The organism is Rahnella perminowiae, from assembly GCF_019049695.1.
GTDB lineage: Bacteria > Pseudomonadota > Gammaproteobacteria > Enterobacterales > Enterobacteriaceae > Rahnella > Rahnella perminowiae.
This window is the reverse complement of sequence record NZ_JAFMOT010000184.1, coordinates 57672-115342: the sequence shown is the minus strand read 5'-3', so window position 1 is coordinate 115342 and position 57671 is coordinate 57672. Positions and strand designations below refer to the sequence as shown.

50 protein-coding genes and 6 tRNA genes (2 of these 56 cut by a window edge) are annotated in these 57671 nt (G+C 51.6%); 13 read left to right on the top strand and 43 right to left on the bottom strand.

Translation table 11 applies throughout. From position 1 onward, the window contains the following. The 13 genes from lipA to leuS all read right to left on the bottom strand — a co-directional run. Positions 1-614: the 5' portion of a lipoyl synthase gene (gene lipA, locus J1781_RS18730; protein ID WP_013576503.1), read on the bottom strand. 352 nt of this gene lie to the left of the window's left edge; the window shows 614 of its 966 coding nt (coding positions 1-614); the start codon lies at positions 612-614; its stop codon lies beyond the left edge, outside the window. Positions 615-981: 367 nt separating this feature from the next. Continuing rightward, the gene (lipB, locus tag J1781_RS18725; RefSeq protein ID WP_129952061.1) at positions 982-1665 is read right to left on the bottom strand and encodes a lipoyl(octanoyl) transferase LipB; all 684 of its coding nucleotides are present in this window, start codon (positions 1663-1665) and stop codon (positions 982-984) included. A gap of 73 nt (positions 1666-1738) precedes the next feature. Next, positions 1739-2002 (bottom strand): DUF493 family protein YbeD, encoded by a 264-nt coding sequence (gene ybeD, locus J1781_RS18720; RefSeq protein WP_013576500.1) that lies wholly within the window; start codon positions 2000-2002, stop codon positions 1739-1741. 125 nt (positions 2003-2127) lie between these two features. Beyond that, a complete protein-coding gene (gene dacA / locus J1781_RS18715; protein WP_129952060.1) occupies positions 2128-3336 on the bottom strand; it encodes a D-alanyl-D-alanine carboxypeptidase DacA in 1209 nt (402 codons plus the stop codon). 156 nt (positions 3337-3492) lie between these two features. Beyond that, positions 3493-4635 carry an endolytic peptidoglycan transglycosylase RlpA gene (gene rlpA, locus J1781_RS18710; protein WP_129952059.1) on the bottom strand — a complete coding sequence of 381 codons (1143 nt, stop codon included), beginning with the start codon at positions 4633-4635 and terminating at the stop codon, positions 3493-3495. Between the two features lie 9 nt (positions 4636-4644). After that, entirely contained in the window at positions 4645-5757 is a 1113-nt protein-coding gene (mrdB, locus tag J1781_RS18705; RefSeq protein ID WP_129952058.1) for a peptidoglycan glycosyltransferase MrdB, read from the bottom strand. Positions 5758-5763: 6 nt separating this feature from the next. Next, the gene (gene mrdA, locus J1781_RS18700) at positions 5764-7668 is read right to left on the bottom strand and encodes a peptidoglycan DD-transpeptidase MrdA (protein WP_129952057.1); all 1905 of its coding nucleotides are present in this window, start codon (positions 7666-7668) and stop codon (positions 5764-5766) included. Between the two features lie 38 nt (positions 7669-7706). Then, complete coding sequence (rlmH, locus tag J1781_RS18695; protein WP_013576495.1) at positions 7707-8177, bottom strand: 23S rRNA (pseudouridine(1915)-N(3))-methyltransferase RlmH; 471 nt, start codon at positions 8175-8177, stop codon at positions 7707-7709. Between the two features lie 3 nt (positions 8178-8180). After that, positions 8181-8498: a ribosome silencing factor gene (gene rsfS / locus J1781_RS18690; protein WP_129952056.1), complete on the bottom strand. Its 318-nt coding sequence runs from the start codon at positions 8496-8498 to the stop codon at positions 8181-8183. A gap of 206 nt (positions 8499-8704) precedes the next feature. Further along, positions 8705-9382, bottom strand: a complete 678-nt coding sequence (gene nadD / locus J1781_RS18685; protein WP_217139324.1) for a nicotinate-nucleotide adenylyltransferase — start codon at positions 9380-9382, stop codon at positions 8705-8707. Positions 9383-9396: 14 nt separating this feature from the next. Next, positions 9397-10437, bottom strand: coding sequence for a DNA polymerase III subunit delta (holA, locus tag J1781_RS18680; protein ID WP_217233999.1), 1041 nt, complete (start codon positions 10435-10437; stop codon positions 9397-9399). Beyond that, the gene (gene lptE / locus J1781_RS18675; RefSeq protein ID WP_129952053.1) at positions 10434-11066 is read right to left on the bottom strand and encodes an LPS assembly lipoprotein LptE; all 633 of its coding nucleotides are present in this window, start codon (positions 11064-11066) and stop codon (positions 10434-10436) included. Before lptE ends, holA begins: the two co-directional genes overlap by 4 nt. Before the next feature lie 14 nt (positions 11067-11080). Next, a complete protein-coding gene (gene leuS, locus J1781_RS18670; RefSeq protein WP_217233998.1) occupies positions 11081-13663 on the bottom strand; it encodes a leucine--tRNA ligase in 2583 nt (860 codons plus the stop codon). 267 nt (positions 13664-13930) lie between these two features. On the opposite strand from leuS, the gene J1781_RS18665 reads away from it, so the two are divergent. Next, the gene (locus J1781_RS18665) at positions 13931-14431 is read left to right on the top strand and encodes a zinc ribbon-containing protein (RefSeq protein WP_015698158.1); all 501 of its coding nucleotides are present in this window, start codon (positions 13931-13933) and stop codon (positions 14429-14431) included. 57 nt (positions 14432-14488) lie between these two features. On the opposite strand, the gene J1781_RS18660 is transcribed toward J1781_RS18665, so the two are convergent. The 9 genes from J1781_RS18660 to miaB form a co-directional block, all read right to left on the bottom strand. Then, positions 14489-15214: an amino acid ABC transporter ATP-binding protein gene (locus J1781_RS18660; protein WP_013576488.1), complete on the bottom strand. Its 726-nt coding sequence runs from the start codon at positions 15212-15214 to the stop codon at positions 14489-14491. Continuing rightward, complete coding sequence (gene gltK, locus J1781_RS18655; protein WP_129952051.1) at positions 15211-15888, bottom strand: glutamate/aspartate ABC transporter permease GltK; 678 nt, start codon at positions 15886-15888, stop codon at positions 15211-15213. The genes J1781_RS18660 and gltK overlap by 4 nt, the downstream gene beginning before the upstream one ends. Before the next feature lie 2 nt (positions 15889-15890). Beyond that, positions 15891-16631 (bottom strand): amino acid ABC transporter permease, encoded by a 741-nt coding sequence (locus J1781_RS18650; RefSeq protein ID WP_095921162.1) that lies wholly within the window; start codon positions 16629-16631, stop codon positions 15891-15893. Between the two features lie 189 nt (positions 16632-16820). Beyond that, positions 16821-17717, bottom strand: coding sequence for an amino acid ABC transporter substrate-binding protein (locus J1781_RS18645; RefSeq protein WP_129952050.1), 897 nt, complete (start codon positions 17715-17717; stop codon positions 16821-16823). A 435-nt stretch (positions 17718-18152) separates the two neighbouring features. Then, a complete protein-coding gene (lnt, locus tag J1781_RS18640) occupies positions 18153-19682 on the bottom strand; it encodes an apolipoprotein N-acyltransferase (RefSeq protein WP_129990589.1) in 1530 nt (509 codons plus the stop codon). Positions 19683-19689: 7 nt separating this feature from the next. Next, on the bottom strand, positions 19690-20568 hold the full coding sequence (gene corC, locus J1781_RS18635) for a CNNM family magnesium/cobalt transport protein CorC (protein WP_015698153.1): 879 nt from the start codon (positions 20566-20568) through the stop codon (positions 19690-19692). Positions 20569-20666: 98 nt separating this feature from the next. Beyond that, complete coding sequence (ybeY, locus tag J1781_RS18630) at positions 20667-21140, bottom strand: rRNA maturation RNase YbeY (protein WP_129990588.1); 474 nt, start codon at positions 21138-21140, stop codon at positions 20667-20669. Then, positions 21137-22195 (bottom strand): PhoH family protein, encoded by a 1059-nt coding sequence (locus J1781_RS18625; RefSeq protein WP_129952048.1) that lies wholly within the window; start codon positions 22193-22195, stop codon positions 21137-21139. The genes ybeY and J1781_RS18625 overlap by 4 nt, the downstream gene beginning before the upstream one ends. Before the next feature lie 355 nt (positions 22196-22550). Continuing rightward, positions 22551-23975: a tRNA (N6-isopentenyl adenosine(37)-C2)-methylthiotransferase MiaB gene (miaB, locus tag J1781_RS18620; protein ID WP_217139320.1), complete on the bottom strand. Its 1425-nt coding sequence runs from the start codon at positions 23973-23975 to the stop codon at positions 22551-22553. Between the two features lie 186 nt (positions 23976-24161). Here miaB and ubiF point away from each other — a divergent pair, with 186 nt between their 5' ends. Continuing rightward, positions 24162-25346, top strand: a complete 1185-nt coding sequence (gene ubiF, locus J1781_RS18615) for a 3-demethoxyubiquinol 3-hydroxylase (RefSeq protein ID WP_217233997.1) — start codon at positions 24162-24164, stop codon at positions 25344-25346. A gap of 101 nt (positions 25347-25447) precedes the next feature. On the opposite strand, the gene J1781_RS18610 is transcribed toward ubiF, so the two are convergent. From J1781_RS18610 to nagB, 11 genes are all read right to left on the bottom strand, one after another. Further along, positions 25448-25522: transfer RNA gene (locus J1781_RS18610), tRNA-Gln, on the bottom strand. A gap of 44 nt (positions 25523-25566) precedes the next feature. Beyond that, positions 25567-25643, bottom strand: a tRNA-Met gene (locus J1781_RS18605). Between the two features lie 92 nt (positions 25644-25735). Continuing rightward, positions 25736-25810, bottom strand: a tRNA-Gln gene (locus J1781_RS18600). A gap of 70 nt (positions 25811-25880) precedes the next feature. After that, positions 25881-25955 (bottom strand) — tRNA-Gln (locus J1781_RS18595). 23 nt (positions 25956-25978) lie between these two features. Beyond that, a tRNA-Leu gene (locus J1781_RS18590) sits at positions 25979-26063 on the bottom strand. Positions 26064-26070: 7 nt separating this feature from the next. Beyond that, a tRNA-Met gene (locus tag J1781_RS18585) sits at positions 26071-26147 on the bottom strand. 228 nt (positions 26148-26375) lie between these two features. Further along, on the bottom strand, positions 26376-28040 hold the full coding sequence (gene asnB / locus J1781_RS18580; RefSeq protein WP_217157835.1) for an asparagine synthase B: 1665 nt from the start codon (positions 28038-28040) through the stop codon (positions 26376-26378). Between the two features lie 361 nt (positions 28041-28401). Next, entirely contained in the window at positions 28402-29154 is a 753-nt protein-coding gene (locus J1781_RS18575; RefSeq protein WP_037040039.1) for an HAD-IIA family hydrolase, read from the bottom strand. A gap of 57 nt (positions 29155-29211) precedes the next feature. Next, the gene (gene nagC / locus J1781_RS18570) at positions 29212-30435 is read right to left on the bottom strand and encodes a DNA-binding transcriptional regulator NagC (RefSeq protein ID WP_129952044.1); all 1224 of its coding nucleotides are present in this window, start codon (positions 30433-30435) and stop codon (positions 29212-29214) included. A gap of 20 nt (positions 30436-30455) precedes the next feature. Continuing rightward, positions 30456-31595 (bottom strand): N-acetylglucosamine-6-phosphate deacetylase, encoded by a 1140-nt coding sequence (gene nagA / locus J1781_RS18565; RefSeq protein ID WP_129952150.1) that lies wholly within the window; start codon positions 31593-31595, stop codon positions 30456-30458. Positions 31596-31738: 143 nt separating this feature from the next. After that, positions 31739-32539: a glucosamine-6-phosphate deaminase gene (gene nagB / locus J1781_RS18560; protein ID WP_129952043.1), complete on the bottom strand. Its 801-nt coding sequence runs from the start codon at positions 32537-32539 to the stop codon at positions 31739-31741. A gap of 446 nt (positions 32540-32985) precedes the next feature. On the opposite strand from nagB, the gene nagE reads away from it, so the two are divergent. The 4 genes from nagE (at position 32986) to chiQ (ending at position 39048) form a co-directional block, all read left to right on the top strand. After that, complete coding sequence (nagE, locus tag J1781_RS18555) at positions 32986-34938, top strand: PTS N-acetyl glucosamine transporter subunit IIABC (RefSeq protein ID WP_129990585.1); 1953 nt, start codon at positions 32986-32988, stop codon at positions 34936-34938. A gap of 193 nt (positions 34939-35131) precedes the next feature. Beyond that, positions 35132-36802 carry a glutamine--tRNA ligase gene (glnS, locus tag J1781_RS18550; protein ID WP_217139319.1) on the top strand — a complete coding sequence of 557 codons (1671 nt, stop codon included), beginning with the start codon at positions 35132-35134 and terminating at the stop codon, positions 36800-36802. Between the two features lie 484 nt (positions 36803-37286). Then, entirely contained in the window at positions 37287-38699 is a 1413-nt protein-coding gene (gene chiP / locus J1781_RS18545) for a chitoporin ChiP (RefSeq protein WP_238483020.1), read from the top strand. A 13-nt stretch (positions 38700-38712) separates the two neighbouring features. Beyond that, the gene (chiQ, locus tag J1781_RS18540; RefSeq protein WP_165385159.1) at positions 38713-39048 is read left to right on the top strand and encodes a ChiQ/YbfN family lipoprotein; all 336 of its coding nucleotides are present in this window, start codon (positions 38713-38715) and stop codon (positions 39046-39048) included. 132 nt (positions 39049-39180) lie between these two features. On the opposite strand, the gene fur is transcribed toward chiQ, so the two are convergent. Together fur and fldA are read right to left on the bottom strand one after the other, a co-directional pair. Further along, positions 39181-39636, bottom strand: a complete 456-nt coding sequence (gene fur, locus J1781_RS18535; protein WP_015698140.1) for a ferric iron uptake transcriptional regulator — start codon at positions 39634-39636, stop codon at positions 39181-39183. Positions 39637-39947: 311 nt separating this feature from the next. Beyond that, on the bottom strand, positions 39948-40475 hold the full coding sequence (fldA, locus tag J1781_RS18530; RefSeq protein WP_013576468.1) for a flavodoxin FldA: 528 nt from the start codon (positions 40473-40475) through the stop codon (positions 39948-39950). Positions 40476-40896: 421 nt separating this feature from the next. On the opposite strand from fldA, the gene J1781_RS18525 reads away from it, so the two are divergent. Then, on the top strand, positions 40897-42561 hold the full coding sequence (locus tag J1781_RS18525) for a methyl-accepting chemotaxis protein (RefSeq protein ID WP_217233996.1): 1665 nt from the start codon (positions 40897-40899) through the stop codon (positions 42559-42561). A gap of 75 nt (positions 42562-42636) precedes the next feature. Here the strand turns inward: J1781_RS18525 and ybfE are convergent, their stop codons facing one another. Both ybfE and ybfF read right to left on the bottom strand, forming a co-directional pair. Beyond that, entirely contained in the window at positions 42637-42918 is a 282-nt protein-coding gene (ybfE, locus tag J1781_RS18520) for a LexA regulated protein (protein WP_015690259.1), read from the bottom strand. Positions 42919-43179: 261 nt separating this feature from the next. Then, positions 43180-43962, bottom strand: coding sequence for an esterase (ybfF, locus tag J1781_RS18515; RefSeq protein ID WP_217220836.1), 783 nt, complete (start codon positions 43960-43962; stop codon positions 43180-43182). A gap of 241 nt (positions 43963-44203) precedes the next feature. Between ybfF and seqA the strand changes: the two genes are divergently transcribed. From seqA to J1781_RS18500, 3 genes are all read left to right on the top strand, one after another. Further along, positions 44204-44758, top strand: a complete 555-nt coding sequence (seqA, locus tag J1781_RS18510) for a replication initiation negative regulator SeqA (protein WP_129952037.1) — start codon at positions 44204-44206, stop codon at positions 44756-44758. 24 nt (positions 44759-44782) lie between these two features. Next, on the top strand, positions 44783-46426 hold the full coding sequence (pgm, locus tag J1781_RS18505; RefSeq protein WP_217233995.1) for a phosphoglucomutase (alpha-D-glucose-1,6-bisphosphate-dependent): 1644 nt from the start codon (positions 44783-44785) through the stop codon (positions 46424-46426). 183 nt (positions 46427-46609) lie between these two features. Continuing rightward, on the top strand, positions 46610-47305 hold the full coding sequence (locus J1781_RS18500) for a PadR family transcriptional regulator (protein WP_129990580.1): 696 nt from the start codon (positions 46610-46612) through the stop codon (positions 47303-47305). Here the strand turns inward: J1781_RS18500 and kdpE are convergent. From kdpE to J1781_RS26360, 6 genes are read right to left on the bottom strand one after another with little or no spacing between them, the layout of a single operon-like run. Further along, the gene (gene kdpE / locus J1781_RS18495) at positions 47295-47984 is read right to left on the bottom strand and encodes a two-component system response regulator KdpE (RefSeq protein WP_129952034.1); all 690 of its coding nucleotides are present in this window, start codon (positions 47982-47984) and stop codon (positions 47295-47297) included. The genes J1781_RS18500 and kdpE overlap by 11 nt on opposite strands. Continuing rightward, positions 47981-50677, bottom strand: coding sequence for a two-component system sensor histidine kinase KdpD (gene kdpD / locus J1781_RS18490; RefSeq protein WP_129990579.1), 2697 nt, complete (start codon positions 50675-50677; stop codon positions 47981-47983). The genes kdpE and kdpD overlap by 4 nt, the downstream gene beginning before the upstream one ends. 26 nt (positions 50678-50703) lie before the next feature. Beyond that, entirely contained in the window at positions 50704-51297 is a 594-nt protein-coding gene (gene kdpC, locus J1781_RS18485; RefSeq protein WP_269154570.1) for a potassium-transporting ATPase subunit KdpC, read from the bottom strand. A gap of 18 nt (positions 51298-51315) precedes the next feature. Then, positions 51316-53382, bottom strand: coding sequence for a potassium-transporting ATPase subunit KdpB (gene kdpB, locus J1781_RS18480; RefSeq protein ID WP_217139316.1), 2067 nt, complete (start codon positions 53380-53382; stop codon positions 51316-51318). A 43-nt stretch (positions 53383-53425) separates the two neighbouring features. Next, positions 53426-55114: a potassium-transporting ATPase subunit KdpA gene (gene kdpA, locus J1781_RS18475; RefSeq protein WP_217233994.1), complete on the bottom strand. Its 1689-nt coding sequence runs from the start codon at positions 55112-55114 to the stop codon at positions 53426-53428. Beyond that, positions 55115-55204, bottom strand: coding sequence for a K(+)-transporting ATPase subunit F (locus J1781_RS26360; protein WP_101075733.1), 90 nt, complete (start codon positions 55202-55204; stop codon positions 55115-55117). It lies immediately after the preceding gene. 303 nt (positions 55205-55507) lie between these two features. Here J1781_RS26360 and J1781_RS18465 point away from each other — a divergent pair, with 303 nt between their 5' ends. The 3 genes from J1781_RS18465 to phrB all read left to right on the top strand — a co-directional run. Beyond that, positions 55508-55714: a YbfA family protein gene (locus J1781_RS18465; RefSeq protein WP_013576456.1), complete on the top strand. Its 207-nt coding sequence runs from the start codon at positions 55508-55510 to the stop codon at positions 55712-55714. Between the two features lie 184 nt (positions 55715-55898). Beyond that, positions 55899-56852: a YbgA family protein gene (locus J1781_RS18460; RefSeq protein ID WP_129990577.1), complete on the top strand. Its 954-nt coding sequence runs from the start codon at positions 55899-55901 to the stop codon at positions 56850-56852. Between the two features lie 10 nt (positions 56853-56862). Continuing rightward, positions 56863-57671, top strand: the 5' portion of a protein-coding gene (phrB, locus tag J1781_RS18455; RefSeq protein WP_217220830.1) for a deoxyribodipyrimidine photo-lyase. It continues 622 nt past the right edge of the window; the window shows 809 of its 1431 coding nt (coding positions 1-809); its start codon is at positions 56863-56865; the stop codon falls past the right edge of the window.

Genomic DNA, 57671 nt, shown 5'->3' with positions numbered 1-57671 from the left:
ACCTGACGGTAAACACGCGGCACATTTTCCAGATTGTGGTTAAACACATCAGGCGGGCTTGCATTAAGGATTTCCAGCGCACGATCCATACGGCCACGGAAATCCGGCACCAGAGTTTCGATTTTGATGGTTGGGTTTTTCGCGCGGATAGCCGTAATACAATCTGCAAAGTGCTGAGCCCCGCCGTCGCGCAGATCATCACGGTCAACGGAGGTGATGACTACATAACGCAGACCCATATCAGAAATGGTCTGCGCCAGTTTTTCCGGTTCGTTAGTATCCGGAGCTGTCGGGCGACCATGTGCCACATCACAGAACGGGCAGCGACGGGTACAAATGGCACCGAGGATCATGAATGTTGCGGTACCGTGGTTGAAGCACTCGGAAAGGTTAGGGCAGGCCGCTTCTTCACAAACAGAATGCAGGCCATTTTTGCGCAGTGCTGATTTAATGCCCTGAATTTTCGTTGAGTCGGCTGGCAGTTTGATTTTCATCCATGCCGGCTTACGTAACATTTCCTGCCGGTCACTGACCACGGTTTTCACCGGAATTAACGCCATCTTATCTGCATCGCGGTATTTGACACCGCGTTCCATCTGAATCGGTTTACTCATAATCTTGCAGCTTCCAGGTTTGTCACTCGTTACCCGAGTTTTTTCAGGACATTCAATGAACTGGCTGATTCATCAAAAAAAGTAGAAATAATGCGGAAATTATATCATTGAAGCATCTCTTCGTTCAGCCCTTCGTCATGGCCGGAAGTGCTAAATAGTGCAATTTTTTAACTTTAAAGAAGAAGTGGTCTCGATGAAATCACTTTTTATCGCATTTAGTCTTTTGAAAAGACTGATTATTTTAACGATTCACTGCGAGGGCTGAAACGGTGTTAATAGTGTGTAAATATTTTCCCGCGCGCCTGATAAATCCCGGAAACGCGAGGTATGCGGGAAAAGATTAATGCCGGGGGGCAACGGCCAAAAATCACTGCGCTGAAGAGGCATAATGTTCAACCTGCCAGGGCAGGTAATCAACCTGCAGGTAATCAAGACGATGGTTAAAACATTTCACCAGAACAGGCATCACCTGATCGACCGTCAGCCCCGGCTTCTCGAGGCTCGCCTGCGTCATTTCAAGGCCGGCGTAACCACAGGGGTTGATGCGACGGAAAGGCTCGAGATCCATATCAATATTTAATGCCAGACCGTGTAACGAACATCCTTTGCGGATCCGTAATCCCAGCGAACAAATCTTTTTACCCCCGACATATACACCCGGTGCATCCGCGCGCGGGTAAGCTTCAATGGAAAAATGCGCCAGCGTATCGACTACCGTTTGTTCAATCGCCGTCACCAGCTGACGAACACCCAGTTTTTTGCGTTTCAAATCCACCATCACGTACATCACCTGCTGACCGGGACCGTGATACGTCACCTGGCCGCCACGGTCGCTCTGGATAACCGGAATATCACCGGGCATCAGGACATGTTCGGCTTTGCCAGCCTGCCCCTGCGTAAATACACGGGGATGCTGAACCAGCCAGATCTCATCAAGCGAGTCGGCGTTGCGGTGTTCCGTAAAATGGTGCATGGCCAGAGAAACCGGCTCATAGGGCTGAAGGCCAAGCTGGCGCAGTACGATACGTTCTTGCGGATTTTGTGGTTGCACGGCAGTTATCGTCAATCAAGAGGGGGAAAAACGCGCGACAGTGTGGCTCCCGCGCGGATCGGTCAGAAAGGGCTTACAGCACCATGCGGACAATTTCGATATTGCCCAGCTCATCGTACAGGGTTTCGACCTGATCGATGTGAGTCGCAGTTATCGTAATTGAAACGGAGTGGTAATTCCCTTTACTGCTCGGTTTTACCTGAGGATTGTAATCGCCAGGCGCATGGCGTTGCACGACTTCCACAACCTGGTCTACCAGCTCGGGTTGTGCCAGGCCCATTACTTTGTAGGTAAAGGGACAAGGGAATTCGAGCAGTTCGTTCAGTTTGGTTTTCATGTGCACTCCAGCGTGTTGTACAGCGTATTAAGTTTTATCTCTCAAAGTATAACTCCCGCCGTAGCGGGAGTTATAATCTATACCGGTTATATGGGGGTTGTTGCAAATTTTTTCAAGAGGACAACTTAGCCAAACCAGTGGTGGAACATCAGTTTGATGTAATCCACGATGCGGCCGAAGAAGCCGCCTTCTTTTACTTCATTCATGACGACAAGAGGGCGTTCATCAATGGTTTTTCCATCAAGCTGGAAGTTGATTGACCCAACCACCTGATTTTTCTGCAAGGGTGCATGCAGTTCCGGGGTGTTGAGCACATAGCTGGCTTTCAGATCTTTCATGCGACCGCGCGGGATCGTCAGGTAAGCATCTTTTTCAACACCCAGCGCGACGCGATCAGTATCGCCAAACCAGACAGGTTCTGACGCAAACTCTTTACCGGCTTTCAGCGGAGAAACGGTTTCGAAGAAACGGAAGCCCCAGGTCAGGAGCTTTTTACTTTCTACTTCACGGCCTTTATACGTGTGCCCGCCCATCACGGCGGAGATCAGACGCATCTGGCCTTCTGTCGCAGAAGCCACCAGGTTATAACCTGCTGAATCGGTATGACCGGTTTTAATGCCGTCAACATTCAGGCTGTTATCCCACAACAAACCGTTACGGTTCATCTGGCGGATATTGTTGAAGGTGAATTCTTTCTCTTTGTACGTGGCGTACTCTTCCGGCACATCACGGATCAGCGCCTGACCAATCAGCGCCATATCGCGGGCTGAGCTGTACTGACCCGCGGCATCAAGACCATGAACAGTACCGAAGTGGGTATTTTTCAGTCCCAGTGAGCTCACATAGTTGTTCATGATGGCAACGAAAGCATCCTGACTTCCGGCGACATGGTCGGCCATGGCGACACACGCATCATTACCTGACTGCAGAATGATCCCGCGGTTGAGCTCAGAAACCGGTACCCGATCACCCGGTTTGAGGAACATCAGGGAAGAGCCTTTGAAGACCGGATTGCCAGTGGCCCAGGCGTCCGGACCGACGGTAACGATGTCGGTCGGAGAGATTTTGCCGGCTTTGATGGACTGACCGATAACATAACTGGTCATCATTTTTGTCAGGCTGGCAGGATCGCGGCGCGCATCGGCATTCATTTCTGCCAGAACTTTGCCGGAGTTGTAGTCGATCAGGATATAGGCTTCAGCATCAATCTGCGGAACGCCAGGGATCATTGTTTTTAAATTGACATCGTCGGCATAGGCGGACGCTGCACTCAAAGTGATTACGGTGCCCAATGCGAGGCTTTTGACTAAACGTGAAGTATTTACAAGTTTCATGATCGGGACAACAACATCCGTGGGAGTAAGTGATAAACGTGCGCCACTATAGCAGAAGAGTCATAAGTCAGACATCTTCGATTACCGACGCTTACTGACTTTTACTTATACGAAAGGGGACGTATAAGAACGGGGCCGAAGCCCCGCACTGGAGAATTACATACCGGCGGTGACAAAAGATTGCTGCTGAGCTTCGCTGGCCAGGCGCTGTTTCAATTTTTCGGCCTGCTGGCGGGTGCTGAAAGGCCCGAGTTGCACACGATAGGTGCTGCCATTAGCCTGCACCTTGCCTGGTACCGAAAAACGCTGACTGAGGCTTTTTTGCCATAACTGCGCATTTTGCGGGTTACTCAGTGCGCCAACCTGCACCATAAAGCCTGAGGCAGGAATTGCCGTGGTATGCGCGGGTGCCGCAGAAGCAGCAACCACCGGCGCGGCAGTAGCGACAGCCACCGGTGCGGCAACCGGTGCGCTGCCTTCTAAAACACCCTGACGTAATGGTGTCGGTGCACTCAGAAAACCGCCGCCGCTGTTGCCGGACGTGGTGGTGGTGCCGGTGGCAGCAACGGTATTGCCTGCGTTGTCTTCGTCATTGGTCAGCGGTGCGGCATTTGGGTTGCTGAGCGTGCTGTTACTGATTGGACGCACATCTGACGTATCGACCGGCTGAGCGCTCAGCGTAGGCGTGCCCATACTGCTGGCCCCTAAATTCGGACGTGATGGCAGGGCATAAGATTGTTTGGCGACGGTCGTCCCAATCGTACCCGGGCCGGAGAGTGTGCCATCTGGTGCAACGTTGATGAAATCAATACGGACTTTCGTGCTGTTGGTCAGATTCAAACGGTCTGCCGCAGCCTGCGATAAGTCAATGATTTTGCCGGGAACGTAAGGGCCGCGGTCGTTAACACGCACCACAAGCATTCGGCCGGTCGCCATGTTGGTGACGCGCACATAGCTTGGGATCGGCAGTGTCGGGTGCGCTGCGGTCATGGCTGTCGGGTCGAATTCTTCCCCGATCGCCGTGGTATTGCCCCCGTTCTCCTGCCCGTACCAAGCGGCTTGCCCGACCTGCGAGAAGTTAGACGGGTCTTTAATGATCTTATAGGTTTTACCGTTAACGGTATAATCCTGCAGGGTGCCCGGATTATAAGGTTCGTAACGCGGATCTGCCCCGCCGATTTCTACCACCGGGCCATTGTAGGCTTGCTGCGGTGCCGGTTGTTGTTGCTGTGTTTCGTCAGTGGCGCAACCACTTAACAGCAAACCGATAATGACAGCTCCAAGCCACTGCTTACGCATTGCTCACCTCTATAAATTTTTCGACAACATTTTTCGATGAGTATGTATCGACATAACGATACCAAACCCTGCCATTAGCACGATGAGTGCCGACCCGCCATAGCTGACCAGAGGCAAAGGTACCCCAACTACCGGGACAATACCACTGACCATACCAATGTTAACAAACACATAAACGAACAGAATCAGCATCAGTCCGCCGGACATTACACGGCCAAAAGTGGTCTGTGCATGGGCGGCAATCACCAGACCACGCATAATGAGACATAAATACAGCCCGAGCAGCACCAGAACGCCAATCAGCCCAAGTTCTTCGGCGAGTACAGCAAAGATAAAGTCGGTATGTCGCTCGGGCAGGAATTCAAGCTGAGACTGCGTACCGTGTAACCAACCTTTGCCGGAAAGACCGCCAGAGCCGATGGCAATTTTAGACTGAATAATATGATAGCCCGCGCCCAGCGGATCGCTTTCAGGATCAAGCAGCATCATGACGCGGTCGCGCTGATAGTCGTGCATCAGGAAGAACCACAGAATCGGGATAAACGCGGCAACCAGAAGGGCGGCGACGGCAATCAGTTTCCAGCTCATGCCCGAAAGGAACAGTACGAATAATCCGGATGCGGCAATCAAAATTGAGGTGCCCAGATCGGGCTGTGCTGCGACCAGCAGGGTAGGGATAAAGATTAATGCCAGAGCAATTGCGGTATTTTTGAGTGAAGGCGGGCATACGTCGCGGTTGATAAAGCGCGCCACCATCAAAGGCACGGCAATTTTCGCCAGTTCTGATGGCTGGAATTTTATGATCCCCAGATCCAGCCAGCGCTGCGCACCTTTACTGATACTGCCGAAAGCATCAACCAGCACCAACAAAAAGACGCAGAAGATGTAAAGATAAGGTGCCCAGCTTTCATAAACGCGCGGCGGGATTTGCGCCATGACCAGCATAATCACCAGACCCATGAGGATCTGGCCAATTTTACGTTCCATCATGCCCATATCCTGACCGCTGGCGCTCCACATCACGAACGCACTGTAGGTCAGCAGCGCGAGCACGATCAACAGCATCGTCAGGTCGATATGCATTTTCGACCACAATGATCTTTTTTGTTGGTTCTCAGTCATTGACGGTTAATCACCTTCGGTTCCCGGCGGCGCTGGCGCGTCGGCCGGTAATTGTGTCGTGTTGTCGCCCAGTAAAATATGGTCGAGTATCTGGCGTGAAATTGTTCCTACAGCCGGCCCCGCGCCCCCGTTCTCCAGAACCACGGCAACCGCCACGGTCGGTTTGTCATACGGTGCAAAAGAGGTCATCAGCTTGTGGTCACGCAGATGCTCAGCAATTTTATGCGCATTATAGATTTCATTGGCTTTCAAACCGTAAACTTGTGCTGTCCCGGATTTTGCAGCGGCTTTATAAGGCGCGTCAGCAAAATACTTGCGGGCAGTCCCGTTCGGCCGGTTTGCAACGCCATACATACCGTCTTTAGCGATTTCCCAATAGCCGGAATGGATATCGCCAATCTGAGTGGTTTCCTGCTGTTTGTACGGCACCTGCTGGCCGTCAACTTTAGTACTCAGCAGCAAATGCGGCGTTTTGACATTGCCGTCATTAATCAGTGTGGTCATGGCTTTCATGATTTGGACAGGCGTGGCAGTCCAGTAGCCCTGACCAATGCCGACCGGTATGGTATCGCCCTGATACCAGGGTTTTTTGAAGCGTTTAAACTTCCAGTCGCGGTTTGGCATATTCCCGCTACGTTCTTCTGATAAATCGATACCGCTGTACTGGCCGTAACCAAATTTCCCCATCCACTCGGAAAGGCGGTCAATCCCCATATCATAAGCAACCTGATAGAAGAAGGTGTCAGCCGATTCTTCAAGGGCTTTAGTCACATTCAGGCGACCATGTCCCCAGTGTTTCCAGTCGCGGTAACGCTTGTCTGAGCCCGGCAATTGCCACCAGCCCGGATCAAACAGGGACGTATTTTTATTGATAACGCCGGTTGTCAGCGCAGAAACTGAAATATACGGTTTCACAGTAGACGCTGGCGGATAAACGCCCTGAGTCGTCCGGTTGATCAAAGGCTTATTCGGGTCGTTAAGCAGTGTGTTGTAATCTTTGCTGGAGATGCCATCCACAAACAGGTTCGGGTCATAACTCGGGTTAGAGACCAGCGCGCGGATAGCGCCATCACGGGGATCAGTCACCACGACTGCGGCGCGGCTGCCGGTCAGAAGCACTTCAATGTATTGCTGTAACGGTAAGTCGATTGTCAGGTAAATATCTTTGCCCGCCTGCGGCGGTTCTTCGTGAAGCTGGCGGATAACGCGGCCACGGTTGTTCACTTCAACTTCTTCATAGCCGGTTTTACCGTGAAGCGTATCTTCATAATAGCGCTCAATACCGAGCTTACCGATGTCGTGCGTGGCAGCATAGTTGGCCAGAATGCCGTCTTTATCGAGGCGCTCAACGTCACGGTCATTGATTTTCGATACATAGCCGATAACGTGCGTCAGCGCGGAGCCGTAAGGATAATAGCGCCGCTGATAGCCCTTGACCTCAACGCCAGGGAAGTGGAACTGGTTTACCGAGAAACGTGCAACCTGGACTTCAGTCAGTGCCGTTTTCACCGCAATAGACGTAAAGCGTCGCGAACGCTGACGCTCTTTTTTGAAGTTATCGATATCTTCCTGCGTGAGGTCAACTATCGGTTTGAGGCCTTCAAGCGTGGCCTGCAAATCGTCCACTTTTTCCGGCACCAGTTCGAGCTGATAAATTGTGCGGTTCAGCGCCAGTGGCGTGCCGTTGCGGTCATAGATAATCCCGCGGCTGGGCGCGATGGGCACCAGTTTGATACGGTTATCGTTAGAGCGGGTTTGGTAATCCTGGAAACGGACAATTTGCAGATTATAAAGATTAAAAGCTAAAACGCCGCTAAGTAGCAGAATGCCGATAAACGCCACCAGTGCACGGCGCACAAAGAGGGCTGATTCAGCCGTATAGTCGCGAAAAGGGTTACGATCTATTTTCATCCCACTACTTAATTCATGTTGCTGACATTCACCACCCGTTATTCGCGGTGGTATGGATGATTAGTGGTAATACTCCAGGCCCGGTAAAGGCTTTCCGCAACCAGAACCCGAACCAGCGGGTGAGGGAGGGTCAACGGAGAGAGCGACCAGCTCTGTTCCGCTGCAGCTTTACAGGCAGGCGCCAGCCCTTCCGGGCCGCCGATTAACAGGCTGACATTGCGTCCGTCCTGCTTCCAGCGTTCCAGTTGTTGCGCCAGTTGCGGGGTTTCCCATGGTGTGCCTGGAATATCCAGCGTCACGATACGATTCCCTTTACCGACGGCGGCCAGCATCTGTTCACCTTCTTTTTCAAGAATGCGCTTGATGTCTGCGTTCTTCCCACGTTTCCCGGCCGGAACCTCAGTCAGTTCAAACGGCATGTCTTTAGGAAAACGGTGCAGATAATCGTTAAAACCGGTTTGCACCCAGTCAGGCATTTTAGTGCCGACGGCGACAAGTTGCAGCTTCACGCATCAGCCCCAGAGTTTCTCAAGCTCATACAGCTGACGGCTTTCTTCCTGCATAACATGCACAATCACTTCACCCAGATCGACAACTACCCAGTCAGCTTCATTGATACCTTTCACACCCATGGCATCAAGACCGGCGGCTTTAATTTCTTCAACCAGATGCCCTGCGATGGACATGACATGGCGGCTTGACGTGCCGGTGCAGATAATCATGCAGTCAGTAATACTGGATTTACCTTTAACATCAATGGCGATGATGTCTTGTGCTTTCAGGTCATCGACTTTATCGACAACAAAATCTTGGAGCGCTTTACCTTGCAAAGGTTCCCCCTGGGGATGTTTGAAACAATTGACCTCACGAGATGTTCGCCGGTGTAACACCGAAACAATGAAAAATCTCATGAAGGATAAACATAGCGGTTATCTGGAAAACAGCTTAAAACGTTTAACAATCAATACATTGTACTGGTTGATTACGCAGCGTTATCGAGAGCCGAAATTAAGCGGCGCAGTATAGCACGCGTTAGCTACTCGCGGTATAAGCCCTGTGATTCTATGTAGCGCTCAACGGCGGAAGGCAATAAATCTGAGCACTCAAGACCCGCATGGCGGCGCTCACGGATTTCAGTCGCTGAAATATCCAGCAATGGAGTATTGGCCTGATAAATGAATCCGGCCGGTTTTTGCTTAAGTGCATCGGCATTATTCACCCGATGGGTGTCATACCATTTCTGCAGTTCTGGTGTATCAAGTTGTTCCTGATAACCCGGGCGTGCCATGACCACGATATGACAGAAATCCAGTAACGATTCCCACCGGTGCCACTTATGAAGCGTCAGTAACGAATCCTGACCAATGATAAACGCCAGCGGGCATTTATCGCCATGTTCTTTACGTAACGTTGCAAGTGTCTCAATCGTGTACGAGGGCGTATCCACAGCCAGCTCACGGGGATCGACTGAAAACAGCGCGTTATCCGCCACCGCCAGCTTCGCCATTTGCAGGCGTTGCTGCGGGGTTGCCTCGGGTTGCGGCCGGTGCGGGGGGACGTTATTGGGCAGCAGGATCACCTGATCAAACCCGGCCTGCGCTGCCAGTGCCGAAACGGGTTTCAGATGTCCATAATGGATCGGGTCAAATGTGCCGCCGAAAAAAGCCAGAAGCTTTTCAGTGGTTGTAAAAGAATGTGCAGTGCGGTGCGGCATACTGATGTCCTGCTTCAATACAAACCCAACTCATTAAAGCCGGTAGGTAAGGGTTTCCCACAGAGTAGCATAGACAGGCTTTCAAGCTCGGCCCAGACTGACTGACCGTAATCCTGTTTCAGCGTGATTTCTATCTGGGTCAGTAAGCGCACAGCCTGAGCCAGCTGGGCAAGAGACAGACGCTGCAGTGCCTGGGTGACCAGCGGCCGACGGTTTTGCCAGACTTTTTGCTGATCAAACAGGGTCCTGATCGGGATGGTGTCCATTTTACGTTTCAGATTGAGTAACATCAGCAGTTCGCGCTGCACGGTTCGCAGTAAAATAACCGGCTCGCTGTCTTCGTGTTGCAACTGGCGCAAGATATGCCAGGCACGCTTACTTTTTCCGGCCAGCAATGCATCCAGCCAATGATAGGGCGTGAAATGTGCTGCATCGTTAACGGCCTCTTCGACGCGTGGTAACGTGAGTTTGCCATCCGGATAGAGCAGGGAAAGGCGCTCCAGCGACTGCGCAAGTGCCAGCAAATTTCCTTCGTAGCAATAGCACAAAAGCTGATTAGCCGGTTCATCAAGTTCAAGCGAAAGTTCTTTGGCGCGACGGGTTACCCAGCGGGGAAGTTGTGCCTGCTCAGGCGTCTGGCAACTGACGAAAACACCTTTGTCACTTAACGCTTTAAACCAGGCGCTGTTTTCCTGTGCCTTGGTCAGTTTTGTACCGCGAAACAGCAGAAGGATATCGTCGTGGAGCAGGGTAGTCAGTTTGAGTAATTGTTCTGCTATCGGCGCCGTCGGGCCATTTTCGGGCAGAATAAGCATCAGGGTCTGGCGGCTGGCAAACAGGCTCAGTGCCTGACAGATGCTAAAAATGGACTCCCATTCGGTATGGGCATCAAGAAGGTAAGTGTAGTGTTCTTCAAAACCCGCCTGCTGGGCCGCCTGACGGATGCTGTCCTGGCTTTCCTGCAAAAGCAAAGGGTCATTTCCACATAACACATAACAAGCACGCAGCCCCTCACGGAGCTGCGCAGCAAGTTGTTCCGGATAAACTCGGATCATTGTGCGGAAGGTGTGGCCGGTGCCGTAGAAGATGCCGCAGAAGCATCAGACGACGTGGCCGCTGATGAACCGGTAGAAATGACTTCTACCTGACGTCCGCCGACATCGTCTGCTTTGTGCAATTCTGAAGCATGGACGGTCAGCAACTTACGGATCAGTTGCTGTGCAGCCTGCTGGCGCATTTCCTCTGTAATGATGTCCTGCTCGTTATCTTTCGCCAGCGCCGTTAACGGGTTGTCAAAGAAGGAGCGGAACACTTTGACATGGAGAGGATACAAATCCTTACCAGGCATCAGTACCGTTGCATTAATCGTCATTTCCATCTGATATTCAGCGGTTTTACCGTCCTGGAAGATCGATGCGGTAGTCTGACCCACTGACTCAGCACCAATGCGCAGCGACGGGATATTCTTACGCTGTTCTTTGGTCGGATCATCAACAATGGTCACATTGCTCAGACGCAACTGAGTCCTGATATTACGGGCCAACGGGCCATACGGATCTCCGCTGTCCAAAACGATTGTTTTCAGTTCGTCAGGCACATTGGTTTTTCCACGCAAATGGAATCCACAACCTGCTGTAACCAGCACTGCTGCGGTGAGCAGCAGTGTCATTATGGGATGTCGCACAGATCCTCCTTGACTCAACCTACAACCAGGTTAAGCAGTTTGCCCGGGACGTAGATTACTTTGCGAACGGTAACCCCATCCAGATATTTTGCGACCAAATGTTCTTCTGCCGCACGATCGCGCACTTGTTGCTCGGTAGCATCAGCGGCTACGGTGATTTTAGCACGCACTTTACCGTTCACCTGCACCACGACCAGCCTGGAGTCTTCAACCATTGCCTGCTCATCAGCTTGTGGCCATGGTGCGGTATCCACGTCACCTTCGCCTTTCAGCGACTGCCAGAGGCTGAAGCAGACATGCGGGGTGAATGGATAAAGCATACGGACAACCGCCAGCAAGGACTCCTGCAGCAGTGCCCGATCTTGTTCGGTATCCTGCGGTGCACGACCCAGCTTGTTCATCAGTTCCATCACCGCCGCAATAGCGGTGTTAAAGGTCTGACGACGGCCAATATCATCGGTCACTTTAGCGATGGTTTTATGCAAATCACGACGCAGATCTTTCTGTGCTTCATTCAGGGAAGCAATATCCAGAGCGGCAACCGGGCCTTTTTCTGTATGTTCGAAGGCCAGTTTCCAGACACGTTTCAGGAAGCGGTTTGCCCCTTCGACACCGGATTCCTGCCATTCCAGCGTCATTTCTGCCGGAGAGGCGAACATCATAAACAGACGCACGGTATCAGCACCGTATTTATCAACCATCACCTGCGGGTCGATGCCGTTGTTTTTAGACTTGGACATCTTGCTCATGCCGGCGTAAACCAGCTCACGGCCTTGTGAATCGGTCGCTTTGGTGATACGACCTTTTTCGTCACGTTCAACTGTAGTATCGGCAGGAGAGACCCAGATACGTTCGCCGTTACTGCCGGTGTGGTAGAAGGCATCAGCCAGAACCATACCCTGACACAACAGACGTTTGGCCGGTTCATCAGAATCCACCAAACCTGCGTCACGCATCAGTTTATGGAAGAAGCGGAAATACATCAGGTGCATAATGGCGTGTTCGATGCCACCGACATACTGATCCACTGGTAGCCAGTAGTTGGCGGCCGCAGGATCCAGCATCCCTTCGTCGTATTGCGGGCAGGTGTAACGCGCGTAATACCAGGAAGACTCCATAAAGGTATCAAAGGTATCTGTTTCTCGCAGGCCCGGCATGCCGTTCACCGTCGTTTTTGCCCACTCAGGATCCGCTTTAATCGGGCTGGTGATACCGTCCATGACGACATCTTCCGGCAACACAACCGGCAGTTGATCTTCTGGTGTAGGAATAACAGTACCGTCTTCCAGCGTGATCATCGGGATTGGCGCGCCCCAGTAGCGCTGACGGGAAACTCCCCAGTCGCGCAGACGGTAGTTTACTTTGCGCTGACCCACGCCCTGAGCAACCAGTTTGTCGGCAATGGCGTTGAAACCGTCTTCGTGATTCAGACCATCAAATTCGCCTGAATTGAACAGCGTCCCTTTCTCTGTCATCGCTTCTGCGGTGATATCAGGGTGGCTGCCATCAACGTGCAGAATAACCGGTTTGATCTGCAGGTTATATTTGGTGGCGAATTCCCAGTCACGCTGGTCATGGCCAGGAACGGCCATCACCGCGCCAGTGCCATATTCCATGAGAACGAAGTTAGCGACCCAGATTGGCAGCTTTTCACCGGACAGCGGGTGAATGGCAAACAGACCGGTTGCCATGCCTTTCTTTTCCATCGTCGCCATTTCTGCTTCGGCAACTTTGGTGTTACGGCATTCGTCGATAAAATCGTTCAGGGCAGGGTTTTTCTGTGCACCCAACTGGGCCAGCGGATGACCGGCAGCGACGGCAACATAGGTCGCGCCCATAAACGTATCAGGGCGGGTGGTGTAAACCGTGACTTTTTCATCGCTGTCAGCCACGTCAAACGTGATTTCCACGCCTTCCGAACGGCCAATCCAGTTGCGTTGCATGGTTTTCACCTGCTCCGGCCAGCTTTCCAGCGTGTCCAGATCATTGAGCAACTGATCGGCGTAAGCCGTGATTTTGATGAACCACTGAGGAATTTCTTTACGTTCTACTTTGGTATCGCAACGCCAGCAGCAGCCGTCGATAACCTGCTCGTTCGCCAGAACGGTCAGATCATGCGGGCACCAGTTCACTGCGGAGGTCTTCTTATAAACCAGGCCCTTTTCGTAAAGCTTGGTGAAGAACCATTGTTCCCAGCGATAATAATCAGGTTTACAGGTCGCAACTTCACGATCCCAGTCATAGCCGAAGCCCAGCAATTTAAGCTGGTTCTTCATGTATTCGATGTTTTCATACGTCCACGGAGCAGGTGCGGTGTTGTTCTTAACCGCTGCCCCTTCCGCTGGCAGGCCAAACGCATCCCAGCCGATAGGCTGCAGGACGTTTTTACCGAGCATGCGCTGATAACGGGAAATCACGTCACCGATGGTGTAGTTGCGCACATGCCCCATGTGGAGACGGCCTGACGGATAAGGCAACATGGAGAGGCAGTAATATTTCTCCTTACCAGGCTGTTCGGTAACTTTAAAGGTTTGCTTCTCTTGCCAGTGAAGCTGAACGTGTGACTCGATGTCTTCTGGACGGTATTGCTCTTGCATGGCGGCCGGTGGTCCTGTGAGTGAAAACAGCTACGCCTGTAGCTCAAAAAGTTTTAATCAAAAGATCCGCATAGCATAGCTGATAAGCGGTTGGAGCAACAACACCCAGCGAAGGCTAAAGGGAATTTCTGTCCGCTTCTGGCGCATTATTCATAATCTGCGAGTCAGCGCGGGATAATCTGCACCACGGATCAGGCATTTACGACTAAAATAAAGGCAGTGCGCTCCCGCCGTGAAAATGGTTATGACAGTTCAAGGAGAGGAAATATGAGCAATATTACGCAATCTTACCGTCAGTTGGTGGCATCACTGACCGAACGGTTAAAACAGGGAGAACGCGATATCAGCGCGCTGGTGCAGGATGCCCGCGTCAGGCTGCAGGAAGAGGGCAAGCTGACGGAAATCCAGATTGAACAACTGACATCAGCGGTGCGTCGCGATTTGCATGAATTTGCCCGCAGCTATGAAGAAAACCAGCAAGCCGTGGCTGAAGAAGATGATGGCACGGACAGCGTGTTCATGCGGGTCATTAAAGAAAGCTTGTGGAAAGAGCTGGCAGATATGACTGATAAGACCCAGCTGGAATGGAAAGAGGTTTTTAAAGATGTCAGCCACCATGGGATCTATCACAGCGGAGAAGTCGTCGGACTGGGCAACCTGGTCTGTGAAAATTGTCATTTCCACTTAGCGGTGTATACGCCGGAAATTCTGAGTAAATGCCCGAAATGTGGTAACACGGAGTTTACGCGTCGCCCGTTTGAGCCTTAACGGACAAACACCTGCCCCTGATAATGCGGGCAGGTGTTATTTTTGACTCAGTGCGGGTCAGTGCAGGATCTTCGCCAGGAAATCCCGTGCGCGGTCTGATTCAGGATTATTAAAGAAATCGTCTTTGTTGCGATCTTCTACAATCTTGCCTTCATCCATGAAAATCACGCGGTTGGCCACTTTACGGGCGAAGCCCATTTCGTGCGTTACCACCATCATTGTCATGCCTTCGTTTGCCAGCTCCACCATGACGTCGAGGACTTCATTGATCATTTCCGGATCAAGGGCGGACGTCGGTTCGTCAAACAACATCGCGATCGGATCCATACATAACGCACGGGCAATCGCTACACGCTGCTGCTGGCCACCGGAAAGCTGGCCGGGAAATTTATTGGCGTGCGCCGATAAACCGACACGGTCCAGCAATTTCAGCCCTTTATCTTTCGCTGCCGCTTTGTCACGTTTTAACACTTTAACTTGCGCCAGGGTCAGATTATCAATGATAGAAAGGTGCGGAAACAGTTCGAAATGCTGGAAAACCATCCCTACTTTTGCACGCAGTTGTGCCAGATTGGTCTTCTTGTCATTGACCGGCGTACCGTTGACCAGGATCTCGCCTTTCTGAACGGGCTCGAGGCCGTTCACGGTTTTTATCAGCGTTGATTTTCCTGAGCCGGAAGGCCCGCAAACCACCACAACTTCACCTTTTTTAACTTCGGTGCTGCAATCGGTAAGCACCTGAAAGTGCCCGTACCATTTAGAAACATTCTTCAGTGAAATCATGAAACGGTCCTTTTCTTCAAATAACGCACCAGCAAGGAAGCACAAAGGCTGATAACAAAATAAATAAATCCTGCAAACAGCACCATCTCGACCAGCGTACCGTCACGATCGCCAATGTTAGAGGCACTGCGGAAGAAGTCTGCGAGGCCCAGAACATAAACCAAAGAGGTATCCTGGAATAAAACGATAGCCTGCGTCAGCAGTAATGGCACCATCGCGCGGAAAGCCTGCGGCAGGATAACCAGCTTCATGGATTGCCATTGTGTCATGCCCAGCGCCAGTGCGGCGGAGGACTGACCACGGGCGATACTGATAATCCCGGCACGGATAATTTCTGAATAATAGGCCGCTTCAAATAGCGCAAATGCCACCATCGCAGAAATCAGGCGGATATCGGTTTTAGGCGAGAGACCGAGCACCTTTTGCAAGAAACCCGGCACGATCAGGTAAAACCAAAGCAAGACCATGACCAGCGGAACGGCACGGAACAGATTGACGTATGCCGAGGCAAACCAGCTGATAGGTTTGAACGTCGACAGACGCATGACCGCCAACAGGGTGCCCCACAAAATACCCACCACAATGGCCAGTGAGGTGATCTTCAGCGTGATGATCATGCCTTGCCATAAATAGGGCAGGCCGGGACCAATAGAACTCCAGTCGAATTCATGCATGCTTATTTCCCTCCCATGTTGCCCGGCAGGCGGACTTTACGTTCTACGAAATGCATCAGCAGCATGATGACGGCATTGATAAGGACATAAGCAACAGTGATTGCTGTGAATGATTCATATGCATGTGCGGAGTAATCCAGCAGCTTACCGGCTTGCGCGGCCATATCAACCAGGCCAATGGTCGAGGCAATAGCGGAGTTTTTCACCAGGTTGACCATCTCTGAGGTCATTGGCGGGACGATCACGCGGTAAGCATTGGGTAACAGCACATAGCGGTAAGTTTGCGGCAGCGTAAGGCCCATCGCCAGTCCGGCATTGCGTTGTCCGCTTGGCAGAGACTGAATCGCTGCACGTACCTGTTCGCATACGCGGGCGGCGGTAAACAGCCCAAGGCAAATGACTGAGGAGGTAAAGAACTGCACGTCAGGTGCCAGTTCAGATTTAAACCACATGCCGATATTTTCAGGCAGCAGTTCAGGGACCACCAGATACCAGATAAAGAATTGCACGATTAATGGCACGTTACGGAATAATTCGACGTAACAAGTCCCTATACCTGAGAGGATGCGGTTTGGAACGGTACGCAAAATACCGAACAGAGATCCGACGAAGAAAGCGATTATCCATGCGCAAATTGACAGTGCGACAGTGACCTGAAATCCATTCCAAATCCAGCCCAGATAAGTGGTGTTACCGAAGGGGGCTTGCTGCAGAAAAATGCCCCAGTTCCAATCTATTGACATAAAAACTCCGTAAAGCGGGTAAAGGCTTACCCATCTGAGTGATGACGCAATTCGCCTAAAGTGAATGGGAAAGAATGCGGGGTGGGGAACGACCACCCCGCATCTGTATCATCACAGGTTGGTGGTCCAACCTTGTATTTTAGTCACTTTTCACTCTTCTCTTGGTTATACCCGTCCATTTGGTATGACTTACAGCGCCTTATCGTTTGGCGCTTTGAACAGAGCTTTCATGTCATCGGACAGCTCAAAGTTCATGTTCAGGTTTTTCGGAGGAATAGGTTTTTTGAACCAGGTTTCAAACCACTTGACTGCCTCACCGGAGGTTTGCGCCTGCACGATGGTGTCATCAACTAATTTTTTAAACTCAGCATCATCTTTACGCATCATGCAACCATAAGCTTCTTTAGATTGCGGCGTACCGACGATTTCCCAGTTATCGGGTTTCTTGGCTTTCGCACGTTCACCCGCCAGCAGGGCATCATCCATCATGAACGCTACTGCACGGCCCGTTTCCAGCGTACGGAAGGAATCACCGTGGTCTTTTGCACTGATGATGCGCAGATCCAGTTTCTTCTCTTCGTTGAGTTTGTTGAGCAGAACTTCAGAAGTCGTACCGGAAGTGACAACAACAGTTTTGCCTTTCAGGTCAGTGAAATCTTTAATCTCTGAACCTTTTTTCACCAGCAGACGCGTACCAATCACAAAGATGGTGTCAGAGAAGGCCGCTTGTTGCTGACGTTCCAGGTTATTGGTTGTTGAACCACACTCAAAATCGTAGGTGCCGTTTTGCAGCAGCGGGATACGGTTCTGTGAAGTGATTGGCATCATTTTGACTTGCAGATTTGGCAGGTTCAGTTTTTTCTTCACCGCGTCAACGATAGCGTCAGAATAGTCCTGTGAATAACCCACAACTTTTTGTTCGTTGTTGTAGTAAGAGAATGGCACTGAGGATTCACGGTGACCCACCACGATAACGCCATTGTCTTTAATTTTTTTCAGGGTGCCGGTCAGTTCTTCTGCGTGAGCAAAGCTGCTTACGGTAACGCTTGCCAACAGTACTGATAACGCCAATTTGCGCAATTGCATGTCCAACTCCTTGCTGTCATTAGGGATCCAAACTCAGGGATCAGAAAGTACTAATGCCTCGTCATATGAAGCTAGAAAATAGCTGAATGTGAATATTATGAAACCACATTGTTTCTTTTTTGAGACGAGACACGCACCAAATCAAAGCAATCAAACGGCTATGCACTGAGAAAGTGCATGAGGAAGAGCGTGTTTGTACCGAAATGATGCATTCCGTCATAAAAAGTAACTAATCAGATATCTTTCAATCAGATGTAGCAAGAGTCATGCCAGATGACCTGATTTAACTTCACAAGTGGACAAAAAGGCAGCGCTTAATACCGCAGTCGAAACAATCGGCAGCAGGTAAAAGGGGGGAGAATCAGGGGGAAGAAAGCGGTGCTACAAAAAAGAACAGGCACCCCGGGTGCCTGTTTTAAAACGCAGTGCTTTTACTTAGGATTTACGGCGACCAAGCCACAGCGCAACTGCCGCCATGACTGCCGTAGCAAACCACACCGGCCACCAGCCAGCACGGGCATAAGGCGTCATGCCCGTGGTCGGCGTGACCTTCACGTTCAGCACCTGGCGGGTAAACTGAGGAATTTCGTGGGTCACATCCCCCTGTGCATTCACGACGGCGGTAATGCCGTTATTGGTGCTGCGCAGCAACGGGCGGCCCAGTTCCAGTGAACGCATACGCGCCATCTGGAAGTGTTGCCACGGGCCAATCGAATGACCGAACCAGGCATCGTTTGAAATCGTCAGCAGGAAGTTGGTGTCCGGCCGCAGGTTGTCGCGCACCTGCTCGCCAAAGACCACTTCGTAACAAATTGCAGTCGTCAGATTGAGGCCGCTGACAAACAACGGTTTCTGCACGTAATCACCGCTGGTCAGCCCGGACATCGGTAAATCGAAGAACGGGGCCAGGGGGCGAAGAATAGCCTCCAGCGGCACAAACTCACCAAAAGGCACCAGATGATGTTTGTTGAAGCGGTTTTCGTCAGGATAGTGATATTGCTGTTCGCCACCGAGCACAATGGCGCTGTTATACACCTTCATACCCTCTTCGTTGCGACGGGCATCAATAATGCCGGTAATGAGCTGGGTGTTTTGCGCGCGATAGAGATTATCCACCATGCTCAGGAAACCCTGCTGATCCGATTCAATGTCAGAAATTGCCGATTCCGGCCAGATGATCATGCTGGATTTGCCTACGTACGGACGGCTGAGATCCAGATAGGTCTGTAACGCACTTTCCAGCGCTTTCGGATCCCATTTCATGGATTGTGGAATATTGCCCTGGACAAGGGCAACATCAACTGTTTTATCCGGCTGTTCCTGATACCAATGGATATAGCGCAGCGGCCACGGCAGGAGCAGCATCGCGGCAGCAATAATCGCCGGTGTGACACGACGCTGATAAACAGCGTAGACAAGCAATCCGCTCAGGGAGGTCAGTAAAAGGGTGATACCGTCGACACCGGTGATCGGCGCGAGACCTTTCAGAGGCCCGTCGATCTGGCTGTAGCCGAACTGTAGCCATGGGAAGCCTGTCAGCACCCAGCCGCGCAGAAATTCGGTTATTTGCCACAATGCCGGTGCACCAAGTGCCAGTTTCCAGCAGGTGGTTTTTGGCCACAGTTTGCTGAACAAGCCCGCAAACAGCATTGTGTACAGCGACAAATAGGCCGCCAGCAAAACGACCAGGAAAAGGTTAATGGCTTCAGGCATGCCGCCAAAGGTGGCAATGCTGACATACACCCAGTTGACGCCGCTGCCAAACAGCCCCATTCCCCAGAAGAAGCCGAGCAGCGCTGCCTGCGCCGGGCGGCGATCCAGCGTTAAGGCCAGCAGTCCACAGAGTGAAATAATTGCCGCAGGCCAGAAGTCATAAGGGGAAAATGACACCGTGCCACAGGCACCGAAAAAGAGCGCCAGCAGGGCGCGAACCCGCTGGCGTTGATATAAAGAGGCAATTGCCATGGAGTGATTATTCTTCCAGTATCGGTTGCGGCGCGTCGTCCGGTATTTTTACGTGAACCTGAATGATACGACGGCTATCGGCCATCGCAACCTTGAACAGGTAACCGTCGATTTCAATGCTTTCACCACGCGCCGGTAAATGGCCGAATGACTGCATGACCAGCCCCCCAATCGTATCGACTTCGTCGTCACTGTAATGGGTCTGGAACACTTCATTAAAATCTTCAATTGGTGCCAGAGCGCGGACGGTATAGGTATGACGGCTGAGCTGGCGGATATCCAGATCTTCTGCTTCGTCGTATTCATCATCGATTTCACCGACGATCAGTTCGAGAATATCTTCGATGGTCACCAGACCGGAAACACCGCCGAATTCATCAACGACAATTGCCATATGGTAACGCTGTGAGCGAAATTCTTTCAGCATGCGATCTACGCGTTTGCTTTCAGGAACAACGACTGCGGTTCTCAGCACTTTATCGATGCTGAATGGCTCAGACTCTGTGCGCATAAACGGCAGCAGGTCTTTGGCCATCAGGATGCCTTCAATGTGATCCTTATCTTCGCTGATCACCGGGAAGCGAGAGTGTGCAGATTCGATAATGACATCGAGGCACTCTTCCAGCGGCTGATTGCGTTTTAGCGTGATCATTTGTGAACGTGGGATCATGATGTCCCGGACGCGCTGCTCGGCGATATCCATCACGCCTTCCAGCATGTCACGGGTATCGGGGTCGATCAGATCATTTTGTTCTGAATCACGGATCAGCTCAACCAGGTCACCACGGTTTTTAGGTTCACCGTGAAACAACTGGCTAAGGATAAGGGAAAAGAAGCCCTTCTTGGGACTGGGGCTGTCACTATTTTGTGAATGGTCATCGCTCATGGCGTTTGGTTTTTTTTACTCGTAGTTAGTGAAAATTAGGCCAGGCGCCTGCGGATAAAACGTTATCGGGCAGACGTCAGGCGAGTTTACGGTGGATCTTAATTATCTTCTTTCTCTGAAATGTAGGGGTCAGGATAACCCAGACCCTGCATGATCTCAGTTTCAATCGATTCCATTTCTTCGGCTTCTTCGTCAACGATATGGTCATAACCCAGCAAATGCAAACTACCGTGAATGACCATATGCGCCCAATGGGCCAGAAGTTCTTTGTCCTGCTCTTTGGCTTCTTTCTCAACCACCTGACGACAAATAATCAGGTCGCCAAGGAGTGGCATCTCCATACCCGGAGGTGCTTCGAACGGAAAGGATAGCACGTTGGTCGGTTTATCCATCCCCCGATAAGTCATATTAAGTTCATGACTTTCAGGGACATCGACCAGCCGAATTGTCACTTCCGATTCTTCCTGAAATTGCGGAAGCACCGCCTCAAGCCAGGTCTGGAAGTCATTTTCTGACGGTAAACCTGCTGCATCTTCACAGGCAATTTGTAAATCGAGAATTACCGTATTCATTGACTGACCTGTTGTGTCGCATTGTGCTGATGTTCTTGTTTACGGTCTGCGGCAATCGCATCGCGGCGTTTTTGATCTTCTTCTTCCCAGGCTTCGTAGGCGACAACAATGCGCGCAACTACCGGATGACGTACCACGTCTTCACTGTGGAAGAAGTTAAAACTGAGTTCCCCGACTGACGAGAGGACTTCAATCGCATGACGAAGGCCTGACTTCTGATGACGCGGTAAGTCGATTTGCGTGACGTCACCGGTGATTACCGCTTTGGAGTTAAAACCAATACGGGTCAGGAACATCTTCATCTGTTCAATCGAAGTGTTCTGGCTTTCATCAAGGATAATAAAGGCGTCGTTCAATGTACGGCCACGCATGTAAGCCAGCGGGGCGACTTCAATAACGTTGCGCTCAATCAGTTTTTCAACTTTCTCAAAGCCGAGCATTTCAAATAATGCGTCATACAGCGGGCGCAGATAGGGATCGACTTTCTGACTGAGATCGCCGGGCAGAAAGCCCAGTTTTTCACCCGCTTCAACGGCAGGACGGGTCAGCAGGATACGACGTACTTCCTGACGCTCCAGTGCATCCACTGCAGCAGCCACGGCCAGATAGGTTTTACCGGTCCCCGCAGGGCCAATCCCGAAGGTAATATCGTGGTCGAGAATGTTGGCAATATACTGCGCCTGATTAGGCGTGCGCGGCTTTACCATGCCACGCTTGGTCTTGATGATCACGGCCTTGCCGAAATCAGGTACGCTTTCTGCCGTTTGTTCCAGCACACGGCTTTCTTTGATCGCCAGATGAATTTTTTCAGGATCAATATCCTGGATTTCACCGCGCAGCGGCGCAGTGTCTACGTATAAATCACGCAGGATGTCGGCGGCTGCCGCAACAGGCAGGCTCTTTCCGACCAATTTAAACGTGTTATCACGACGGTTGATTTCAACGCCCAACCGGCGTTCCAGTTGTTTGATATTGTCATCAAACGGCCCGCACAGGCTCAGCAAGCGCTGGTTGTCTTCGGGCTCCAGTAAAATCTCTTGTGTTACAACGTTCAAACGAATCCTTTGGGTCGCTTCGGACCAGTTTACCCTTCATATTTCAAGCCGCAGATGCGTTGGCTGTATTCACTCACCCGAATTTGCCGCCTTACTGCAACTCGAATTATTTCGGGTCCGTTTTATTAAACACCCGGCTGATAACTACTTTCAGCCGTCAACCATACCTGAGTTAATAATACATGCCCTTGGCAAAATATGCTGCACAGTGGCAGCCGTTGCAGGTACCTTCATCCGGATATGCGGCCTTTGCTGGAAAATTAAACCCTTGTGATGAAGTTATTACCGAAAATCTCAAAAGAAACAGGACGCCGGAGCGCCCTGTTGTTTTAAGGTAATGCCTCTTTCTGATGGTTTAGGGTTGATACACTCCAACGCCCAATTCATTTTCTTTACGGGTGCGTTCGATAACAGATTGCGGAGATTCATGCAGGCGAAGCGCCATCTGTTCTTCCGTGCGGACAACCACACCGCGCAGCGAATTGGCATAAACATCGACAATTTCGACATCAACGAACTTACCAATCATATCCGGCGTACCTTCGAAATTGACCACGCGGTTACATTCGGTCCGGCCCGTCAGTTCCATAATGTCCTTGCGGGATGTCCCTTCTACCAGAATGCGCTGAACGGTGCCCAGCGTGGCGCGGCTGAAACGCATAACCTGCTGGGTAATTCGGTCCTGTAACAGCGCCAGACGTTGTTTCTTCTCGTCCATGCTCACATCATCAATCATGTCGGCTGCCGGTGTACCAGGACGCGGAGAATAGATAAAGCTGAAACTGACGTCGTAATTGACCTGCGCAATCAGATCCATCGTACGTTCAAAATCTTCGTTCGTTTCGCCAGGAAAACCGATGATGAAATCTGAACTGAAATGAATATCGGGGCGCGCGGCACGTAATTTACGGATCGTCGATTTGTATTCCAGCACCGTATGAGGGCGTTTCATCATCGTCAGTATACGATCGGAACCGCTCTGAATCGGCAGGTGCAGGAAGCTCACGACTTCTGGCGTGTCTTTATATACCTCGATGATATCATCAGTAAATTCGACCGGATGGCTGGTCGTGAAACGGATACGATCAATGCCGTCAATGGCCGCCACCAGACGCAGCAGTTCCGCGAAGGTGCAGACGCCGCCATCAAATGCCTCACCACGATAGGCGTTAACGTTCTGACCCAGCAGATTAACCTCACGCACGCCTTGCGCGGCCAGTTGCGCGACTTCAAACAGCACATCATCGCACGGGCGGCTAACTTCTTCGCCACGGGTGTAAGGCACCACACAGAAGCTGCAATATTTATTACAGCCTTCCATGATGGAAACAAAGGCTGTCGGGCCGTCTGCGCGGGGTTCCGGCAGGCGGTCAAATTTTTCAATTTCAGGAAAGCTGATGTCCACGACCGGGCTTTTGGTGCCGCGTACATGGTTCACCATTTCCGGCAAACGGTGCAGAGTTTGCGGGCCGAAGACGATGTCGACGCAAGGCGCACGTTTACGCAGCATTTCTCCTTCCTGCGACGCAACGCAACCCCCGACGCCGATGATGATATCCGGGTTTTTCTTTTTCAGTAATTTCCAGTGTCCGAGCAGGCTGAACACTTTCTCCTGCGCTTTTTCCCTTATTGAGCAGGTGTTCAGCAGCAGGATATCTGCTTCATCAGCGTTATCCGTCAGCTGGTAACCATGGGTGCTGTCGAGAAGGTCAGCCATTTTGGATGAATCATATTCATTCATCTGGCAGCCCCAGGTTTTTATGTGCAGTTTTTTAGTCATCAGCGTGTCAGTACTCAATACGGGGAACGTTAGATCGGCAGTGCCGCAGTGCATAGCCTATTCAGGGGGGCTATTGTAAACCCTCACTCCGGTGCTGACCAGTGCAGGAAAACAGCTTAGGCCCTGATGCTGACACAAAAATCCGGTACACTTCGCATAATGAACCGAACAGAAAGCCGGAACACAATGAATAATTCTGATAAGACATTTGATGCAGTGATTGTCGGTGGCGGCATGGTTGGTGCTGCAGCCGCACTGGGGATGGTGCAGCAGGGATTGCAGGTCGCACTGATAGAGAACGAAGCGCCTGCCGGATTTGACCCGTCAGCGCGCGCTGATTTGCGCATCTCCGCGATTGGTTGCGCATCAGTACGCTTTTTACAGAAACTGGGAGCGTGGGATGCGGTTGAAAAAATGCGCTCAGTACCGTACCGCCGTCTGGAAACCTGGGAAGCGGACGGCTCTGAAGTGAAATTCGATGCGCAATCCCTCGGATTACCGGAACTGGGCTTCATGGTCGAAAATCGGGTACTTCAGCTCGCGCTGTGGCAACAGTTCGATGCCCATAACAATCTGACCCGTTTTTGTCCGGCAAAGTTACGCCATCTTTTGCAGCACGGTGATAAAACCTGGTCACTGCAACTGACTACCGGGGATTTGCTGCGCACGAAACTGGTTATTGCCGCCGACGGTGCGAACTCCCTGGTGCGCCAGCTGGCGGGAATTGGGGTGGACGGGTGGGAATACCGTCAGCACTGCATGCTGATTAATGTCGAAACTGCCACGCCGGATCAGGACGTGACGTGGCAGCAATTTTTCCCTTCCGGCCCGCGGGCGTTTCTGCCATTGTCCGGCAATCAGGCCTCGCTGGTCTGGTATGACAGCCCGCAGCGTATCCGTTACCTGAAAACGCTGAATATGCAGCAGCTCACGACAGAAGTGATGCAGGCCTTCCCGGCACGTCTGGGCTCGGTGAAAGCAATATCTGCAGGTGCGTTTCCGCTGGTTCGACGCCACGCTCAGCGTTATGTCTTACCGGGGCTGGCGCTGGTGGGTGACGCGGCACATACCATTAATCCGCTGGCCGGGCAGGGCGTGAACCTCGGGTACCGCGACGTGGAAGCGTTATTATCGGTGCTGGAGAAGGCACGTGACCATAATGAAGCCTGGAGCAGCGAAAAAGTGTTGCGGCGCTATCAGCGCCAGCGTCGTCTGGATAATCTGCTGATGCAAAGCGGGATGGATTTATTCTACACCGCCTTCAGCAATGATCTGCCGCCGGTGAAAGCATTGCGTAATCTGGCGCTGATGACTGCTCAACGTGCAGGTGTGCTGAAAATCAAAGCGCTGAAATATGCTTTAGGGATTTAACAACCTAAAGGCTGGCGATGAACACCTTTGCCGGCCTTTTTTGCAGGATAGTAGAAGTGTAGAAAAGCAAAAGGCCTGCTAAAAAGCAGGCCTTTCTAATGTGGCTGGGGTGCCAGGATTCGAACCTGGGTATGCTGGTATCAGAAACCAGAGCCTTACCGCTTGGCGACACCCCAATTTTGTTTCTCACTACCTTTTAAGCAGTGTACTGCAAGTAAAATGGTGGCTACGACGGGATTTGAACCTGTGACCCCATCATTATGAGTGATGTGCTCTAACCAGCTGAGCTACGTAGCCAAATTTTACTGACTTACTTCAAAACTTCAAGCACTAATTTAACTAACTTAATAATAAATTTCAAGTGCTTACCAATTATACAGAAAGAAGTATGGCTGGGGTACCTGGATTCGAACCAGGGTATGCTGGTATCAAAAACCAGTGCCTTACCGCTTGGCGATACCCCAACAGTACAACTTCTTCAAACTGGATTTTCCTCACAACCACATCAATATAACAATGTGAAAGGTAAGAAAATGGCTGGGGTACCAGGATTCGAACCTGGGAATGCTGGTATCAAAAACCAGTGCCTTACCGCTTGGCGATACCCCAACTGTGCTACCGATGTCTGGAAATGGTGCGGGAGGCGAGACTTGAACTCGCACACCTTGCGGCGCTAGAACCTAAATCTAGTGCGTCTACCAATTTCGCCACTCCCGCAAAAAGATGGTGGCTACGACGGGATTCGAACCTGTGACCCCATCATTATGAGTGATGTGCTCTAACCAACTGAGCTACGTAGCCATCTTTTTTCGCGCTACCTTCATCGGCGTTGCGGGGCGCATTATGCGTATATGACCGTTTTGCGTCAACACCTTTTTTGGAGAAAAAGGCCGGAGGGCGTCCATTTGTCTGGCTTATAACCACTCTGGTGATTAATTGGGCAAAAGACATTATTTTTACTGGCTTTCCTCATAAAAAAACGGGCCCTGAGAGGCCCGTTTGCTATAAGGAGATTTACCGGTAAATCGGTTATTTGTAGGCGGACTGATGCACGCCAACAGCACGGCCTGACGGATCGTCCATGTTTTTGAATGCTTCATCCCACTCGATCGCTTTCGCTGAAGAACAGGCTACTGACGGACCGCCAGGCACACATTCTGCCGCACTTGGCACCGGGAACAGTTCTTCAAAAATCGTACGATACAGGTAGCCTTCTTTTGATGTTGGTGTGTTGTACGGGAAACGGAAATGTGCAGTTTCGAGCTGTTGATCGGTGATCTGCTGAGAGGCCACTTCTTTTAAAGTATCGATCCAGCTGTAACCTACACCATCAGAGAATTGTTCTTTCTGACGCCATGCAACGCTGTGTGGCAGATAAGACTCGAAACATTCACGCAGGATATGCTTTTCCATCTTGCCATTACCGCACATTTTGTCTTTTGGGTTGATACGCATTGCGACGTCGAGGAATTTTTTATCCAGGAACGGTACGCGGGCTTCCACACCCCAGGCTGACATCGCTTTGTTGGCACGCGCACAGTCATACATGTGAAGAGCCAGTAATTTACGTACAGTTTCTTCGTGGAATTCTTTGGCATTCGGCGCTTTGTGGAAATACAGATAACCACCAAGGACTTCGTCCGCCCCTTCGCCGGACAACACCATCTTGATACCCATCGCTTTGATTTTACGCGACATCAGATACATTGGTGTTGACGCGCGGATCGTCGTGACATCGTAAGTTTCGATGTGATAAATCACGTCGCGGATCGCATCCAGACCTTCCTGCACGGTGAAATGAATTTCGTGGTGCACGGTACCCAAATGGTTTGCCACTTCCTGAGCTGCACGCAGGTCCGGGGAACCTTGCAGGCCGACGGCAAAGGAGTGCAACTGCGGCCACCAGGCTTCGCTCTGATCTTTATCTTCGATACGGCGGCCGGCAAATTTCTTGGTAATGGCAGAAATTACAGAGGAATCCAGGCCACCGGATAGCAGGACGCCGTAAGGCACATCAGACATCAGATGACTTTTCACCGATTCTTCCAGCGCATCTTTCAGCGCTGCGGCGTCGGTCACGTTGTCTTTGACATTGTCGAAGTCAAACCAGTCGCGCTGGTAGTATTCGCGAATTTCACCGTCCTGGCTCCACAAATAACTGCCTGCCGGGAATTCTTTGATGGTGCGGCATACCGGCACCAGCGCTTTCATCTCTGAAGCCACATACATGTTGCCGTGTTCGTCATAACCCATATACAGCGGGATGATGCCTAAGTGGTCACGGCCAATCAGATACGCGTCTTTTTCGGTGTCATAAAGGATGAAGGCGAACATGCCTTGCAATTCATCGAGGAAGGCAGGGCCTTTTTCCTGATACAACGCCAGAATAACTTCACAGTCAGACGCAGTCTGGAATTCATACTTATCGCCCAGTTCAGCGCGCAAAGCCTGGTGGTTGTAGATTTCGCCATTAACAGCCAGAACATGCGTGTGTGCCGCGTTGTACAAAGGTTGTGCGCCGTTGTTGACGTCGACAATAGACAGACGCTCATGCGACAGAATGGCTTTATCGCTGGCAAACACACCGGACCAGTCGGGTCCGCGGTGACGCATCAGGCGCGACAGTTCCAGCGCTTTTTTGCGCAGCTCGACAGAGTCAGTTTTGATATCGAGCACACCGAAAATTGAACACATATTACTTTCTCCCTAACGACGTTTCTCTGGCTGTCATTTTTATGATTACGAATGAGGATCAACGTTGCCGTTCTTTCAGTTTTAACCCGGCGTTGTTGTGTTGCTGACTATGAAAATGCGTCAAAACCCCCATGTTGTGCAAGCGGTTTAACGCTCTTCTGATAAATAGTTGGTTGATGACGGGTTATCTTTGATGGATTATCAATTTTTAGGGTATTTAATTAGCAGATTATTAATTTAATCGTCAAAAATTGAGGAGGATTCAAAAAAAGAGAAAAGTGGATAAAAATCAGGCGAAAAGGTCAAAAAAAAGAGCCTGAATAAAAATTCAGACTCGTTTTCAGGCAGTTAACGGAAAGGCTTAAATCACGTCAATGTCGGCCACGGAAGGGTAAATCCATGTCGGGCGGAAAGGCATGCCCTCTATATCATTGAGCGTGGAAACGCCGGTCAGCACCAGAACGGTTTCCAGACCTGCCTGGAAGCCCGCCAGAATGTCAGTCCGCAGATTATCACCCACGATGACGGTATCTTCGGAATGCGCCTGCATTTTATTGAGTGCCGAACGGATAATCCACGGACTCGGTTTGCCGACATAAAACGGCTGGCGTCCGGTGATTTTTTCGATAGGTGCACATAACGCACCGCAGGCAGGTACAAAACCGTGCCCGTGATTATCAGGATTCGTTGCGATAAAGCGCGCGCCGTTTGCCACGAAATAGGCGGCTTTATGGATCATGTCCCAGTTATAAGAACGGGTCTCACCGACAATCACGAAATCAGGATTGATATCGGTAATGGTAAAACCGGCTTTATATAATTCATGAATCAGGGCACCTTCGCCGACGACATAGGCTTTTTTGCCTTCCTGACGTTTGAGAAAATCAGCGGTGGCCATGGCGGAAGTGAAAAAAGCACTTTCAGGCACGTCAAGACCGGCAGCGCTGAAACGGTTTGCCAGATCTTGTGCTGTCTGGGAAGGGTAGTTAGTGAGAATGACCAAAGGCATCCCCTGTTCCTGAATCCGCGCCAGAAAACGGTCGGCACCGGGTACTGCGGTATTGTCGTGCAACAGCACACCATCAATGTCACAAATTACGTTCTTTATCGTCATGATTTCCAAACCCACATTTTCAGTCCCATTTCTGGCAGCCAGATACTATAGCACGTCTTAATTTTCCATCAGGCGCTGTAACAGAACGCCATTTAACATTGCCCGTTTAACCAGGGCAAACGCACCAATCGCTGACTGATGATTCAGGGCGGACGTCACAACGGGTAAATTACGCCGGAAATCTTTCAGAACCTGCGCATTTATACAGTTCTGAATCGCCGGAAGCAGCACTTTATCGGCTTCGGTAATTTCGCCGGCTATCACCACTTTTTGCGGATTAAACAGGTTTATCGCGATCGAGACACCTTTACCCAACTGGCGGCCAACGTGTTCGATGACTTCGGTTGCCAGCGGATCGTGGCGGTTGGCGGCTTTGCAGATCGCCGAAATTGAGCAATCGTTCAGGCTGAGTTTGCTGGCATAACCTTGTGTCAGTAAATGACGTACCCGATTTTCGATGGCAGCGTTAGCCGCAACGGTTTCCAGACAGCCGAAATTACCGCAATGACAGCGTTCGCCCAGCGGGTCGATCTGTATATGGCCAATTTCACCGACGTTGCCGTTACTGCCGAGAAAAATCTGGCCGTTAACGATGATTCCGGCACCGGTACCGCGATGTAAACGAACCAAAATAGAGTCCTGGCAGTCGCGGGTAGCACCAAAGTAATGCTCGGCAAGTGCCAGGCTGCGGATATCGTGGCCAACAAAGCTGGTAACTTTAAACCGGGCCTCCAGCGCATCGACTAATTTCCACGCGCCCACGCTGATATGTGGCATGTAGCGCACGATGCCTTTATTCGGATCGACCAGCCCCGGAAGGATGACGGAAATGGCAATCAGTTCGCGAATTTTGCGCTGATTAAATTCGATGAATTGCGCAATCGCCTCGAACAGGGCATTTTCGAGGGTTTCCTGAGTCCGTTCGGGCAGGGCGTAATGTTGTTCGGCCAGAGATTTGGCGCTGAGATCATAGAGTGTAATCGTCGCATCATGACGACCAAGACGCACTGCGACGGTATGGAAAGGGCGGGTTTCGGTGATGATAGAAATCGCGCGCCGACCCCCGGTGGAAGCCTGCTGGTCAACTTCTTTAATCAGCCCGCGCTCAAGTAATTGTCGGGTGATTTTGGTGACACTGGCGGGCGCTAACTGACTCATGTCAGCAATCTGAATGCGCGAAATGGGACCTTGTTGGTCAATCAGGCGGTAAACCGCCGCGCCGTTTAACTGCTTCACCAGATCAACGTTGCCGATTTGTGCCTGCTGTCCGCCAGTTGTCATCAATGCTTTTATCCGCTCAATTAAACTTCGTCACCATTAACGATAGTTTTTGTGATTTTAAAATCATGAGTGAACGCGGTGAGGTTAGCGACTTTTCCTGCTTCGATGCTGCCCAGTTGATCGGCAACACCAATAGCGCGTGCCGGATAAAGCGTTGCCATACGCAGCGTTTCATCCAGAGCAATCCCGACATGTTCGACGCTGTTTTGCACCGCTTCAATCATTGTCAGGGCTGAGCCGCTCAGTGTTCCGTTTTCGTCCACACAGAGTCCGTCACGGTAGTATATTGTTTTACCGGCAAAAATGAACTCATCAATATTCGCGCCAGCAGGGGCAGTTGCGTCGGTGACCAGCACCAGCTTCTCACCTTTGAGCTTTTTCGCGTTGCGGATATTCGCCCAGTCGACATGCAGACCGTCAGCGATCACGCCGGTATACACTTCCGGCGTATCAAAAATTGCACCAATAAGACCAGGCTGACGACCTGTGATAGCAGGCATTGCATTATAAAGGTGCGTAGCAAAGCTGATACCTGCGGCAAAACCGGCACGTGCTTCAGCATAGGTTGAATTTGAATGACCTGCGGAAATGACGATTCCTGCTTCATGCAGCTGGCGGATATATTTTGCATCAACCTGTTCAGGTGCGAGCGTCAGTTGGGTAATTACATCCGCATTGGCGCACAGGAAATCAATCATTGCGCTGTCTGGCAGCCGGATAAAGGCCGGATTATGCGTGCCTTTTTTCAGCGGGCTGAGGTACGGTCCTTCCAGATGCAGGCCCAATGCCTGATTTGGATACTTTTCCAGATAGGTGCGCATGACGCTAATGCCGTGTTTCATGTAGTCATCGCTACAGGTAATGAGCGTCGGCAAGAAACTGGTACATCCGGATTTTTCATTGGCTTTCTGCATGATTTCTAACGTTTCTACTGAAATCGCTTCCAGTGAATCGTTGAACTGCACACCGCCACAACCATTAAGTTGCAGATCGATAAATCCGGGGGCAAGAATGGCACCATCCAGACTGCGGGTTTCCACATTCGCCGGCAATTCACTCACCGGGCAGACACGTTCGATTTTGCCATCGGCAATCACTACCGCGTGGTTATCCAGAACGTCATGACCGGTATAGACCCGGCCCTCAATCAATGCGTACATCATGCCCCCATTCCCCTAAATCCTTTGAGCCGCAGCGGCGTTGGCTGCCTTCACTCACTCCGGTCACTTACGTGAGTAAGCTCCCGGAGATTCGTTCAGTTGCCGTCTTGCTGCAACTCCAATGCTTTCGGGGACTCAATTAATTAAAGGTTTTTCATATTTTCCGCTTCTAACTCGCGGAAATATTTAACAGTTTTGACTTTCAGTTCCATGGTGGAAGGTTCATCACACACCATAACGGCTTTTGCGTGCAATTGCAGGCAACTGATGGTCCACATGTGGTTGATATTACCTTCAACAGCCGCTTCCAGTGCCTGCGCTTTCGCATGACCAGTGACCAGAATCATCACTTCTTCCGCATCCAGCAGTGTGCCAACACCCACGGTCAGGGCGTATTTTGGCACCTGAGAGACATCATTGTCGAAGAAACGTGAGTTCGCGATACGGGTTTCATGCGTCAGGGTTTTGATACGGGTACGGGAAGCCAGAGAAGAAGCCGGTTCGTTGAATGCGATATGCCCGTCGTTGCCCACGCCACCCATAAACAGGTTAATTTTGCCGTAAGACTTAATTTTCGCTTCGTACTGGCGGCATTCTTCGTTGACGTCGGGTGCGTTACCATTCAGAAGATTGATGTTTTCGCGTGGAATATCAACGTGGTCAAAGAAGTTTTTGTACATAAACGTATGGTAGCTCTCAGGGTGTTCCTGCGGCAGACCGACATATTCGTCCATGTTGAAAGTCACTACATGCTTAAAGCTAACCTGGCCTGCTTTATGCATAGCGATTAAATGCTTGTAAGCTTCGAGCGGGGTACCCCCGGTTGGTAAGCCTAATACAAAAGGACGGTCTGCAGTGGGTTTAAACGCGTTGATGCGTTCAACGATATGACGTGCAGCCCATTTGCCAACTTCAGTGGGGGTGTTTAACGGAATAAGTCTCATCAGATACCTCGAGTTTCAGAATATTGAATATACTGTTGATATCCTTTGTCCTTGGCGTAGCAGGGGGTATTGACTGCTCTCTGTCTGCAACGTCAATGACTCGGATATAGGTAGTCAAAGCAAAAACTAAGTTCGTCGGTTCAAAGGCGGTTTTGTTAAGCGTAAACCACCGCAACGGTTTATGAGTGGCACAATGCCGTCTGGATTTTTTTAATGATAAAATAAGTTTGGTGTCTTGACCAGTAAAATGGCATGTTATCACCTCTTTTTGGTGACGATTCTCACAAAAAGAGAGGTTTTAATTTGCGATACGAAATAATCTTTTTACACTCGCATTGCTGTTAGTTATAAGTGCAGTTGGTTAAATCGGAACGGTAAATGTAAAGGTAGTAACCATACTAATTAAACTACTTAGGTGATTCGCCTGACGGCGGATAGGGGGAAATGTGAATATTCTTGGATTCTTTCAGCGTTTAGGCAGAGCGCTACAGCTGCCGATAGCCGTACTGCCAGTCGCTGCTTTATTGCTGCGTTTCGGTCAGCCTGATCTTCTTAATATGCCTTTCATCGCGCAAGCCGGTGGCGGGATTTTCGATAACCTCGCATTAATTTTTGCTATTGGTGTGGCATCCAGCTGGTCTAAAGATAATGCCGGGGCAGCAGCATTAGCAGGTGGTATTGGTTACTTCATCCTGACTAAAGCGATGATCACCATCAACCCTGCGGTAAACATGGGCGTGCTGGCCGGTATTATCACCGGTCTGGTGGGCGGTATGGTTTACAACCGCTGGTCTGATATCAAACTGCCTGACTTCCTGAGTTTCTTCGGTGGGAAACGCTTCGTTCCTATCGCAACCGGCTTCTTCTGTCTGATTCTGGCCGCTATCTTCGGTTACGTCTGGCCTCCGGTGCAGGATGCAATCCGTGCGGGTGGGGAGTGGATCGTAGGTGCTGGTGCATTCGGTGCAGGTATCTTTGGTTTCGTAAACCGTTTGCTGATCCCAACCGGTCTGCATCAGGTTCTGAACACCATCGCATGGTTCCAGATTGGTGACTTCACTAACGCTGCGGGTACTGTATTCCACGGTGACATCAACCGCTTCTACGCGGGTGACGGTACTGCAGGGATGTTCATGTCCGGCTTCTTCCCAATCATGATGTTCGGTCTGCCAGGCGCAGCATGTGCAATGTACTTCGCTGCACCGAAAGAGCGTCGTTCGTTGGTTGGCGGTATGCTGGTTTCAGTCGCGGTGACCGCATTCCTGACCGGTGTGACCGAGCCATTAGAATTCCTGTTCATGTTCCTGGCTCCGCTACTGTATTTAGTCCACGCTATCCTTACCGGGGTCAGCCTGTACATTGCGACAGCGTTGGGTATCCACGCCGGCTTCTCCTTCTCCGCAGGTGCCATCGACTATGCGTTGATGTACAACCTGCCAGCAGCCAGCAAGAACGTCTGGATGTTGCTGGTGATGGGCGTCGTATTCTTCGTCATCTACTTCGTTCTGTTTAGCGTAATTATCCGCATGTTCAACCTGAAAACGCCGGGTCGTGAAGACGACGTTGAGCATATCGGTGAGCCGGAAGCGAACAGCAATACTGAAGAAGGTCTGAACCAGCTGGCGCTGAGTTACATCGGTGCGCTGGGCGGTTCTGACAACTTCAAAGGTATTGACGCCTGTATTACCCGTCTGCGTCTGAATGTAAAAGATGCGGGCACCGTTGATGATGCTGCCTGTAAACGTCTGGGTGCGTCAGGAATTGTTCGTCTGAATAAACAAAGCATTCAGGTTATTGTGGGTGCAAAAGCTGAATCTCTGGCTGATGCAATGAAAAAAGTGATGGCTCGCGGGCCAGTCGCCGCAGGTGTTGCAACGGCTGAGCCGGTTGCTGCTGTCAAAACTGCACCTCAGGCCGTGCCAAACAGCGTGAAAACGGTAGTGGAAACTTTAGTATCTCCGGTAACGGGTGATATCGTCGCGCTGGATCAGGTGCCTGATGAAGCCTTTGCCAGCAAAGCCGTAGGTGATGGTGTCGCTATTCGTCCTACCGATAAAATTGTGGTATCGCCAGCCGCGGGCACCGTGGTGAAAATCTTCAATACCAATCATGCTTTCTGCCTGGAAACCACTTCCGGTGCTGAGATCGTGGTGCATATGGGGATTGATACTGTGGCGCTGAACGGACAGGGCTTTACCCGACTGGTCGAGGAAGGCGCAACAGTCACCGCCGGTCAGCCTGTGCTGGAACTGGATCTGGATTATTTGAACGCCAATGCCCGTTCAATGATAAGCCCGGTCGTCGTCAGTAATATTGATGATTATACCGGTGTGGTCTCACTGGCCAGTGGTTCCGTGGTCGCGGGACAGACCAAGCTGTTCGACATCCAGAGCAAATAATTCGCCAGATGGCGTAACAGGTTGACGGAGTGACAGCGGGAAGAGAGCGATCTCTTCCCGCTTTTTTATTGCCTGAGAACAGACGCAGCAGAGATAACCACGATTTTATGCAACTAACGGTTGTTTCCCGACGTGGCTTGTTGGAACATAAGCGGTTATCCGTAGAGTCAATGTTGCGTAGAGGAATTGCACAATGAGTGAGGCTGAAGCCCGCCCAACAAATTTTATCCGTCAGATTATTGATGAAGATCTGGCGACCGGGAAACATAATACCGTTCGCACCCGTTTCCCGCCTGAGCCTAATGGTTATCTGCATATCGGTCATGCGAAATCTATCTGCCTGAATTTCGGCATTGCACAAGACTATCAGGGGCAGTGCAATCTGCGTTTTGACGATACCAATCCGGCAAAAGAAGATATCGAATTCGTTGAGTCGATCAAACACGACGTTCAGTGGTTAGGTTTCGACTGGAGCGGCGATATTCATTACTCCTCGGACTATTTTGATCAACTGCATGCTTACGCGCTGGAACTGATCAACAAAGGTCTGGCGTATGTGGATGAACTGTCTCCTGAGCAGATCCGTGAATACCGCGGTTCACTGACGTCGCCGGGTAAAAACAGCCCGTATCGCGATCGTAGCGTAGAAGAGAATATTGCGCTGTTTGAAAAAATGCGTAACGGTGAGTTCGCTGAAGGCGCTGCCTGTCTGCGTGCTAAAATCGACATGGCCTCGCCATTCTTTGTCATGCGTGATCCGGTTCTGTACCGTATTAAGTTCGCAGAACACCACCAGACCGGTAAAAAATGGTGCATCTATCCGATGTACGATTTTACCCACTGCATTTCCGATGCGCTGGAAGGGATCACCCATTCGCTGTGTACGCTGGAATTCCAGGATAACCGTCGTCTCTACGACTGGGTTCTGGATAATATTTCTATTCCCTGCCACCCGCGTCAGTACGAATTCTCCCGTCTGAATCTAGAATATTCCATCATGTCCAAGCGTAAGCTAAACCTGTTGGTAACGGAGAAGATTGTTGAAGGCTGGGACGATCCGCGTATGCCGACGGTGTCGGGCCTGCGTCGCCGGGGTTACACCGCTGCTTCAATCCGTGAATTCTGCCGTCGTATCGGTGTGACCAAGCAGGATAACAACGTTGAAATGATGGCGCTGGAATCCTGTATCCGTGACGATCTGAACGAGAATGCACCGCGCGCTATGGCAGTGATCAATCCGGTTAAAGTGATCATTGAAAACTTTACGGGTGATGCTGTGCAGTGGGTGAAGATGCCGAACCATCCGAACAAACCGGAAATGGGCAGCCGCGAAGTACCGTTTACCCGTGAGATTTACATCGATCAGGCCGATTTCCGTGAAGAAGCCAATAAACAGTACAAGCGTCTGGTGTTGGGCAAAGAAGTGCGTCTGCGTAATGCCTATGTGATCAAAGCAGAACGTATCGAGAAAGACGCAGAAGGGAATATCACCACGATTTTCTGCTCTTACGATATCGACACCCTCAGTAAAGATCCTGCCGATGGCCGCAAGGTGAAAGGTGTGATCCACTGGGTTTCGGCTTCAGAAGGTAAACCGGCTGAGTTCCGCTTGTATGACCGTCTGTTCAATGTTGCCAACCCGGGGCAGGCAGAAGATTTCCTGACCACAATCAACCCGGAGTCTCTGGTGATTGCGCACGGTTTTGTTGAACCGTCGCTGGTGGCTGCTCAGGCTGAAATCAGCCTGCAGTTCGAGCGTGAAGGTTATTTCTGCGCTGACAGTCGCTACTCCGGCGCGGAACATCTGGTATTTAACCGTACCGTGGGCCTGCGTGATACATGGGAAAGTAAACCGGTCGCATAAAAGTCATCGCAATAAGGTTTTAAAAACGCAGCTCAGGCTGCGTTTTTTTATGTCCGGGTTTTATTTTGCTACTGCAAAAAATTGGTTTTCGTCGCGAATTAATGTGTTCCCGATGTATGATTTTTAAACGCTCATTTTCAGTGCTTTCTGTGGCTGAAACGTTTTAACCTTTCCTCAGTAAAACTTAGTGACTTGTTTATTCTCTCTATTTAAATAATCTGTCGGTCTGATCCTGCCTTAAGACATATAGTTACATTTTTTCATCTTTATGTGCACTTTGTCATACTTCGATGATCAATGATTAATTACCCATTGATAATTCGCGTCGCGAAAAATACTCTTAATGTTGATTTAACCGGTTACGTCTCTGACGGCCGATTTTGATACCCGTTTGGGTTTTGCACGAAATTTTTAGTCAAAATGAGGAATCTCTATGCACAAGCACCTTAACAGGGGCAGGGGATCGGCTTACCTGAAACCTGCCATGTATTCTCTCGCCGGCACTTTACTGAGTGGCGGAATGATGTTTTCACACGAGGCCAGCGCGGCCGGTTTTATCGATGATTCCACACTGACCGGTGGCGTGTATTACTGGCAGCGTGAACGTGACCGCAAAGATTTGAACAAAACCAAAGAAGAAACCCGTCCGGATGGCTCAAAAGTCACCGTCAATAATTCCGACTACAACAAATACGCGACTAACCTTTCACACTCCACTGCTAACCTGAATCTTGATTTTTCCTCTGGTTATGCCTGGGACATGTTCGGTATCGACGTTGCGGCCTTCACCGCCATTGAATTAGCCGAAGCCAGTGACAGCACTCATCCAAACGAAATTGCATTCTCTTCTAAAAACCACGCTTATGACGAGGATTACTCAGGTGATAAAGGCGGGGTCAGTCTCTACAAAGCGGCCGGTAAATTTAAATATGGCGGATTCTGGGGACATGCGGGCTATATTCAGCCCACAGGGCAGACGTTGATCGCACCGCACTGGAGCTTCATGCCGGGGACTTATCGCGGTGCGGAAGCCGGGTATAAACATGATTTCGGTGATCCGGGTGAACTGAGTTTCTCCTATATGTGGGCCGACGAATATAAATCGCCCTGGCATCTGGAAATGGATGATTTCCGCCAGAATGATAAGAAAACCGGCGTTTCTTATATTCACTCCCTCGGTGCGAAATATGACTTTAAAAATGACTTCGTGCTGGAAGGCGCGTTTGGTCAGGCTGAAAGTTATGTGGATCAGTACTTTGGCAAAGCCTCGTACAAAATAGATTTGCTGGGCAATCCGCTGACTACCAGCTATCAGTTCTATGGGGCAGAAGATCGTATCAGCGACAAAAATGATCCAAACAGTTTGTATGATGGTCTGGCCTGGTTGCAGGCGTTAACTTTCGGCTATACCACGGGTCAGTTCAACTGGCGTCTGGAAGGGACGATGGTGAAAGCGGAAGGGAACCAGGGTTACTTCCTGCAACGTATGACGCCGACGTATTCCTCTTCAAACGGCCGTCTTGATGTGTGGTGGGACAACCGTTCGGACTTCAACGCTAACGGTGAAAAAGCAGTATATGCAGGCGTGTTGTATGACCTGGCAAAATGGGATTTACCGGGCTTAGCCGTCGGTGGCTCCTATGTTTATGCATGGGATGCCAGGCCGAGCACTAACGCGGCTTACGACCAGAGTCAGCGCCTGAAAGAAAGCGCCTGGAGTCTGGATGCGCTGTACACCATTCAGGAAGGCCGTGCGAAAGGGACATTGTTCAAACTGCATTACACCCAGTATGACAATCATTCGGATATTCCAAGCTGGGGCGGCGGATACGGCAATATTTTCCAGGATGAAAAAGACGTGAAATTCATCGTTATCGCTCCATTCACTATTTTCTGAGGTCGCTATGTCGATGAATAAATTATTGATGACCGTGGTATCCGCTGTTCTGCTGGCGGGTTGTGCGCCGACAGCCGGTCAGGCTGAAATATCCAAAACGCGTGAGGCTTACAGCGCCTGTATTAATACGGCGGAAGGCAATCCGGATAAACTGGCATCCTGTCAGGCGGTGCTGAATGTACTGAAACAGGAAAAAGCCCACCAAAAATTTGCGGAACAGGAAACGGTTCGCGTGGTGGATTACCAGCAGTGTCTTACGGCACGCAAAACCGGTAATGGTCAGGCGTATGCCGCAGATTGCGGAAAGATATGGCAGGAAATCCGGGCCAATAACGCTCCGAAACCGTAAAACGAATCGCAGAAATCAAACCCCGGCGTGCCGGGGTTTTTTTAGGGTTGCTGAAATCCAGACATAAAAAAACCGCTTTTCAGCGGTTAATGAATTCACAGCCTGTCGGCAACGGGGTTGCCACATGCCATATTAGTGCGCAGGTTTATCGTTGTGCAAAGACTCATCTTCGCGGCAATCACCTGCTTCACAATGACCATAGAGATACAGACTATGGTTGGTCAGTTTGATGCCGTGTTTCTTAGCAATCTCACGCTGACGGCCTTCAATATACTCATCACGAAATTCGATTACACGTCCGCAATCCAGGCAGATGAGGTGATCGTGGTGATGCTGCTGAGTCAGTTCGAATACGGACTTGCCGCCTTCGAAATTATGACGGGTAACGATACCGGCGTCGTCGAACTGGTTCAGAACGCGGTAAACCGTTGCCAGGCCAATTTCTTCACCCATATCAATTAATTGCTTGTAAAGATCTTCCGCACTAACGTGATGACCTTCCGGCGCTTGCAGCACTTCCAGGATTTTGAGGCGCGGAAGCGTGACTTTTAAGCCAGCTTTCTTCAGTGCGGTGTTGTTGTCAGTCATGCGGATTCAGTCCTGTTACTATGTGCTAATCAAGTTGAGGCATGCAGCCTGTGGCATCGGCGGCACAAATTATTCGTTTAGTCTCTTCGTTTACGCAAGTGTGCCAATTGTCGTCAACGATAGCCTGTTAATAAAGATCACAATTTGCCGGTCACATTGGTAATGCAACGACTTGATCGATAGAAAAAACAGAGGAACTCAGTGTACCTTGATACGACCGAAAGTTACAATTTTGTAGCAGTTAAATTGTTAATTTCAGTAATAGTTTGGCCCTTCAATTGTAGAATAAATCCTCAGGGCCAACAGGGTTTTTAGCCAATAATTTCAGAAAGGCTGAGTTCTTCTGTGATCTGTTTCACCCAGGCATCAACACGTTCACTGGTCAGTTCCGGCTGGCGATCTTCGTCAATTGCCAGTCCTATGAAATGCTTATCATCAGCCAGGCCTTTAGAGGCTTCAAAGTGATACCCTTCGGTAGGCCAGTGTCCGACAATCACTGCGCCGCGTGGCTCAATGATATCGCGCACGGTGCCCAGTGCATCGCAAAAATATTCGGCATAGTCTTCCTGGTCACCACAGCCAAACAGTGCAACCAGCTTACCTTCGAAATCTATCTCTTCCAGCGTTGGGAAAAAGTCGTCCCAGTCACACTGCGCTTCACCGTAATACCAGGTTGGAATACCGATAAGCAAAATATCGAATTTTTCCAGATCCTCTTTGCTGCTCTTCGCAATGTCATGCACCTCTGCAACATCTTTACCCAACTGTTTCTGGATCATTTTTGCGATGTTTTCGGTGTTACCTGTATCGGATCCAAAGAAGATACCTACAACGGCCATAAGATTACCTAACCTCTTGTTCTCAATGAAGTGCTCTGCAACGCAGGCAATAATAATGCAGATGATAGCAAACTCGTGCGGCGGAGAATATGCTTCTGCTCGCCTTCTTAGCTGGGAAATAAGTTTATCGGGCAATATTTTTAAGTGTTATCGCCTTTGTGTGCTTTCACGCAGGGTGCGTTAACCTCAGGCTGAATAAGGTCAAACGCAAATTGAAGAAATAAGTCGTCACAATACTAAATTTCGAGAATATTCCGCCGATAGATGATGCGAGAGCAATCTCAACATAATAAAGAAATCGATGCCCGGAGAGGTGTTCAAACATGTCCTGGGGCACTTGCCTGCTGGTTACCTGTCTTGATTCTCCGCATCCCCCTCAATCCTCAGGCCAGAAACAGTCATGTTTCGAGAGAGGCATATCGTGCAGTTTTTAAAAAATATTACCATCAGGGCCGCTTTGTTAACAATTCTTGGCATTTTTTGTGTCATGTGGGCGGGTGTTTCCCTATACACCGTTACCTCCCTTGACACACTGACCCAAAATACCAAAAACAGTACCGAGCTGGTCAATAATATGGCGCTGATCAATAAAGGAAATGATCAGTATTTCCGTACCGTGACGCGCATGAGCCGCGCCGTCGCACAGCTTCAGGCCGATCCGTCAAAAGGCCCGGAAATTTTTGATAGCGCAAAACAATCACTCAGCGGGCTGATGCAGGCGCTGACCAATTTTAAAGCCGCACCGCATCCGGGGCTGGAAGATGCTTCCGTGCAGGAATTAATCACCAGTTGGGATAACCTGATCACGCAGGGCGTCACGCCATTGTTTGATGCAGCCCGCAGCAAAAACACGGAATCCTATAATCAACTGGCCAATTCCACCGTGCCTGCGCTGAGCCGCACCTTTGCCACCTCCATGGAAAAAGTCAGCGCTCAGATCGCGACAGATTTTGACGCGGCGCAACGGCAATCTACCCATCTGACCTCATTCAGCAAAGTGATTCTGCTGACGGCATTTGGTATCGGGCTGGTGATTTTATTGCTGACTGACCGTTATCTGGTGATGGCGCTGGTGAAACCGCTGGATAAAATCCGCGATCACTTCGCGGTGATCGCGAGCGGCGATCTGACACTTTATCTGGATGAGTTCGGTAAAAACTGCGCCGGTAAGCTGATTCCGTTACTGAACCTGATGCAGTCTAGCCTGGTGAATACCGTTCAGACCATCCGCAACTGCACCAATCACATCTATCAGGGCGCGTCAGAAATTTCAGCCGGAAACAACGATTTATCTTCCCGTACGGAAGAGCAGGCATCTGCACTGGAAGAAACCGCTGCCAGCATGGAACAACTGACGGCTACCGTGAAACACAATGCTGATAACGCTCATCATGCCAGCCAGCTGGTTATGGAAGCTTCTACCACTGCGCAGAAAGGTGGCAACATCGTGGCGGATGTGGTCAGCACCATGAAAGATATCTCCGGCAGTTCGAAGAAAATTGCTGAAATCACTTCCGTGATTAACAGCATCGCTTTCCAGACCAACATTCTGGCGCTGAATGCCGCAGTAGAAGCAGCACGTGCAGGCGAGCAGGGGCGTGGTTTTGCAGTGGTTGCCAGCGAGGTGCGCAGCCTGGCACAACGCAGTGCGCAGGCTGCAAAAGAAATCGAACAGCTCATCAGCGAATCGGTTTCCCGCGTCGACAGCGGCTCGAAACTGGTTGAAAACGCCGGTCAGACGATGAATGAAGTGGTGCGCTCAATTACGCATGTCACCGACATCATGGCGGAAATTGCGTCTGCGTCTGACGAACAAAGTAAAGGAATCAGCCAGGTAGCGGTAGCGGTCACAGAAATGGACAGCGTTACACAACAGAACGCCGCACTGGTAGAACAGGCGTCACAGGCCGCAGTATCGCTGGAAGAACAGGCTTCGTTGCTCAACAACGCCGTCGCAACGTTCAAACTGAAAGACAGCGTCACGAATGTGGGTTCACGTCCGGCGAAGTCGATTTCAGCACCCTTGTTGCGTCCTGATACCGGCAGGCTTTCGGCGAAAAGTGCTGAAAACTGGGAAACGTTCTGAGTGGGAAGGCGTAAATTAGCGTGGAATAATTAAGAAAAACAAACGGGTAGCCTTATCGGGTTACCCGCTTTTCAATCAACCTTCATGACCGTTAAGATGCGACAGCAGCATCTCTTCAATCAATTCGCTACGACTGATATTGCGTTCTTCTGCCAGCTTATTGAGCATGTCAACAGCATCGGCATTCATTTTCAGCTCCACACGACGCAGGCCGCTCGCTTTATCGCGGCGTAACTGGTTGCGCTTATTGATCCTGAGCTGTTCATCACGGGATAGCGGATTTGTTTTTGGACGCCCCGGACGACGGTCATCTGCGAACAGATCAATCGTCGTGCGATCCAGTTGTTCTTTTGCCATAGGTAGAGGTACAACCAGGGAAGTTTTTACATCGGGAAACGGCAAGCCGTTCCTGACGAGCGTTTCACACATTTCGGGCTAAGAAACCCTGACCCAATTCACCCCCCGCGACTCACTGTGAGTAAAACGGGGCGGCAAAATTATAGCGCGCAATCATACACTGGCGCCCCAGGGGTTCACAACGCCTGATTGCCCTGATTTCATGATAACTTCTTAAGTTGTGCAGACTTTTTGCACAATTTATCCCCAGGATGTTAAACCTCAGGCCACATCGATGAAACGGTGCACAGCGCGCAGTACCGCATCGGGTCTTTCCGCATGCACCCAGTGACCGGCTCCCGCCACCACATGTGCTTTGGCCTGTGGAAACTGGCGGGCAATCGCGTCGCGGTATTCATCCTGCACATACGGCGATAAGCTCCCGCGGATAAACAGCGCCGGATGATCCCATGCTGGCACATCTTCCCAGCCGGTAATGGTTTCGTATTCACTGAGCAGCACGGGCACGTTGAAGTACCATTCGCCCTGGCGGAAGGACTTAAGCAAAAACTGGATCACGCCGTCTTCCTTTATATACTGGCGCATACAGTCGCTGGCAGACGTGCGGTCACGGAGTCTTGCGTCGGTCACAGCGTTAATGGCCGCGAAAATCTCATCATGACGACGGACGTGATAATCCACGGGGGCGACATCAATGGCGATCAACTTTTCGATACGATCGGGGATCCGTGCCGTCAGCGCCATCGCGGCTTTGCCGCCCATCGAATGGCCGATAACGATGATTTTTTGGAAACCAACAGCATCCAGCGTTTCTTCTAAATCTTGTGCCATGGCGGCGTAAGACATTTCATCAGAACGTCCGGACTGGCCATGATTACGCAAATCCACCTGTAACACGTTATGCTGTTGTCTCAGGTCACGGGCCAGAATACCCAGATTATCCAGGGTGCCGAACAATCCGTGGATAAGCAAAACCGGCAGTGCAGTGCTGCCAGTCACTTCAGATCCCTGCAGGCGATAATGTAATTTCATAGAGAAGTTCATACAGATAAACAATCTCATTAGGTTATCATGACTTGCGGATAATTTTTTAAAACAGAAAGTGTCTGCCAGATGCCTGAGCGGGATTTGACTACCAGGAGCAGAACGGGCCGGAGCCTGCATGCAGCAAAATCGGGAAGTTGTCTGGATTTTACTTTGCAGCGCAATTCCCCTGTTTGTTACTGCGTAGAAATTTGTATAATCCTTTTGAATGAATTAAGTAGAAGAACAGTACTGGATAAAGATGAAAACTATTGAGGTTGACGAAGAACTCTACCGCTACATTGCCAGCCACACGCAGGCAATCGGTGAAAGTGCGTCTGATATTTTACGCCGTATGTTGAAGTTTACTGCCGGTCAGACCGCTCCTGACGCGCCAGCGACGACTTCTGTTATTGCCGGAACTGTTGCGCAGGAAAAACCTGCTGTCGCAGCGGCACCGACGTCGCGTGATAAAGTCCGCGCCGTCCGTGAACTGCTGTTGTCCGACGAATACGCAGAACAGACTAAAGCGGTTAATCGTTTTATGCTGATCCTCTCGACCTTGTATACCCTGAACCCTAAAGAATTTGCGACAGCGACCGACTCTCTGACCGGGCGCACACGGACTTATTTTGCCGGTGACCAGCAAACCTTGCTGCAAAACGGCATACATACCAAACCTAAACACGTTCCCGGAACGCCGTATTGGGTTATTACGAATACCAACACAGGTCGCAAACGCAGCATGATCGAACACATCATGCAGCTCATGCAGTTCCCGGCGGAACTGACTGATAAAGTATGCGGCACCCTCTAATTTCAGCGTAAGGGAGAAGCGCCAGTGGCTAATCACCCCCGTGCAGGGCAACCTGCTCAGCAAAGCGATTTGATCAATGTGGCGCAGTTAACGTCACAGTATTACGTTCTGCAACCGGATCCGGCAAACACGGCACATGCTGTGAAATTTGGTACGTCCGGCCATCGCGGTAGTGCGTTGCGTCACAGCTTTAATGAAGCGCACATCCTGGCAATTGCTCAGGCGATTGCCGAAGTGCGTAAAGAGCAGGGCACCACCGGCCCGTGCTACGTGGGTAAAGACACCCATGCGTTGTCCGAACCGGCGTTTATCTCTGTGCTGGAAGTGCTGACCGCCAATGGCGTGGATGTCATTGTTCAGGAAGATAACGGGTTCACGCCGACCCCAGCGGTGTCGCACGCCATTCTGACGCATAATCGTCACGGCGGCGCGCTGGCGGATGGCATCGTCATCACGCCTTCGCACAACCCACCGGAAGATGGCGGCATCAAATATAACCCGACCAACGGGGGGCCGGCAGATACTAATCTGACTTCCGTGATTGAGAAACGTGCTAACGCATTGCTGGCCGCAAAACTGGCAGGCGTGAAACGTCAGTCTCTGGATCTGGCGTGGAAAAGTGGCCATCTGCAAGCGAAAGATCTGGTTCAGCCGTTTATCGAAGGGCTGACCGATATCGTTGATATGGCTGCGATTCAGAAAGCGGGTCTGAAACTGGGTGTCGATCCGCTTGGCGGTTCCGGTATCGAATACTGGAAGCGTATCGCGGAACATTACCAACTGGATCTGACGCTGGTTAACGATGAAGTCGATCAGACTTTCCGTTTTATGCATCTCGACCATGACGGCGTGATCCGTATGGACTGCTCGTCTGAATCTGCAATGGCCGGTCTGCTGGCGCTGCGTGATAAATTCGATCTGGCCTTTGCCAATGACCCTGATTATGACCGCCACGGTATCGTGACGCCTGCCGGTCTGATGAACCCGAACCATTATCTGGCGGTGGCGATTCAGTATCTGTTCCAGCATCGTCCGCAATGGGGCAAAGAGGTTGCCGTCGGTAAAACGCTGGTATCGAGTGCGATGATCGACCGCGTGGTAGAAGATTTGGGCCGTAAACTGGTGGAAGTGCCGGTTGGGTTCAAATGGTTTGTTGATGGTCTGTTTGACGGCAACTTCGGATTTGGTGGCGAAGAAAGTGCCGGGGCTTCTTTCCTGCGTTTCGACGGCACACCCTGGTCGACCGATAAAGATGGGATCATCATGTGCCTGCTGGCCGCAGAAATTACTGCGGTTACCGGCAAGAACCCGCAGGAACATTACAACGAACTGGCTGCGCGCTTTGGTGCACCAAGCTACAACCGTATTCAGGCACCTGCGACGCACGCGCAGAAAGCCGCACTGTCTAAACTCTCTCCTGAACAGGTGAAAGCTGACACACTGGCCGGTGACCCGATCACTGCCCGTCTGACCAACGCACCGGGTAACGGCGCGTCTATCGGTGGTCTGAAAGTGATGACCAAAAATGGCTGGTTCGCGGCGCGTCCGTCCGGTACGGAAGAAGCTTACAAGATCTATTGTGAAAGCTTCCTCGGTGCTGAACATCGTGAGCAAATCGAGAAAGAAGCGGTAGAAATCGTCAGTAAAGTGCTTGCTGACGCGAAATAAGCCGTTTTCTTTATCTCATCAAAGGCGCTGATTATTCAGCGCTTTTTTTTTGCCCGTTTTTTGCCGGAAGTTCAGACATAAAAAGATATATCTAAATTCGCTTCCCGGTCTTGCCAGTTTCTGAAAACCGATCTAGTTTAGATATATCGAAATAATTCGATATATCTAAATAGGACATGCACTATGTTTAGTAAAATGTTTGAGGGTCGCCATCGCGGCCACGGTAGTCGTGAAGAAGGGCATCGCGGCCATTGCCGTCATGAATCAGAATACAGCGATCACAGCGAGCGTCACATGTTACGTCGTGACGGTCGCCATCGTGGTGAAGAAGGGCGTGAACATCGCGGGCGTGGTGAAGGCCGCCGTGGTGAACGCGGTGCACACCGTCTGTTTGAACATGGCGATTTACGCCGCGTACTGCTGGCGCTGGTGGCGAAGAAACCGAGCCACGGTTACGAACTGATCAAAGCGATTGAAGAAGCCTCTTCCGGTCTTTACGTGCCAAGCCCGGGCGTGATTTACCCGACGCTGACACTGCTGGAAGAGCAGGACTTCCTTGAGCCTGTCGCCACGGGCAACGGCCGGAAAAGCTACCAGATAACGGAAGCCGGTAAAGCGGAACTGGCACAGCATCAGGCGACGGTTGATATGATTTTTGCCCGTCTGGCGGGGGCGCAGCGTCCGCGTGAAAACAACCTGGCAGAAGGTATTCATGAATCGATGCACCGCCTGCGTCACGCGCTGCGTTCTAACATGATGCGGGCGGATTTAACGCCGGAACAGGTGGTGCGTGTGAGTGCGATTTTGCAGCAAGCCGCTGAAAGTCTGGAAGCCGAATTTGGTGAGGCCAAACCGGAGACCGACCAGCCTAAGGCATGAAGCGATAGCCCACGCCGGTTTCGGTCAGTAAATGACGTGGCCGGGTGGCATCGGCCTCCAGTTTCTGCCGCAAATGTCCCATGTAGATGCGCAGATAATGGCTGTGTTCAACATAATTCGGGCCCCAGACGTGGCTCAGTAACTGACGCTGAGTGATGACTTTACCGCTGTTGGCCAGCAGTTCGGCCAGCAGGCGAAACTCAATCGGCGTCAGATGACAATCTTCACCGTTACGCTGTACGCGCCGGTTGATCAAATCCACCGTCACATCTGCAAATGTCACCAGCGGACTTTCCTGTGCGCTGCCGGTATGGCGGCGCAGGGCCACACGAACCCGCGCCAGCAGTTCACCTACGCCAAACGGCTTGGTAAGAAAATCATCGGCACCGGCATCCAGCGCCGCTATCTTGTCTTCCTCGCGGGTGCGCGCCGACAAGACGATAATCGGGATAGCGCTCCAGTGACGCAAATCGCGAATATACGTCAGGCCGTCACCGTCCGGTAAACCGAGATCGAGAATAATCAGATCCGGTTTACGGGTTCCGGCTTCAATCAGCCCGCGTTGCAGCGTTTCACTCTCAAACACCCGCAAGCCTTCCGCCTCCAGTGCTGTACGCACAAAGCGGCGGATCTCTTTTTCGTCTTCAACAATTAAAATATTTACCGGGGATGCGCTCACGATACCTCGTCGATGTCTTTTTCCATGTCACCTTCCATCTCCGGCAACGCCTCGAGCGGCAGCCTGAAACGAAAACGCGCACCGCCGTTCGGGCCATTTTCCGCCCAGATCCGTCCGTCGTGCACCTCAATAATGGCACGACAAATCGCTAATCCCAACCCCACGCCCGGAATAGCGGATTCTTTATTACCGCGGGCGAATTTTTCGAAAATAGTGTGCTCGGCACCAGCCGGAATACCGGGACCGTTATCCCAGACTTCCATCTCCAGCCACTCCTCCAGCGGCGTGGCTTTAATGCCAATTGTCGCACCGGTTCCGGCATATTTATGGGCGTTTTCGAGCAGATTGATCAGCACCCGTTCGATCAGGCTGGCGTCGCAGTTAACCAGGACCATTTCCTGGGGTAAATCGATTTTAATATTGTCGTGCGCCAGCACCGGTTCGAGCATCCGCAATGCGCTGCCGGTGATTTCTTCCACCGACTGCCATTCTTTACGCAGATTAAATCCACCGGACTGAATACGCGCCATATCCAGCAGGTTGTTGACCAGCCGGGTAGTGCTTAGCACCTGCTGACGGATCTGGCTGGCCTGCGGTGCATGCTTTGAGCCTTCTGCGGCAAGATCCAGCGTGAGGATTTCCGCCTGGCCGAAAAGCACCGTCAGCGGTGTACGTAAATCGTGGGAAAGCGCAGAAAGCAATGAGTTACGCAGTTGTTCGCGTTCGGTTTCCAGCCGCGCCGTTTCTGCGCTGGCGGCCAGATGCAGACGTTCCAGTGCATTGGCGATCAGCACGGTAAAGGTCTGTAACAGACGCTGTTGTTCCGGTACTAACAGTTGACGGATATTCGGCGGTTCGACCGCCAGCAGGCCACGCGATTCACCGGATGCAACCAGCGGCAGAAGCTGGTAGGGCACGCCGGGCAGGGTATCCGTGCCCGCACCGGCTGGCAGTTTCTTGTCGAAACTCCAGCGGGCGATAGCATCATCGACCACAATCGAAGTCATTTCGCCGGCCGGCTGCATCAGTTCGCCGTTCTCCTGTGGCAGCAAAATGGCGGTTTTGGCGTTCAGACTGGAAGAAATAAAGTGGCGGCTGGTCTGCGCGATGGCTTCCGGCGTCAGCGACTGACTGAGTCCTTTGGACATTTCATACAAATGCTGCGCACGTTTTTCACGGTGACGCGCGATACGTGCCTGATAACGGACGCCTGCGGTCAGATTCCCGATCAGAATGCCGACAATCAGCATTACGCCGAAGGTCACCAGGTATTGCGCGTCAGTCACCGCCAGCGAGCCGCGCGGTTGTACGAAAAACAGATCAAAGCTGACGACATTGATTACCGCCGCCAGCACTGACGGCCAGCGGCCATAAAACAGGGCAACAATCACCACGCCGAGCAGATACACCATCACCAGATTGGCCTGATCGAAAGTCGGCACCAGCCATTGCGACATCATGGTGATCACCGCGCACAGCGCCACGGCAAGAGCGCAGCCCCATAACTGGCGGCTGAAGCGATCGGCGAAAGTGCGTAAGTCCTGCTCTTTACGCAGAGGTGTTACCGGCGCGTCTTCCAGGCCGACGACGATTAAATCAAGATCGGGGGCGATTTCCGCCAGCTTGTCAGCAAAGCTGGCGCTAAATTTCCAGCGCTTTTCCCGCCGCCGGCCGGTCATGATTTTGCCCAGACGATGTTCACGGGCGTAACGCAAAATCGCCTGTTCTTCCTGCGGATCGGAGAGCGTGGCAGTTTCTGCCCCCAGTTCCTGCGCCAGTTTCAGGGAATGCAGAATGGCGCGGCGCTGGCCTTCAGGTAAACGGTGCAGGCGCGGGGTTTCAACATATACGGCGTGCCAGACACAGCCGAGGCGCGCTGCGAGGCGCGAGGCGACGCGGATTAATTTCTCATTCCCCCCGCTGTGACCGATACACAGCAACAGTGCATCACGGGTATGCCAGACACGACTGACACCCTGATCATCGCGGTATTCGCGCATCTGGTCGTCAACCCGGTCAGCAGTACGACGCAGGGAAAGCTCCCGCAGGGCAATCAGATTGCCTTTACGAAAAAAGTGTTCTATGGCGCGTTCGGCCTGACCGGGGATATAAACTTTACCTTCTTTGAGACGCTGACGCAGGGAGTCAGGCGGTAAATCTACCAGCACCACTTCGCTGGCATCATCAAACAAACGGTCGGGAACCGTTTCACGAATAATGATACCGGTGACGCCGCTGACCACATCGTTCAGGCTTTCCAGATGCTGAACGTTCACGGTGGTAAACACATCGATACCGGCATCAAGCAACTCTTCGACATCCTGCCAGCGTTTCGGATGGCGCGATCCGGCGGCGTTACTGTGCGCCAGTTCGTCCATCAGGATTAGGGCAGGGCGGCGGGCCAGGGCGGCATCAAGGTCAAACTCCTGAACCTGACGTCCGCGATGATGAATACGTTTCGGCGGTAACAGAGAAAGCCCCGGCAGCAGCGCCTGCGTTTCCTGCCGTCCGTGAGTTTCCACTACGCCAACCAGCACGTCGAGGCCGGTGGCGCGCAGGCGCTGCGCTTCCTGCAACATGGCAAAAGTTTTCCCGACGCCCGCACAGGCGCCGAAAAAGACTTTCAGTTGCCCGCGTGGCTTCTCATTGGCGAGCGCCAGCAGGCTGTCGGGATCGGGTCTTTCGTCTGTCATATCATCCTGTCAGGTTGGTTGATAAGTTAGTTTGCTTTCAGTTCATCCAGCGCTAAGTTCAGTCCGAGCACGTTCACGACGTCCGGGCCGAGGTAACCAATCAGTGGTGAGGAGGTATTATCATCAATCAATTTATTCACTTGCGCCAGTGGCAGCCCGCGCGCGGTGGCAATGCGCGGAGCCTGCCACTGTGCCGCTTCCACCGAAATCTGCGGATCCAGCCCGCTGGCGCTGGCGGTGACCAGATCCACCGGCACGGCCGCCGGACTTTGCGGATTGGCTTTTCGCAGCATCGCCACGCGGTCTTTCACTGCCTGATCCAGCGCCGGGTTACTGGCAGCCAGATTGCTCCCTCCCGACGCCATCGGGTTATACGGTGAATCAGAGGTAACTGACGGGCGGCCCCAAAAGTAATCATTGCGGGTAAAATTTTGCCCGATGAGTTCTGAGCCAATCACTTTATTGCCGCCGTCTTTTATCAGCGAACCCGTTGCCTGCTGGCGGAATACCAGCTCTGAAACGCCGGTGGTCAGCAGCGGATACGCCACGCCGGTTATCAGCGTCAGCAGAACCGTTATCACCAGAGCCGGGCGTACATAGTTCATTCTTGTTACGGACATAATGGTCTTCCTCAAAAATCAGCTCAGATGTAAAACGGTCAGGATCACGTCGATCAGCTTGATACCGGCGAACGGCACCAGCAGACCCCCTGCACCATAAATCCACAGGTTACGGCGCAGCAGCGCGGCGGCACTCATGGCTTTATAGCTCACACCTTTCAGCGCCAGCGGTATCAGGAACACAATCACCAGCGCGTTGAAAATAACCGCCGACATAATGGCTGAAGACGGCGATGTCAGGTGCATGACGTTCAGCGCGTTCAGTTGCGGATAAGTGGCTGCAAACGCTGCCGGGATAATGGCGAAATATTTCGCCACGTCGTTGGCGATACTAAAGGTAGTCAGTGAGCCGCGCGTCATCAGCATCTGTTTACCGATATGCACCACTTCAATCAGCTTGGTCGGGTTGGAATCGAGATCGACCATGTTCCCGGCTTCTTTCGCTGCCTGCGTCCCTGAGTTCATCGCCACTGCGACATCGGCCTGCGCCAGCGCGGGCGCATCGTTGGTGCCGTCGCCGGTCATCGCCACCAAACGGCCTTCTGACTGATACTGACGGATCAATGCGAGTTTGGCTTCCGGCGTCGCTTCTGCCAGAAAATCATCCACACCCGCTTCGGCGGCGATGGCCGCAGCAGTCAGGCGGTTATCCCCGGTGATCATCACCGTTTTGATGCCCATTTTGCGCAGCTCGGCAAAGCGCTCCTTGATGCCGCCTTTAACGATATCTTTCAGCTCAACCACGCCCAGCACTTTTGCGCCTTCGGCGACCACCAGCGGCGTGCCGCCTTTACGCGCCACATTCTCCACCAGACCATCGACGGCTTTCGGGAAGGTACCGCCATTAGATTGCACATGACGACGGATCGCATCCACCGCGCCTTTACGGATGCTGCGTTCACCCACGTTGACGCCGCTCATGCGGGTTTGCGCGGAGAAGGGCACGAAGGTCGCATTCAGTGAATGAATATCGCGTTCGCGCAGGTTAAAGCGTTGCTTCGCCAGCACCACGATACTGCGACCTTCCGGCGTTTCATCGGCCAGAGAGGATAACTGCGCGGCATCGGCCAGTTCCTGTTCCGTTACCTGCGGCGCGGGCAGAAACTGCGATGCCTGACGGTTACCGAGCGTGATGGTGCCGGTTTTATCCAGCAGCAACACATCTACGTCACCGGCGGCTTCCACCGCACGGCCGCTGGTCGCGATAACGTTAGCTTCCAGCATGCGGCTCATGCCCGCCACGCCGATAGCCGACAGCAACCCCCCGATAGTGGTCGGGATCAGACACACCAGCAGCGCGACCAGCACGGTCACGGTGACCGGGATACCTGCATGGCTTGCGCTGACGCTAAACAGCGAGAACGGATAGAGTGTCGCGGTAGCCAGCACGAACACCAGCGTCAGTGCCACCAGCAAAATGGTCAGCGCCACTTCGTTTGGCGTCTTGCGGCGTTTCGCCCCTTCGACCATTGCAATCATCCGGTCAAGGAAAGTATCGCCGGGGTTAGCCGAACATTCGACCACCAGCCAGTCTGACAAAACGCGCGTCCCGCCGGTCACTGAGGAGAAGTCCCCGCCGGATTCGCGGATCACCGGCGCAGATTCGCCGGTAATGGCACTCTCATCCACTGACGCACCGCCGATCAGCACTTCCCCGTCGCACGGCACGGTATCGCCTGCTTCGATCAACACATAATCGCCTTTGCGCAGGGTATCGGCGGCAACCTTAATTACCGGTGATTCAGGACGCGGTTCGTAGATTTTTTTCGCCCAGCTGGTTTTCTGCACGCCTTTCAGACTCTGCGCCTGCGCCTTGCTGCGGCCTTCAGCCAATGCTTCGGCGAAGTTGGCAAACAGCACGGTGAACCACAACCACAGGGATACGCTGCCGGTAAAAGCCGCACTGCCGTCGGTGCGGTGCATCAGAATCGCCAGCCAGATAAGCGTGGTCAGAATGCTGCCCAGATACACCACGAACATCACCGGATTACGCCACTGAACGCGGGGATCGAGCTTTTTCACCGAATCCAGCAGGGCAGTACGGATCAGACGGGGTTCAAATAACGCACGTTGTTTACGACTCATCTTTTTAGTCTCTATATTCATCAGTTCAACGAGTTACGCAGCATTACTGTGCTGACCAGACTTGCAAATGTTCTGCCACCGGTCCCAGCGCCAGCGCCGGAATAAAGGTCAGTGCGCCGACTAACAACACGGTGCCGACCAGCAGACCGATAAACAGCGGGCCAGACGTTGGCAGGGTGCCATTGCCGGCCTGCTGGCGTTTTTTCATCACCAGCGAACCGGCAATCGCCAGCACCGGAATGATGACGCCGAAGCGGCCAAAGAACATGCAGAAAGCCAGCAACAGGTTGTAGAACGGTGTATTGACGCTCAGCCCGGCAAACGCACTACCGTTGTTATTGGCGGCGGAAGACACCGCATACAGCACTTCGCTGAAACCATGCGCGCCGGGGTTTAAAATCCCGGCGCGGCCGGCGTCGGTGACCAGCGCCAGTGCGGTGCCGAGCAGCACCAGCGTGGGTGTCACCAGGATCGCCAGTGCGGTCATCTTCATGTCGTAAACGTCGATCTTCTTACCGAGATATTCCGGTGTACGGCCAATCATCAGTCCCGCAATAAACACCGTCAGCAGCACAAACAGCAGCATGCCGTACAGACCGGAACCCACGCCGCCGAACACCACTTCACCAATCTGCATCAGCCACATCGGTACCATGCCACCGAGTGCGGTAAAGGAATCGTGCATGGCGTTAACCGCACCGCACGAGGCCGCCGTGGTGACGACGGTGTACAGCGCGGAGGCCAGAATGCCGAAGCGGCTTTCCTTTCCTTCCATATTAAAATTGCTGCCTGCACCCAGCGCAGTGAAATGCGGATTGCCTTTGAGTTCGGCGTACATCACCACCACTACCGACACCACAAAGATCACCGACATCGCCCAGACCAGTGCGTGGCCCTGACGGTTGTCGCCAACCACGCGGCCAAAAGCGAAGCACAATGCACAAGGGATAATGAAAATCGCCAGCATCTGCACCATATTGGTCAGTGCGGTTGGGTTCTCAAACGGATGGGCTGAGTTGGCACCGAAGAAGCCGCCGCCGTTGGTGCCGAGCATTTTGATCGCTTCCTGAGACGCCACCGGGCCCATCGGTAAGGTCTGTTGCAGGCCTTCCAGCGTGGTGATGTGCTGATACGCTTCGAAGTTTTGCAGTACCCCCTGACTGACGAAAAACAGTGCCAGCAGGAAAGCCACTGGCAGCAACAGATACAGCGTGATGCGCCATAAATCCGTCCACGCATTACCAATGGTCTGTGCTGAAGGGCGTGCAAAAGCACGGATCAGCGCAAATGCCACGGCGATACCGGTCGCTGCGGAGAGGAAGTTTTGCACCGTCAGCCCGACCATCTGGCTGAGATAGCTCAGTGTGCTTTCGCCGCTGTAAGCCTGCCAGTTGGTGTTGGTCACGAAACTCACTGCGGTGTTAAAGGCCAGATCCCATGACAGCCCGCCAAAATGCTGTGGGTTCATCGGCAATACACCCTGTGCCATCAGCATCGTCATCAGCACAACAATGCCCAGGATGTTAAATACCATGATCGCCAGTGCGTACTGCCACCAGTTCATTTCAGCATTACTGCTGCCAGACGTGCGTAAAACACCGTTTTCTATGCGCTGAATAAATGCGCCGGGCTGTCCTTCAATCAGTTGAGCAATAAAGTTACCCAGTGGTTTTGCCAGCAGCAAAAGCACCAGCATAAAACTGGCAATCAGTAAGAATCCGGTTGCGGCCATTTAAAAATCCTCCGCATTCAGCAGGGCATAAACCAGATAGCCGAGCAGCAGAAGAACCAGTAATGCGCCGCAGATTACGCCAACAGTCACAATCCACCTCCACAGGTGTGTTTTTATGTTGTGGCGAGAATAAGGAAAGGCGGGAAAAGATCCTGAAAAGAAAGAGCTGAACAGTGTAAAAAAAGTATAAAAATGCGCAAAAATGAAACCTAAAAGAAACTTGAGTTGCGTATTTATTTAACCATTCTGTAACTAAATTACGGAGACAGAGTAAAATTGGCGAAAATTTACACATAAAAGTGGTCAGATGAGTAGTAAAATTTCATCAATTGCGGTATATTTTTCGCAACTTACAGTGTTCAAAAACTTTCCACATTTCACAGGAGCAACGCGATGAATGATTACACGCCATACACGATGACCCGCATACTGGCCCGCCGCGCTTTTGTTATTGCCGCCGGAGTTCTGGCCCTGCCGGTCATGCTGTTCCGCGCTGACCGCGCCCGTTTTTACAGCTATTTACACCGCGTCTGGATGAAAACCAGCGATAAGCCGGTGTGGCTGAGTCATGCCGAGATGGCGACACAAGACTTTTATTAATTTAGCTCCCTCCCCTGCGAAGGGGAGGTGCCAAAAGAAACCCCGTTCCTCCAGCGGGGTTTTTTATTGCCCGCCGATAAACCTGTACAAGATTATTTTTATGTATAAGTTGTGCTAAGATTATACGTAAGGGTGATGAATCAATGCCGCCTCTCTTTTCTTCTTTCAATGCAAGGTGCCGACAATGACGAAAACAATTCCGATTGGTATCAGTGCATGCCTGCTGGGTGAAAATGTCCGCTTTGATGGCGGACATAAACGTCTGGCGTTTGCCGTAGAGCAACTGGCGCCTTATGTGCGCTTCGAACCTATCTGCCCGGAAATGGCGATCGGCCTGCCAACGCCCCGCCCGGCGTTGCGTCTGGTTAAAATGGACGACAGTATTGTGATGCGTTTCAGTAACGACGAGACCGTTGACGTCACCGAAAAAATGCAGCATTACGCCGAAAAACGTGTGGCACCGCTGACCGGCTTGTGCGGTTATATCGTCTGCGCGAAATCCCCGAGCTGCGGGATGGAGCGGGTCCGGGTATACAGCGCCAACGGTAAAGATGCCAAAAAATGCGGCGTCGGGCTGTATACCGCCGAGCTGATGAAACAGCATCCGTGGCTGCCGGTGGAAGAAGACGGCCGGTTAAACGATCCCGTACTGCGGGAGAATTTTGTTGAGCGCGTTTTTGCGCTGTTTGAACTGAATCAGCTTCGCGAAGGTGGCCTGACACGTGGCAAACTGATGGCCTTCCACAGTCGTTATAAACTCATTTTACTGGCCCATTCTCAGCCCGAATATCGTGAGCTGGGGCGCTTTGTGGCTGCGATGGCTGAATGGGATTCCCTTGAGGACTATTTCACCGAATACCGGTTACGGCTGATGAATCTGATGAGCCACAAAGCTACGCGCCGTAATCACACCAATGTGCTGATGCATGTACAGGGATATTTCCGTAAGCAGCTGAGTCCGGCACAACGACAAGAACTTGCCGGGCTTATTGATCGTTACCGTCAGGGAATGCAGCCGTTGCTGGCGCCGATTACCTTGCTGAAACATTATATGTCTGAATACCCGGACGCCTACCTGGCTGACCAGCGTTATTTCGAGCCTTATCCGGAAGCCTTAAAGCTTCGATACGGACATTAAAAGGAAAATTATGACCACGCATTTAGTCTGGTTTCGTAATGATTTACGGGTAACCGACAATCGCGCGTTGCATGCCGCCTGTGAAGATCCGCAGGCGCGTATTATTGCCGTATTTATAGCCACACCGGAGCAGTGGAAACGACATGAAATGGCGCCGCGACAGGCAATGTTTATTTATCAGCACCTTCAGGTGTTACAACATGCGCTGGCTGAACGTGGTATTCCCCTGCATTACCACCAGTGTGACGATTTTGCCGACAGCGTGGCGTGGCTGAAAGATTTCTGCAAAGCCGAAAAGGTGGAATCGCTGTTTTATAATAAACAGTATGAAATCAATGAGCGCCAGCGGGATGTCGCGCTGGAGAAGGCGGTCTGCGGGTCGGTAGTGTGCCAGGCCTTCGATGACAGCCTGCTGTTGCCACCCGGCTCCGTGACCACCGGAAACGGGGAGATGTATAAGGTTTACACGCCGTTTCGTCGGGCGTTTTTATCCCGTCTCACTGAATCTGACGGCCGTTCGCTGCCTGCGCCGCAAATCCGTGAGCATACCGGAAAAGTGGTCATCCATCCGCTGATGCCGTTCGATTATCCGCTGGAAGATATCGGCGATGATTTTGCTGTCGGCGAAGAAGCAGCGCGCAACCAGTTGCGCCGTTTTTGCCGGGAGCAGGTGCAGGATTATCTCAGTCAGCGCGATCTGCCGGCCGCCGCTGGCACCAGTTCGTTGTCGCCGTATCTGGCGATTGGTGTGCTGTCGCCGCGCCAGTGCCTGAACCGTCTGCGAACGGAATGTCCGCAGGTGCTGGAGAAAACCGACAG

Bases quoted from the DNA above. Each gene is read 5' to 3' on its own strand.
- ybeD (WP_013576500.1), bottom strand. From the start codon at position 2,002: ATGAAAACCAAACTGAACGAACTGCTCGAATTCCCTTGTCCCTTTACC.
- dacA (WP_129952060.1), bottom strand. From the start codon at position 3,336: ATGAAACTTGTAAATACTTCACGTTTAGTCAAAAGCCTCGCATTGGGC.
- rlpA (WP_129952059.1), bottom strand. From the start codon at position 4,635: ATGCGTAAGCAGTGGCTTGGAGCTGTCATTATCGGTTTGCTGTTAAGT.
- mrdB (WP_129952058.1), bottom strand. From the start codon at position 5,757: ATGACTGAGAACCAACAAAAAAGATCATTGTGGTCGAAAATGCATATC.
- mrdA (WP_129952057.1), bottom strand. From the start codon at position 7,668: ATGAAAATAGATCGTAACCCTTTTCGCGACTATACGGCTGAATCAGCC.
- nadD (WP_217139324.1), bottom strand. From the start codon at position 9,382: ATGCCGCACCGCACTGCACATTCTTTTACAACCACTGAAAAGCTTCTG.
- holA (WP_217233999.1), bottom strand. From the start codon at position 10,437: ATGATCCGAGTTTATCCGGAACAACTTGCTGCGCAGCTCCGTGAGGGG.
- leuS (WP_217233998.1), bottom strand. From the start codon at position 13,663: ATGCAAGAGCAATACCGTCCAGAAGACATCGAGTCACACGTTCAGCTT.
- J1781_RS18665 (WP_015698158.1), top strand. From the start codon at position 13,931: ATGAGCAATATTACGCAATCTTACCGTCAGTTGGTGGCATCACTGACC.
- J1781_RS18660 (WP_013576488.1), bottom strand. From the start codon at position 15,214: ATGATTTCACTGAAGAATGTTTCTAAATGGTACGGGCACTTTCAGGTG.
- gltK (WP_129952051.1), bottom strand. From the start codon at position 15,888: ATGCATGAATTCGACTGGAGTTCTATTGGTCCCGGCCTGCCCTATTTA.
- J1781_RS18650 (WP_095921162.1), bottom strand. From the start codon at position 16,631: ATGTCAATAGATTGGAACTGGGGCATTTTTCTGCAGCAAGCCCCCTTC.
- J1781_RS18645 (WP_129952050.1), bottom strand. From the start codon at position 17,717: ATGCAATTGCGCAAATTGGCGTTATCAGTACTGTTGGCAAGCGTTACC.
- lnt (WP_129990589.1), bottom strand. From the start codon at position 19,682: ATGGCAATTGCCTCTTTATATCAACGCCAGCGGGTTCGCGCCCTGCTG.
- corC (WP_015698153.1), bottom strand. From the start codon at position 20,568: ATGAGCGATGACCATTCACAAAATAGTGACAGCCCCAGTCCCAAGAAG.
- ybeY (WP_129990588.1), bottom strand. From the start codon at position 21,140: ATGAATACGGTAATTCTCGATTTACAAATTGCCTGTGAAGATGCAGCA.
- miaB (WP_217139320.1), bottom strand. From the start codon at position 23,975: ATGACTAAAAAACTGCACATAAAAACCTGGGGCTGCCAGATGAATGAA.
- ubiF (WP_217233997.1), top strand. From the start codon at position 24,162: ATGAATAATTCTGATAAGACATTTGATGCAGTGATTGTCGGTGGCGGC.
- asnB (WP_217157835.1), bottom strand. From the start codon at position 28,040: ATGTGTTCAATTTTCGGTGTGCTCGATATCAAAACTGACTCTGTCGAG.
- J1781_RS18575 (WP_037040039.1), bottom strand. From the start codon at position 29,154: ATGACGATAAAGAACGTAATTTGTGACATTGATGGTGTGCTGTTGCAC.
- nagC (WP_129952044.1), bottom strand. From the start codon at position 30,435: ATGACAACTGGCGGACAGCAGGCACAAATCGGCAACGTTGATCTGGTG.
- nagA (WP_129952150.1), bottom strand. From the start codon at position 31,595: ATGTACGCATTGATTGAGGGCCGGGTCTATACCGGTCATGACGTTCTG.
- nagB (WP_129952043.1), bottom strand. From the start codon at position 32,539: ATGAGACTTATTCCGTTAAACACCCCCACTGAAGTTGGCAAATGGGCT.
- glnS (WP_217139319.1), top strand. From the start codon at position 35,132: ATGAGTGAGGCTGAAGCCCGCCCAACAAATTTTATCCGTCAGATTATT.
- chiP (WP_238483020.1), top strand. From the start codon at position 37,287: ATGTATTCTCTCGCCGGCACTTTACTGAGTGGCGGAATGATGTTTTCA.
- chiQ (WP_165385159.1), top strand. From the start codon at position 38,713: ATGAATAAATTATTGATGACCGTGGTATCCGCTGTTCTGCTGGCGGGT.
- fur (WP_015698140.1), bottom strand. From the start codon at position 39,636: ATGACTGACAACAACACCGCACTGAAGAAAGCTGGCTTAAAAGTCACG.
- fldA (WP_013576468.1), bottom strand. From the start codon at position 40,475: ATGGCCGTTGTAGGTATCTTCTTTGGATCCGATACAGGTAACACCGAA.
- ybfE (WP_015690259.1), bottom strand. From the start codon at position 42,918: ATGGCAAAAGAACAACTGGATCGCACGACGATTGATCTGTTCGCAGAT.
- ybfF (WP_217220836.1), bottom strand. From the start codon at position 43,962: ATGAACTTCTCTATGAAATTACATTATCGCCTGCAGGGATCTGAAGTG.
- seqA (WP_129952037.1), top strand. From the start codon at position 44,204: ATGAAAACTATTGAGGTTGACGAAGAACTCTACCGCTACATTGCCAGC.
- J1781_RS18500 (WP_129990580.1), top strand. From the start codon at position 46,610: ATGTTTAGTAAAATGTTTGAGGGTCGCCATCGCGGCCACGGTAGTCGT.
- kdpD (WP_129990579.1), bottom strand. From the start codon at position 50,677: ATGACAGACGAAAGACCCGATCCCGACAGCCTGCTGGCGCTCGCCAAT.
- kdpC (WP_269154570.1), bottom strand. From the start codon at position 51,297: ATGTCCGTAACAAGAATGAACTATGTACGCCCGGCTCTGGTGATAACG.
- kdpB (WP_217139316.1), bottom strand. From the start codon at position 53,382: ATGAGTCGTAAACAACGTGCGTTATTTGAACCCCGTCTGATCCGTACT.
- kdpA (WP_217233994.1), bottom strand. From the start codon at position 55,114: ATGGCCGCAACCGGATTCTTACTGATTGCCAGTTTTATGCTGGTGCTT.
- J1781_RS18465 (WP_013576456.1), top strand. From the start codon at position 55,508: ATGAATGATTACACGCCATACACGATGACCCGCATACTGGCCCGCCGC.
- J1781_RS18460 (WP_129990577.1), top strand. From the start codon at position 55,899: ATGACGAAAACAATTCCGATTGGTATCAGTGCATGCCTGCTGGGTGAA.